The following is a 55662-nucleotide window of genomic DNA, read 5'->3' on the forward strand; positions in this document are numbered from 1 at the left end:
CTACCGCTTCTACGAGCTGGTGCAGGTCTACGGCACGACCTGGAAGGAACTGATCCAGGAAGAATTCGGCGACGGCATCATGAGCGCCATCGACTTCGACATGACCATGGAGCGCCAGCCTGATCAGAAAGGTGATCGCGTGAAGATCGCCATGTCGGGCAAGTTCCTGGGCTACAAGAGCTACTGAGCCTCGCTCCCTCCGGCCGAGAGAAAACGGTCGGAGGGAGTCACTCGGCCGCGAGCTTGCGTGCCGCTCTCGGATCGCGCGTGATCAGGCCATCGGCGAGATCGCGGTCGATCATCGAATCGGGTCGCTCCTCGAGGCGGCCGAAGCCGGCGCCGCCGCCCACGAACATCTCCACGATGTCGCCTTTACCGAGATCGATGGCGGCCTTGCTGCGCAATTCCTCGGTGGTGCCGTTCGCACGGAAGACGCGGCAATAGCCACGCTGGCCGGGCTCGCCGCCTTGCAAGCCCTCCGGGGCGAGGCGGAAGCGATCCGAGTAGATGGCGAGCTGCACGTCGTCGCGCAGGATTTCGCAACGACGCGTGAAGCCTGCGCCGCCGCGTCGTGCGCCCAGGCCGAACGAATCGGGCGCCAGCTCGTAGCCGACGATGCGGAAGAAGTCGTAGTCGATGTCGAGCGACTCGACCGGCGCGTTGGAGCAATTGCTGAGCGGCGAATCGACGGCGTCGCAGCCGTCGGTCTCCCGGGAGGCGCCATAGCCGCCGCCGAAGATTTCCAGATAGACGCTGTAGCCTTTCTCGCCGAGATGGCTGAGGCAGAAGGCTGTCGTGCAGTCGAAGCCGGTGGCGATCACCTTGTCGGGCAGTGCCTGCGCCATTGCCTTCATCACGGCGTTGAACACGCGATAGGCCGGGATCATGCGTGCCCGCACCGGCGCCGGCGGTCGCGGATTCAGCAGCGAGCCGTACGGGACCTTGATCTTGATCGGCCGCGCCATGCCCTCGTTGTAAGGAATGTCTGGACTGGTCAGTACCGACTTCACGCAGGAAAGCGCTGCCGAGAGCGTGCTCGAATATGGGCAATTTAGGTTGCGCTTCACCTGCGCACAGGTGCCTTCGAAGTCGATCTCGACCGAGTCCTCGGCAATGGTGACCTTGGCCTTCACCACCAGCGGATCGTCGGTGAGCCCGTCGTCGTCGACCGCATCTTCGCCATAGAACGTGCCCTTGGGTGCCTGGGCGATGGCGGCGCGCACGCGGCGCTCGGAATAGTCCTGCATCTCCTTCATTGCCGCTTCGACCTTGTCGGTGCCGTAGCGCTCGCAGAGCTGCTTCACCCGCAACACGCCGATGGCGTTGGCGGCGAACTGCGCATTGAAGTCGCCGATCGTGAGGTCAGGTACGCGCACATTGGCGGTGACGAGGCGCTCGAACGAACCGCCGTTCCAGTCGCGCTCGAAACTGTACTTCGAGGGCGGGAAGCGCAGCCCTTCCTGATAGACGTCGGAGGCGTGGATGTTGAGGCCGGGTGCGCCGCCGCCGAGATCGAGATGGTGCGCCACCGACGCGCCGAAGCCCACGACCCGGCCGCCGACGAAAATCGGCGTGAAGATGAAGACGTCGGGGATATGCTGGCCGCCTTCGAACGGATCGTTGTTGATCAGGAAGTCGCCTTCCTGAAGCGTCTCGACCGGATGGCGCTTCAGGCAGGCGCGCAGGGTCTCGCCGATGGGACCGAGCTGCATGGGGATCAGCTCGGCCTGGGCGACTGTATTACCGTAGCGATCCATCAGGCCTGCCGAGCCGTCACGCGCTTCGCGCAGGATGGTCGAGTAGGCGGAGCGGATCAGCTTCACGCCCATCTCGCGGGCGCCGGCGATCAGTGCCTGGCTGATGACGGCATAGTCGATTGGACCCAACTGGCTCATGACGCTCTCCGTCCCTCAGGATTTGCGCAGGATCAGGTTGTCGTGGCTGTCGAGCTCGGCGCTCCAGCCCGGCGGCACCCAACTCGTCGCGGTGTGCCCTTCGATTACTGCCGGCCCGACGATCTTCTGGCCCGTCGTCAGCGCCTCGGCGGTGTGGCGCGCGCAGTCGAGCCAGGCCTCGCCGTGGAAGATCTTCGCCTGCTCGGGCGCACGCGCCGCCAGCTTCTCGCGGTCGAGTTTGGGCGCGCCGCCGATCGGCAGGGTCGCGCCGACGCGCAGGGTCACGATCTCCACCGGCCGGTCGAGCGTGGCGCCGTGCATGAAGGTGCGGTGATGGGCGTCGGCGAACAGTTCGGCGAGATAGGTCGCATCGAGTGAACGGAGGCGCTCCGCCGGAATCTCGACGCCGACCTCGAAGGCCTGGCCGACGAAGCGCATGTCGAGCGTGTGCGTGTAGTCGAGTTCGCCCGGCAGCTTCATGTCGGCGAACTGTGCCGCGAGCCGTTGGCGCATCTCGTCGAAGATGCGGCCGGCTTCCTTTGCAGCCGCATCGTCGAGCTTCATCTTGCGCGTGACGGCGTCGAACTTGGTGTAGTCGGAAGCAACCAGCCCGTAGGCCGAAATCACGCCGGCGTTGGGTGGTACGACGATGGTCGAGATGCCGAGTTCTTCGGCGATGCGGGCGGCATGGAGCGGACCGGCGCCGCCGAACGGCACCAGCGCATAATCGCGTGGATCGCGGCCGCGCTCGGTCGAGACGAGCTGGATGGCGCGCACGATGTTGGCGTCCGCGAGTTGCAGCGCCGAGGACGCCGCCTGTTCGACACTGAGCCCGAAGCGTTCTGCCACAGGCTCGAAGGCTCGATGGGCGGCATCGCTGTCGAGCTTCATGCGCCCGCCCAGGAAGGCGGCAGGCCGGATGGTGCCGATCACGATATGGGCGTCGGTCGTAGCAGGCTCGGTGCCGCCGCGGCCGTAGCAGGCGGGGCCGGGATCGGCGCCGGCACTCTGTGGGCCCACGCGCAACATGCCACCGTCATCGACCCAGGCGATCGAACCGCCGCCCGCGCCCACCGACACGATATCCAGCACGGGCGTGCGAATCGGCAGCCCGTCGATCTCGGTTTCCGAAGCGAGCGAGGGGCGGCCGTCCTGCACCAGACAGACATCGGTCGAGGTGCCGCCCATGTCGAAGGTGATCAGATCCTTGAAGCCGGAGCGCGCAGCCTGTCGCGTGGCGCCAACGACGCCGGCGGCAGGGCCGGAGTAGAGCGCGGTGATGGCGCTCTGGCGCATCGCGTCGGCGGGCAGTCGGCCGCCGTTGGATTGCATCACTGTGAAGCGGCCCCGGAAACCCGACTCCGAAAGTTTGTTTTCGAAGCGGTGCAGGTAGCCATCGATCACCGGTTGGACGTAGGCCGACAGCAAGGTCGTCGAGGCGCGCTCGAACTCGCGGAACTCCCGCGCCACTTGATGGCTGCACGTCACCAGCACGTCGGGCAGCGCGGCCTCGATCATCGCCGCGAGCTGCTTCTCGTGTTCGGGGTTCGCGTAGGCATTGAGAAGGCAGATCGCGACGGCGCGATAGCCACCCTCCTTCAGGGCCGGGATCAGTTCGGCCGAGACCTTCGTTTCATCGAGCGGAGTTTCGACGGTGCCATCGGCGCGCAGCCGCTCCGGTGCCTCGAAGCAATCCTTGCGGCGTACCGGCGGCGCGGGCTTGGCATAGAAGAGATCGTAGATGTTGCGCCGGTCGTGGCGCTGCATGAACAGGAGATCGCGGAAGCCCGCCGTCGCGATGAAAGCGACCAACGCTCCCTTGCGCTCTAGCACGGCATTGGTGGCGACGGTCGAGCCATGGCCGAGATCTTCGATGCCGGCGAGATCGATGCCCGATGCCGTGAGGGCTGCGAAGGCGCCAATGTCGGGCGACTTCGGTGTACTCGGTACCTTGGTGACAACGATCTTGCCACCTTCGACGGCGACCAGATCCGTGAACGTGCCTCCGACCTCGACTCCGACTCTCATTCTTGTGGCCTCCCTGCGTGATGCTAGGGCGGTTTGGGAGTCAGGACCAGATGCGCGATCCCTCGATGCGTCCGTTACCGGACGTCAGCGGCCCTCGAGCCTCGTCTGCAGTTCGGCGATCTGCTTCTTGAGTTCTTCATTCTCCTCGCGGGCCTTGACGGCCATGGCCTTCACGGCATCGAATTCGTCGCGCCGCGGAATATCCATACCATCCAGGATCTTGGCGATCTGGTCGCGTACGCGCGCCTCGACCTCGTCCTTCATGCCGGTCAGTGCACCCATGGCGCCGTTGGCCACCTTGGTGAGGTCGTCGATGAAGGGATTGCGGGTTTGCATGGTCTCGCTCCTTGCCGGTTCCTCTGGAGCCTGACTCCTGATGCGTCAAGTATGGGCGGCTGGTAGCATCCGGCGCAAGAAGGACCGGAGGACGCCGTGAGTTTGGTAAAAGTCGAATCGAGCGAAGGTATCACCACGATCACGATGACGCGGGCGGAGAAGCGCAATGCCTTGTCGCAGGCGCTGTGTGACCAGCTTTACGACGCCTATCGTGCCTTCGAGGCGGGCAGTGACCATGTGGCGATCCTTCAGGCCGAAGGGCCGGCCTTCTGCGTCGGCGCCGACCTCAAGGAACCGCCGGCCGCCATGTGGAAGGCCGTGCCGCATGTCAGCCATCACCTCACCAAGCCGGTGATTGCGGCGACCCAGGGCTGGGTGATCGGTGGCGCGATCTGCATGGTGATGACCTGCGATCTCATGGTGTCGGCCGACACGACCAAGTTCATGTACCCGGAGGCCAAGGTCGGCGTGTTCGGCGGCCTGATGCCCGGCATCGTGTCGCGCATGCCGCACAAACTCGCCATGGAGCTGTTGCTGCTGGGCGAAGAGATTTCGGTGAAGCGCGCCTACGATGTCGGTTTCGTCAATCGCGTGGTGCGGCTCGGCGAGGAGCGCAAGGAAGCACGGCGCATGGCCAAGGTGATCGCCGACTCCGCGCCGCTGGTCATTCGCACCTTGCGCGACTTCGCCAACCAGACCCTGCCGCGCGGACCGGCCGAGATCTTCGTGCCGGAGCGCTACAAGCTGGAGCAGATCGCCAATTCCGAGGATCGCAAGGAAGGCGCTGCCGCGTTCCGAGAGAAGCGGGAACCCAAGTTCAAAGGACGGTAGAGATGGGCAAACTGCTGCTGGTCGGATGCGGCAAGATGGGCGGCGCCATGCTGGACGGCTGGCTGGCGCGCGGCCTCAAGGCATCGGACGTCGTCGTGGCCGAACCGGTCGAAGCAATCCGGCCGAAGCATGCCGGCCTGCGCCTGGTTGGTTCGTCGAGCGAGATTTCGGAAACGCCGGAGATCGTCGTGCTGGCGGTGAAGCCGCAGGCCATGGATGCGACGCTCACCGACCTGAAGCGCTTTGCCGAACAGGGCTCCGTGTTCCTGTCGATCGCTGCCGGCAAGACACTGGGCTACTTCGCGAGCCATCTCGGGGCAGCGGCCAAGGTCGTGCGTTCCATGCCCAACACCCCGGCGGCCGTCCGCCAGGGAATCACCGTCGCCACGGCGGCGGGCGGTGTTTCGGCGGCGGAGAAGAAGCGCTGCCACGAACTGCTAGAGGCGGTGGGTGGCGTCTTGTGGGTCGACGATGAGGCGCTGATGGATCCGGTCACGGCGCTTTCGGGCAGCGGACCGGCCTATGTCTTCCTCTTGGTCGAGGCGATGGCGGCGGCGGGCGCCAAGCTTGGCCTGACGCCTGAAATGGCGATGCAGCTCGCGCGCGCCACGGTGGCCGGCAGTGGCGAATTGCTGAAGCAGTCGAGTGAACCGGCGGCGCAGTTGCGCGTTAATGTCACCAGCCCAGGCGGTACCACCGCCGAAGCCCTGAAGGTCCTGATGGCAGACGACGGTATCCAGCCTGTTTTCGACAAGGCGCTCGCTGCAGCCTCGCGTCGTTCCAAGGAACTTGCGGGATGAGCGACGCCGGCGCCGCGTCCGCGGGTCGAGCGCCCCCCGATCGAACCCCGGGAGACCGCGCGCTCGATGCCTTTCTCCGGCTGGTCGCCGAGAAGGGCTTCGCGGCCGTGGCATTGCGTGACGTGGCCCAGGCAGCCAGCTTGGGTTTTGCCGAACTCTATCGCCTGCATTCCGACAAGGTGTCGCTGATCGCCGCCTTTTTGGCGCGTATTGATTCCGAAGTGCTGGCCGGCACGTCCTCTGCGATCGATCCCGAGGAGACGGCACGCGATCGTCTGTTCGACGTCATGATGCGCCGTTACGACTCCCTGAAGCCGCACCGGGAGGCGTTGCGCGCCCTGCGCCGCGCCGCGCTGCGCGATCCCTTGCTTGGTTTGGCGATGGGGCCGGCGCTGCGCCGCTCGATGGCGGCGATGCTGGAAGCAGCCTCGATTCCCAGCGACGGTTTCGGTGGTGCGTTGCGGCAGAACGGCCTGCTTGCGATCCATCACGCGGTGTCTCGCATCTTCGATCAGGACGAGACGGACGATCTCTCCAAGACCATGGCGTCGTTGGACAGCCGGCTGAAGACTGCCGAGAGGTGGTCACAACTCTTTGATAAATATACAAAAAATAGGAAACAAGCGGCGTCAGCAGAGCCCTCTGATTCGCCTGCTGCATGAAGATTTTGTGCGCTGCACAAAATCGTCTCTTGACTCACTGGGCTGCCTCCCTAAATTAGCGTCCATTGTGCACCGCAGCAATTCAGGCGGAGCACCCGAGCTTTCCGTCGTTTTGCCCTGTCAGGAGACATTCCATGTACGCCAATGGTGCTTTCAAGAACCCGTTCGCCGACTTTGACTTCAGCAAGTTCTCCAGCGAGTTCAAGCTGCCGGTCGTGAACGTCGAGACCATCGTCGAGACCGCCCGCAAGAACTTCGCCACGATGACTTCGGTCAACACCTCGGCCGTCGAGTCGTTCAAGGCGATCGCGCAGCGCCAGGGCGACATGGTCCGCGCCGCGATGGAAGACCTCTCCAAGCACGGCAGCGAAGTGCTCGCCGCCGCGACCATCGAGGAGAAGGCCGCCAAGCAGATCGACTTCGTGAAGAAGAGCTACGAGACGGCCGTCACCAACTCCAAGGAGCTGGCCGACCTCTACAGCAAGGGCCACACCGATGCGCTGACCGCGCTCAGCGCGCGCGTCGCCGAGGTGACCGAAGAGGTCAAGGCCGCGATCGCCAAGAAGTAAGTTTCATCGGCCCCAGGCCGATCGAAGGGGAAGGGCCGCGCAAGCGGCCCTTTTCTTTTGTCCGCACCTCACTAGGGTGCCGGCACCATGGAGCAGATCACTTACGAAGATTTCGAGAAGGTCGACATCCGCGTCGGCACGATCCTCGAAGCCGCCCCTCTCGAGGGTGTCCGCAAACCCGCCCTCCGCCTGCTGATAGATTTTGGCTCGGAGATCGGCACGAAGAAATCCTCGGCGCAGATCACGGTGCACTACACGCCGCAGTGCCTGATCGGCCGTCAGGTCGCGGCGGTGGTCAATTTCCCGCCGCGGCAGATCGGCAAGTTCATGTCGGAAGTGCTGACCCTGGGGTTCCCGGCGGGAGATGGCAGCGTCGTGCTGTTCGCTCCCGACCAGGTCGTGCCCGACGGTGGCAAGCTGTTCTAGAGCGTCGAGCCTTTCACTGATTGCAGTCGGAGGCTCGACGCTCTAGTCGAGCCAGCGGCATCGTTCCAAGTCCAAACGGTTTCTGTCGTCAAATCTGATGCCTTCCTTCTCCAGCAGGTGCCGCTGGAGGATGTCGCCCCCATTGCGGGCCAGGCTGAAGGACACCTCACCCTTGGCGTTGACGACACGGTGCCACGGGATCTTGGTTCCTGGGTCAAGGCGCTGAAGCACGCGGCCGACAAGGCGAGCGCGCCTCGGCATGCCCGCCATCGCGGCGACCTGACCATAGGTCGCAACCCAACCCAAAGGGATGCGGCGGATTACGGCGCAGATGGCTTCAACAGCTTCATCGCCTTGAAGTTGGGCAGCCTGAAGCGGCTTGCGCTTCGGCAGCATCGACAGCTTGCGCCGATCCCTGGTCGCCCAGCTTTGCAGCAGTCTGGATGCCGGGGTTGGCCCGCGGCCCTTGTCCGAACGACGCATGGTGCGAGTTCCCCTGTCCCCCGATCATGGGGTAGCACTGGTGGGAAGGCCAGTGCCGGGCTTTTCCCGGCGAGCGAGAGAACCGGCCGGTCGGTCGATGGTTCGCGATCGAGGGGCTCGGCAACCCGGCAGGCGCGGCGCAAGGGTGCTGCGATCTTCAGAAGACCTTGTGGATCCAGCCGTAGGGATCGGCGGCGCGGCAGCGCTGGATGTTTACCAGAGAAGCCTTCAGCTCTTCCGTGCGCGCACCCGAACCGCCGTTGCCGATGGTGAATTCACCCTCGGGCGAGCGCACCGTGCCGATAGGCGTCACGACCGCGGCGGTGCCACACGCGAAGGCCTCACGCAGGCGGCCGCTGGCAGCATCGGCTTTCCATTGCTGGATGGAGTAGGGCTCCTCGCGGACCGCAATGCCCTTGTCCTTGGCCAGCGTGATGAGCGAGGAGCGCGTGATGCCGGGCAGGATCGTGCCCCCGAGCGGCGGCGTGACCATCGAGCCGTCGTCGAACACGAAGAAGACGTTCATGCCGCCAAGCTCTTCCACCCAGCGCTTCTCGACAGCGTCGAGGAACACGACCTGATCGCAGCCGTGCCGAGTGGCTTCAGCCTGGGCGAGCAGGCTGGCGGCATAGTTGCCGCCGCACTTGGCGGCGCCGGTACCGCCCGGCGCGGCACGCGTGTAGTCCTGTGACACCCAGACGGAGACCGCGGGCGCGCTCGTCTTGAAGTACGCGCCGACCGATGAGGCGATGACGATGAACAGGTAGTCCGACGAGGGTTTCACCCCGAGGAATATCTCGTTGGCGAACATGAAGGGGCGGATGTAGAGGCTGCCGTCGCCGTCCGGGATCCACGCGCGATCAATGCTGACAAGCTGGTCGACCGCGTCGAGAAACACCTTCTCCGGCAGGATCGGCATGGCCAGCCGCTCGGCCGACTGCTGGAAGCGACGGGCATTCTCCTCCGGCCGGAATAGCGTCGCGCCACCGCCTTCGGTTCGATAGGCCTTCAAGCCTTCGAAGATCTCCTGGGCGTAATGTAGGACTGCCGCGGCCGGGTCCATCGGGATCGGCGCGCGCGGCTCGATCCGCGCATCGTGCCAGCCTTCGGAATCGCTGTAGCGAACGGTCGCCATATGGTCGGAGAAGACCCGGCCGAAACCTGGATTCTTCAGAAGCTCGGCGCGCTTGTCGGCGGCAAGGGGAGCGGGATGCGGATGGCGAACGAATTGAAGCGACTGTGTCTTGGACATTGTTCTCTCGAGTATTTACGTCTTTGTACCATAGGCGGCCGGGCGGCACGTCTGTGGCAAGCTCCACGGCCCGCTCATAGCGGAATTCGCACGGTGACGCGAAGGCCGCCGAGCGGCGAGGCGGCCAACGCCACGTCGCCGCCGTGGCTGCGGGCCACGTCGCGCGCGATGGTGAGGCCCAGGCCCACGCCGCCGGTATCGACGTTGCGCGACTCGTCCAGGCGGAAGAACGGGCGGAACACGTCCTCGTACTTGTCGGGCGGGATGCCGGGTCCGTCGTCGTCGATCATGATCTCGACCGAGGTGCGGCCGCGCACGGCCTCCAGCTTCACATTCTGCGAGTAGCGCATCGCGTTGGAGACGAGGTTCGTCAGACAGCGCTTCATCGCGAGCGGGCGCAGCTCGACGTTCATGTCGCCCTGCCAGGAGAGATCGATGTTTGCATTGTCGCGACGGGCACCGACCGCGACATCTTCCAGGATCTCCGAGAGGTCGGTCATGACCGGGTCCTCGTCGCCTTCGCCGCGCGCAAAAGCGAGGTAGCCTTCGATCATGCGCTCCATGTCGCGCACGTCGTCGTTCAGCTCCTTGGTCTCGGGCGACTCGGGCAGCAGCGCCAGCGAGAGCTTCATGCGGGTGAGCGGCGTGCGCAGGTCGTGGCTGACGCCGGCCAGCATCTCGGTGCGCTGCTGGATGGAGCGGCGCAGGCGGATACGCATGGTGTGGAAGGCGGTCGCGGCGTTGCGCACTTCGCGCGTGCCGCCGGAGAAGGCGAGATCGGGCACGTCGCGACCCTTGCCCAGTGCATCGGCCGCCACACCGAGATGCTCGATCGGCACCAGCTCGCGGCGCATGAACCAGATGGAGAGGCCGAACAGGACCAGCGCGAGGCCGAGCTGCGCCACGACATAGGCGAAGCTCGAGCCGAAGGTGAGGCGGACATGCGGCACCAGGATGTCCATCACGTCGCCGTCGGTGAGCTGGATCTCGATCAGGAGCTGGCCGCCGCCGATATTGTTGTCGAGGAAGAAGGGCTTCTTGATATCGGCTTCGAGTGCGCCCTGTACTTCGCGCGCGACGATGTCGAAATATTCCGGCTGCTTGAAGGGCCGCACGATGCCTTTGCGAAAGGATACGAACAGCAGCAGGTCCTGGGCGGAGCGGCGCAAGATCCAATCGCGATGCGGATCGTCGGGAAAGTCGGACCGCAGCGAGATCAGCAGGCGTATGTCGCGCACCAGCAGGATCGCCAGCCGGTTGGTGACGTTGTCGCCGCGCTGGCTGTAGAACCACCAGGCCGACAACGCCTGCAGGAGCAGCATCGGTACCACGATGATGATCAGCGCGCGCGCGAACAGGGTCTGTGGTGAATGCCGGTCAGACCATTGTGCGACGCGCTCGAAGAGATCGCGGGCGGCGCTGAGACTCATGCATCGACCAGCCGATAGCCCTGGCCACGGACGGTGCGCAGATAGCGCGGGAAGGAGGGGTCCGGCTCGATCTTGCGCCGGAGGCGCGTCACCTGCACGTCTATGGCGCGCTCGTTGATGTCACTGCCCACGATCTTGCACAGGGTCTCGCGGCTCAGCACTTCGCCGATGCGGTTTGTGAAGGCGCGCATTAAGGCGATCTCGGCGTCGGTCAACGGCACGCGTTTGCCCTTCTGCGCGAGTTCGCCCAGCTCGAGGTCGAACTGGAAAGGGCCGAAGATGACCTGGCGTTGGTCCTCCGATGGCGCAGCGGTGGCCGCTGGCCGGCCGCGGCGCAGCACGCTCTGGATGCGCAGCAACAACTCGCGTGGCTCGAAGGGCTTGCCGAGATAATCGTCGACGCCGGTTTCGAGGCCGGCGATGCGATCCTTGGTGTCGACCATGGCCGTCAGCATCAGGATCGGCACATCATCTGTGCGGCGCAGCTCGGCGGCGAAAGCGAGGCCGGTCTCGCCCGGCATCATCACGTCGAGCACGATCAGGTCGAAGTCGAGCGAGCCCAACCGCTGGCGTGCCTCGGCGGCGCTGGCTGCCGTCGAGACGCGAAAGCCGTTGCGCGACAGGAACGATTTCAGGAGCTCGCGCAGACGCGTATCGTCATCGACGACCAGAACGTGCGGCTTGTCGGCCGAGGGATCCATCGCGGTCAGCGTCCGCCGCCGCGCACTCGCTTATCGACCACGGCGCGCTCCGCCGGATCGAGCAGCCCCAGCAACACCTTGCGGAAGCCTTCCACCGCCTCGGCGCCGGTCTCGCGATAGGCGCGGGCGAAACGCTGGCTTTGCCGATCGGTCAGATCTCGTTCGAGCTTCTGGCCGCGCTCCGTGAGCCACAGCAGCCGCTCGCGCCGATCGCGCGCGCCGCTCTTCTGCTCGACATAACCCTGGCCGATCAGGTCTTTCAGGACGCGGCTGATCGACTGCTTGGTCACCTTCAGGATCGACAGCAGATGACCGACCGTGCGGCCAGGATGGCGGCCGATGAAGTAGAGCGCGCGGTGATGGGCGCGGCCGAGCTGATAGCGCTTGAGTTGCTGGTCGGATTCGAACGTGAAGTCGCGATAGGCATAGAACATCAGCTCAATGCCCTGCCGCAGCTCTTCGTCGCGCAGGAAGAGAGGATTGGCGGGAGGTCTGGATTCCACTTGGCCTTTATAGAGCGGGCGCGTTGCGTTGACACCCCGTCGAAGGCGGTGTTACGCCGCGGCTCTCGTTTCGGACATTTTCTTTCTCTGTTTCGCGGGGGACACGATGATTGTTCATCATCTCGGGAAGTCGCAGTCCGAACGAATCGTCTGGCTTTGTGAAGAGCTGGGCATTCCCTACGATCTCAAGGTTTATGATCGCGATCCCGTCACCCGGCTCGCGCCTCCCAACTACAAAGCGCTGCATCCCATTGGCACTGCGCCGGTGATCACCGACGGCGACGTCGTTCTGGCCGAGTCAGGAGCCATCATCGAGTACATCGTCGCGAAATATGGAAAAGGACGCCTCGTGTTGGCGCCCGATCATCCCGACTTTGCGCAGTTCCTTTTCTGGTTCCATTTCGCCAACGGCACGCTGCAGCCTGCAACTGGACGCAGCATGATCCTGGCGCGCCTGAAGCTGCCCGACGACAATCCGATTCTTCGTGCCATGAAGGGTCGGCTCGATCTCGCCCTTGGTCTCGTCGAGGCGCGCCTTGCCAAGGTGGACCATCTCGCCGGCAGCGAGTTCACGACGGCCGACATCATGATCGTCTTCACTTTGACGACCATGCGCCTTTTTTTGCCGTTCGATCTCGCGCCCTATCCCGCGATCCTCGCCTATCTGCAGCGCATTGGCAGAAGGCCCGCCTATAGACGGGCGATGCAGAAGGGCGATCCCGACATGGCTCCCCTCCTGACCTGATCCGACCTATTCGGCGAGGCTTGGCCCAGGGCCTTCAGGTCCTGATGACGCGCGTCGTCAGCTTTATTGACAAGGTCAGTAATATTGACCTATTTAGACATTAAGTTGTGATTACGAGTCTCCAAGAGACCCATTTGGAATCATTGGGAAGGGAATGGTGCAATGTCCTTAACCATGGATGACCGCGACGGTGTGATTTGGCTGGACGGCAAGCTGGTGCCGTGGCGCGACAGCCGCATGCATGTCCTCACCCACGCCCTGCACTACGGTTCGGCCGTTTTCGAGGGCGAACGCATCTATGACGGACGCATCTTCCGCCTCGCCGCCCATAGCGCGCGTCTGATCCGCTCGGCGCGGCTGCTCGACTACGACCTGCCTTGGTCGCGCGAGGAGATCGACGAGGCGACGCGAGCCGTCGTGAAGGCCAACAACCTCACGACCGGCTATGTGCGCCCCATCGCCTGGCGCGGCTCGGAAGTGCTGGGCGTGTCGGCGATCGGCACGACCGTCCATCTCGCCATCGCGCCGTGGGCCCAGGAGGGGCGGCTCTCCGTGCAGGCGCGCGATGCCGGCATCAACGTGACCATGGCCAAGTATCGCCGGCCCTCGCCGGAAACCGCGCCCGGCCACGCCAAGGTGGCGGGCCTCTACATCATCTGCGGCATCGAAAAGGATCGGGCGCTGAAGGCAGGCTTCGACGATGCATTGATGCTCGATTGGCAGGGCCGCCTCGCCGAATCGACCGGCGCCAACATCTTCCTGGTGATCGACGGAACGCTGGTGACCCCCAAGCCGGAGAACTTCCTGGATGGCATCACGCGGCGCGCCGTCATGGGCATGGCCAGAAAGCGCGGTTGGGCGGTCGAGGAGCGCCATGTGATGCCGGAAGAACTCGCCACGGCCAGCGAAGTTTTTCTCTGCGGCTCGGCGGCGGAAATCGTGCCGGTGGGCTCCATTGATCAGCATCACTACCAGGCCGGCCCGGTCGCCAGGACCCTGATGGCCGATTTCCAGAAGCTGGTGCGCGAACCCGACAGTGAAGGCTTCGGCGAAGCCACGCATCTCATGACGCCAGCGCCATCTCTCGCTGCCTGATGTTGGCCGCCTGACACAGCCTTGACATAGGGGGCCGCAATCCCCTTTTCTCGATGACGTCCGAGGGGTGTCTGGTTCCCAGCGAAGAACCGGGCTGAGACAGCCGCAGCGGCTGAACCCTTTGAACCTGATCCGGATCATGCCGGCGAAGGAACGGGAGTCAGTCGTGGATCGATCAGCAATTTCAGTCATTGGAGCCGGCGTCGCAGGCCTCTCGTGCGCCGTTGAGCTGAGTGCGCGTGGCTTTGCTGTCGACGTCGTCGAACGCGCATCGGCCTTGGGCGAGGGTGCCTGCTCGTGGATGGCGGGCGGTATGCTGGCGCCCTGGTGCGAGCGCGCAACCACGGACGAAGCCGTGGCGCGTCTGGGCGCGCCGTCGATCACGTGGTGGCTGCGGAACTTCCCCGGCACCGTTCAGAAGGGCAGCCTCGTCGTAGCGCCGCCGCGCGATGCTGCTGACCTGACGCGCTTCGCCCAGCGTACCGAGCGCTTCGAGTGGATCGATGGCGATGGCCTCGGCAATCTCGAGCCTGATCTCGCGGGTCGTTTCCGGCGCGGGCTCTTCTTTCCCGACGAAGCCCATCTCGATCCACGCAAGGCATTGGCGGGGCTGGCTGCGACCCTGGCGGCGCGCAATGTGCCGATCCGGTTCGGCACGACCGATGCGCGCCGGCGCGATCCAAAGTTGGTCGTGGATTGCCGCGGCCTCGCTGCGCGCGGCCATCTGCCGGATCTACGAGGCGTGCGCGGTGAGATGATCGTCGTGCACACGCGCGACATCTCACTGTCGCGGCCGGTGCGGCTTCTGCATCCACGCATCCCACTTTACATCGTGCCGCGCGGTGAAGGCCTTTTCATGATCGGCGCCACCATGATCGAAAGCGAGGAGCGCCGCGCCGTCAGCCTGCGTTCTGCTGTCGAGCTGATGAATGCGGCCTACACGCTGCATCCTGCCTTTGGCGAGGCGGAGATCGTCGAGCTTGGCGCCGACCTGCGGCCGGCCTTTCCCGATAACCTGCCACACGTGCGGCAAGTCGACGGCGTCCTGCACGCCAATGGCCTCTTTCGACACGGCTTCCTGCTGGCGCCCTGGCTCGCCGGTCAGGTCGCCGACTTCCTGGAGACGAGAGATGAAGATCTTCCTGAACGACGACGCGCATGAAGTCGATCCCGGCACGCTGGCCGCGGCGCTCGATACGCTGGGCTATGGCGGCCGCAAGATCGCCACGGCGGTGAATGGCCGCTTCGTTGCCGCGGCGGCGCGACTGCGCACGCCTCTGGCCGACGGCGACCGTATCGAGGTCGTGGCGCCCATGCAGGGAGGTTAGCCATGGCGTCCTTCTATGGCATCGACCTGAAGTCGCGCCTACTGCTCGGCACGGCGCGCTACCCGTCGCCAGCGGTATTGGAACGCGCCATCAAGGCGTCGGGCGCGGAAGTCGTCACGGTCTCACTGCGTCGCGAGAGTGGCACCGGCCGTGCCGGCCAGAGCTTCTGGTCGTTCATCCAGGCGCTTGGCCTGAAGGTGCTGCCCAACACCGCGGGTTGCCATTCGGTCAAGGAAGCGGTGACCACTGCCCACATGGCACGCGAGTTGTTCGACACCAACTGGATCAAGCTCGAAGTGATTGGCGAAGCCGACACCCTGCAGCCCGATGTCTTCGGTCTGGTCGAGGCGGCGCGTATCCTCTGCGAGGAGGGCTTTGAGGTGTTTCCCTACACGACCGAAGACCTCGTGGTGGCGGATCGTCTGGTCGAAGCCGGCTGCAAGGTGCTGATGCCCTGGGGCGCACCGATTGGCTCGGCGCGCGGGCTGAACAATGTCTACGGCCTGCGTTCACTGCGCGCGCATTTCCCGGACATTCCGCTGGTGGTCGATGCGGGCCTCGGTGTGCCGTCACATGCTGCTGCGGCGATGGAGCTGGGATACGACGCGGTACTGCTCAACACCGCCGTCGCCGAGGCCGGCGATCCGGTCGAGATGGCGCGCGCCTTTGCACTGGCTACCGAAGCCGGGCGCGCGGCCTATCTCGCGCGGCCGATGGAACCGCGTGACATGGCGGTGCCGTCCACGCCCCTTATTGGCAAGGCCGCACTCGGCGATTGAGAAAGCAGATCAATGAAGCTCGATCCCTTCTATCCCGTGGTGCCTGATTCCGGTTGGGTGGCGAAGCTGCTGCCCGTCGGCACCAAGCTCATCCAACTGCGTATCAAGGACCAGCCGGAGGCCGAGGTGCGCCGCCAGGTGCGCGAAGCCAAAGCGGCCTGCGCGGCGCATGGCGCACAGCTCATCGTCAACGACTACTGGCAGGTCGCGATCGATGAGGGTTGCGACTATGTCCATCTCGGCCAGGAAGATCTCGTCGACGCCGACATCAAGGCGCTGCGCCGTGCAGGCATCCGCATCGGCGTCAGCACGCACGATCATGCCGAGCTGGAGAAAGGTCTTGCGGTCGACCCCGACTATGTGGCGCTGGGGCCAATCTGGCCGACCAAGTTGAAGCAGATGCCGTGGGCGCCGCAGGGCACGACGCGGCTCGCCGAGTGGAAGAAGCTGATCGGCGACCGGCCGCTGGTCGCCATTGGCGGCCTCACCCTGGAGCGCGCCCTGCTCTGCCTGAAGTCCGGTGCCGACATCGCTTCAGTGGTCGGTGACATCGTGAATCACGTCGATCCGATCGGGCAGGCTAAGACGTGGATCGGCGCGACGAGGCCGTCATGAGCAATCGCTACGCACGCCAGACAGTGTTGGGCGAGATTGGGTCTGAAGGTCAGGCGCGCCTTGCCGCCGCGTCAGTCCTTGTCGTGGGAGCGGGCGGTCTCGGCTGCCCGGTGCTGCAGTATCTCGTGGGCGCGGGGGTAGGCCGCGTCACCATCGTCGACCACGACACAGTCGAGGTAACCAACCTCCATCGTCAGCCTCTTTATCGCATGTCCGACATTGGCCGGCTCAAGGTCGAGGCTGCACGCGATGCGCTTCAGGGTTTCAATCCGGAGGTACACATCGAGGCGCGGGCCGAACGCCTGACGCCACAGAATACGGCGGCACTAGTGGCTGCGGCCGATCTCGTCGTCGACGCCGCCGACAGCTTTGCCGTGACTTACATGTTGAGCGACGCCTGCTTTGCCGCGGCCAAGCCACTAGTCAGCGCCTCGGTGATCGGCCTCACCGGCTATGCCGGGGCCTTCTGCGGTGGCGGGCCGAGCTATCGCGCGGTCTTTCCCGACGTGTCGATCGATGGCGGAACCTGCGACACGGTCGGCGTCTTGGGCAGCGCCGTCGCCATGATGGGCAGCCTGCAGGCGCATCTCGCGCTGCATCTGCTCCTGGGCTTCGAGCCATCGGTGCTCGGTCGTGTCGTCACCTTCGATGCCAAGCGATTGGCGTTTGGTGGCTTCGGCTTCGACGGCAGCCCCGAACCGGAAGCGACCGTGCCCTTCATCGCGCCCGAAGCCGTACGGGCCGACGATATCGTCGTCGACCTGCGTGGCCTCGACGAAGCACCGGTTTCGCCCTTTGCCGGCGCGCGGCGTCTGGTGGTCGATACGATCGAGCAGTTGGAAGAACCGAGTGGTCGCGTCGTGCTGGCCTGCCGCAGCGGACAACGTTCCCTGATGGCGGCCGACAAGTTGCGTGCCCGTGGCATCACCAATCTGGCGCTGGTGGCGCTGGGGTAGCGGGCCGAAGCCGTCGGTTCAGGGCTTCTTTTCCCAACGCGCTGCGGCCGCGTCGTCGCCTTCGTGAGCGCCGACCCATTTCTCGCCGGCGGGAGTCTCTTCGAGTTTCCAGAAGGGCGCCTTGGTCTTGAGCCAATCGACCAGGAACTCGCAGGCCTCGAAGGCGGCCTCGCGATGCGGCGAGCCTACGGCGACCAGCACGATGCGTTCGCCTGCTTCCATGCGGCCATGGCGATGGACGATGAGAGTCGTTTCGAGCGGCCAGCGCCGGTTGGCCTCGGCCTCGATCTCTTCCAGCGCCTTCTCGGTCATGCCGGGATAGTGTTCGAGCGTCAGGGCATCGACCTTGTCGCGGTGATAGCCTTCGCGCACGTGCATCTCGCGCACCAACCCCACGAACACTGCGAGCCCGCCGATCCGCTTGTTCCCGTCGGTGAGGCGGGTCAGTTCGGCGCCGACGTCGAAATCGGCTTCCTGGACGCGGACGCTCATGGCATCAGCCGCCGGTGAAGGGCGGGAAGAAGGCGACCTCGCGAGCGCCAGCGAGTTTCACGTCGAAGGTCGCTGTGCGCTGATCGACCGCTGCACCGAAGGCGGCCCCTTCCGCCAGTGCTTCGGCATGGCCAGGGCTGCGCGCGCGCAGCCACACGATGAGATCGCCGACAGTCGTCACCTCAGCTGGCGGCGCCACTTCCTCTTCGGGAAGGCCGACCGTGCGCTTCATCCAGGCGAAGTAGCGGACTTTCATTTTGGATTACCCGGAACGTCCTCCGCCATGTGACGCAGGCCGGTTTGCAGATAGTCGTAGCCGGTGATCAGGGTGAGGGCGGCGGCAATCCAGATCAGCACGATCCCGATATGGGTCACCCACGGCGAGGCGGCGTCGCCCACCAGCAGGGCGGCGATCGCCACCATCTGGACAGCGGTTTTCCATTTCGCGAGCGCGCTCACCGGCAGGCCGACACGCAACTCGGCCAAAAACTCACGCAGCCCAGAGACCAGGATCTCGCGGGCCAGGATGATCAGCGCGGCCAGTACGTTCAGGCCGCTCAAGACACCGGTATCGACCAGCATCACCAGCGCCGCCGCCACGAGAAGCTTGTCGGCGATGGGATCGAGGAAACGGCCGAAGCGCGAAATCTGGTGATAGCGCCGCGCGAAATAGCCATCGAACCAATCGGTGACGGCCGCGATCACGAACAAGATCATCGACAGCCACTGCGCCCAGCCACGGTCGAGCCAGAAGCAGGCGACGACCAGCGGAATCGCCACGATCCGCGACAAGGTCAGCATATTGGGAAGATTGAACAACATCTCGATGCCGACCTTAGCGGCCACCCCGGAAGTGGTCATGGATTTTCTGGGCGAGTGCGTCGGAGATACCGGCAACTGTCTTGATATCGTCAAGAGTGGCGACGGCAACCGCACGGGCACTGCCGAAATGATTGAGCAGCGCACGCTTGCGGCCTGCGCCGATGCCCGGCACTTCGTCGAGCGCGGAGCGGGTCAGGTCGGCGGCGCGTCGCGTGCGATGCGTGCCGATCGCGAAGCGATGGGCTTCGTCACGAAGCCGTTGCAAGAAATAGAGCACAGGGTCTCGCGGTTCGAGCGAGAAGGGCGCCTTGTCCGGCAGGAAGAAGCGCTCTCGGCCGGCATCGCGGTCCGGGCCCTTGGCGATGCCGACCATCGCGATATCTTCGAGACCGAGTTCGTTCATCACCTGTCGCGCGGCCTCGAGCTGGCCCTGGCCGCCGTCGATCAGCACGAGATCCGGCCAGTGCTCATCGTCGCGATCGGGATTTTCCTTGAGCGCACGGCCGAAGCGCCGGCTCATCACTTCGCGCATCATCGCAAAGTCGTCGCCCGCGGCGCCTTCGCTCTTGATGTTGAACTTGCGATAGGCGTTCTTGTTGAAGCCGTCGGGACCCGCGACGATCATCGCACCGATCGGCGCCGTGCCCTGGATGTGGCTGTTGTCGTAGACCTCGATGCGCTCGGGCGGTGCGTCGAGACCGAACACGCGCGCCACGCCGTCGAGAAGCTGGCGTTGCGTACCGCGTTCGGCCATGCGCCTCGCCAGCGCCTCGCGCGCATTGTTCACGGCCTGATCCAGCGCATCCTTCTGGTCGCCGCGCTTGGGTTGGCGAATCTCGACCTTGTGGTTGGCCGAGAGAGCCAGCGCGCTTTCCAAAAGCTCGCGCTCGGCGACATCGTGGCTGGTCAGGATCAGGCTCGGCGCCTGACGCGCCTCGTAGAACTGACCGATGAAGGCCTCGAGCACCTGGCCTTCGTCGAGCTCCCTGCCATGACTCGGGAAGTAAGCGCGGTTGCCGAGATTCTGGCCGGCACGCAGGAAGAAGACCTGCACGCAGATCTGTCCGCCTTCGGAATGGGCGGCAAAGATATCGGCCTCGTCGATCGAAGGCAGAGAGATCGATTGGTGTGATTGGATATGAGCCAGCGCGCGGATGCGATCGCGCAACACGGCCGCGCCTTCGAACTCGAGCTTGGCCGAAGCCTGTTCCATACGCTGCGACAGCGCCTGCTGGACCTCGCGGTTGCGCCCGCCCAGGAAACCGCGCACGTCGTCGACGATGGCATCGTATTCGGGCTTCTCGATGCGGCCAACGCAGGGCGCCGTGCAGCGCTTGATCTGGTACTGCAGGCAGGGACGGGTGCGGGTCGAGAAGACGCCGTCGGAGCAGGAGCGCAGAGGGAATGCGCGCTGCAGGGCATAGAGCGTGCGATTCACCGCCGTGGCCGAGGCGAAGGGGCCGAAATACTCGTTGCCCGCCTCGCGTGTCCCGCGGTGCTTGGCGAGCTGTGGCCATTTCGTATCGCGGCGGATCACGATGTAGGGGAACGACTTGTCGTCGCGCAGCAGCACGTTGAAGCGTGGCCGGAAGCGCTTGATCAGGTTGTTTTCGAGGAGCAGCGCCTCGGCTTCGCTGTCGGTGACCGCGAACTCCATCGTCGCTGTCGCGGAAACCATGCGCATCAGCCGCGTCGCCAGCCGGGTCGGCTGGGTGTAGGCCGCCACCCGGCTGCGAAGCGAGCGCGCCTTGCCGACATAGAGGACCTCGCCGTCCGCCGCGATCATGCGATAGACGCCCGGCTTGCGCGGCAGGGTGTGCACGAATTCGGCAATGATCCGCATGCCGTCGGCAAGCGAGCCTTCGCTGGGTTTCTGGTCGAGATCGGTTTCGTCGGTCACGGATTGGGATCGCAAAGACAGAGTGGGCGCAGAAAATGGATAGACCGGCCACGCCCGACAAGACAGCAGGCTGAGCCTCCGGAACCCCCATGTGGGGAAGTCTGTGAAAAAGCCCGCTGTCCGCCCGGCGTTACGCCAACGTCACTATATTGACTCAATGTAGGGGCGATGGCAGTCGCCCGCCATCGCCCCTCTAACATTTTGTTCTATAGGTCTTTTCTGCCTTAGATCGGGATATCACAAAGGGCTGGCATCACTCGATGTTCCCTTTTTAGTCCAATTGTCTATCGCGCTTCCAATTGTGGATAACTTCGGTGGCTTTAGAGCACCGACAGCATGCGGCCAACCAGCGGATGACGGACGACATCTCCCTGGGTGAGACGGACCACAGCGACGTCGTCCATGCCCTCTAACTTGGTGCCGATGGTGGCCAGGCCCGACAGTTCGGGCAGCAGGTCGGTCTGGTCGGGGTCGCCGGTCATGACCATGGTCGAGTGCCAACCCAGCCGGGTCAGCAGCATCTTGAGCTGCCCATAGGTGCAGTTCTGCGCTTCGTCGATCAGCACGAAGGCATTGTTCAGGGTGCGGCCGCGCATGAAGGCGACCGGGGCGATCTCGATCGTGCCGTCATCGAGGTGCTGGCGCAGCTGCTTGGCGCCCAGCCGGTCGTTCAGCGCGTCCCACAGCGGGCGCAGGTAGGGGTCGAGCTTCTCGCGCATGTCGCCCGGCAGGAAGCCCAGGTTCTCGCCGGCCTCGACAGCCGGCCGCGACAGCACGATGCGCGCGACAGTGCCGGATTCCAGGGCCTCCACGGCGGCCGAGATGGCAAGGTAGGTCTTGCCGGTGCCGGCCGGGCCCAGAGCCACGGTCAGCGGCTTGGTTTCGATGGCCTCCATCAGGGCGCGTTGATTCTCGCTTCGCGGGCGGACTTTCCGGATGTAGCTCTGATCTCGGTCGTTAGCCGGAGCGTGGTCGAAAACGAGGCTGTGAATACGGGCGCTATCGATAGCGTGCAGCTTGGTGCGGCGTGCGGCGCGTTTGGCCATATTCATACTCCGGTGTCTTGGTCAGAGGAGTGGAACCGGTCGCCGAAAAACAAAAACGCCCCCGTAAACGGAGGCGTCGGCGATCGATGGTCAGGCGGAAGGTGAGGCTGACGGGACACGCGGCGGGAATCCCACCGGTGGTCCGGACTCCGTCGGGGAATAAGGTCCTCGGACGGATAAACACCTCCTTCAGCTACCTGAGGAAGCGTACCCCCAATCCCCGCTTTCAGCCACCAGATTTATGGTGTGCCACTGAACATTCACGCTATGGAAAGTGTACTTTCACGAACGGGCATAGGCCAGGCAGCCGGCCACGTAAGTCGCCTGAACAGCCCGGTCGTCCCCCAGAATCATCTGCACGAAGAGCTGCTCGGCGAAGCTCTGGGCCTGGTTCATGCGGAAGTCGATCAGCGGTGTCGATCGCATGTCGAGGACCACCAGATCGGCCTCCATGCCAGGGGCAATGCTGCCGATCTTGTCTTCGAGATGCATCGCCGCCGCCGAACCGCGCGTGGCGAGATAGTAGGCGTGCTCGGCCGATAGGGCCTGCCCGTTGAGCTGCGATGCCTTGTAGGCCTCGCTCAACGTGGCGAGGATCGAGAAAGAGGTCCCACCGCCGATATCGGTGCCGAGGCCGACCCTCACCGGCCGCTTCGGATCGAGCGCGCGAGAGAGATCGAAGGCGCCGCTGCCCAGGAAGAAGTTGGAGGTCGGGCAATGGGCGATTGCCGCGCCAGTATCGTGCAGGCGCTGCAACTCGCCGTCCTCCAGCCAGATGCCGTGACCGAACACGGCGCGCTTCCCGCAAAGCCCATGATGATCATAGACGTCGAGATAGTCGCGGCGTTCGGGGAACAGCTCCTTGATCCAGGCGACCTCGGCCTTGTTCTCGGCGATATGGGTCTGCATCAGGCAATCTGGATGCTCGCGCCACAGCGCGCCGGCGGCCGACAGTTGCGCCGGCGAACTCGTGCCGGCGAAGCGTGGCGTGATGGCGTAGAGCAACCGGCCGCGGCCATGCCACTTGGCGATCAGGGCCTGCGAGTCGTCATAGCCGGTCTGCGCTGTGTCGGTGAGTCCCTCCGGCGCCCGGCAATCCATCAGCACCTTGCCTGCTGCAAGCCTGAGGCCGAGCGCTTCGGCTTCCTCGAACAGGATATCGGCGGAATGGCTGTGCACGGTGCAGTAGACGCAGCTCGTGGTGATGCCGTTGCGCAGGTTCTCGCGCAGGAAGGTGTGCGCAACCTCGCGCGTGAAGGCGCGGTCGGCGAACTTGAGTTCAGTTGGAAAGGTGTAGCGCTCGAGCCAGTCCAGAAGCTGCTTGCCGTGACTGCCGATCATCGGCGTCTGTGGGAAATGGACGTGGGTGTCGACGAAGCCCGCCGTGATCAGCGCATCGCGGCCATAGTCGCGGACCTCGATGCCCGGCGGCAGCAATGGCGTAACCTCAGCCGCGGGACCGAATTGCGCGATGTGGCCGTCCTGCACGACGACGATCGCATCCCGCTCATGCACCATCGTGTGCGCAAGCCCGTCACGAAACGGATCGCCGGTGTAAGTCAGGACAGGGCCACGAAGGGCGATCGGTCGGGCAGGCGAAGACATCACGACAACGTTCGCACCGAACGACGGGTTCTGGAAGGGCCGTGCGTTCATGGTAGAGACGAAGAACGTCCCGAAGGAGTGCGAGCATGAGCACAGCGGCCCGAACCATCGTCTGGAACAACATGACCCGGGCCGAGCTCGACGCTGCCTACGACAACACCAACGCGGTGGCCGATTCGGGCGAGCGCCGCGAGGCCTGGATCGCGCGCAGCGACGCCTTCCGTAAGCGTCACGCGGAAGGGTTGGACCTCGCCTACGGGCCCAAGTCGCGCAACAGGATCGATCTCTACCGCTGCGGCGCGGCCAAGGCGCCGCTGTTCGCCTTCATCCATGGCGGCTACTGGCAGCGCAACGCCAAGGAGACCTTCGCCTGCACGGCGGCCGGGCCGCTGGCCAATGGCATGGACGTCGCCTTCATCGGCTACACGCTTTGCCCCGAGGCCACGCTATCGGAGATCATCGACGAGATTGCGACCGCCGTCCGCTGGTTGCGGCGCGAAGGGCCGCGTCATGGCGTGGGCGACGGCAAGCTCATCGTCTCCGGCTGGTCGGCGGGTGGCCATCTCACGGCGACGACTCTCGCCATGGACGAGGTCGATGCGGGGCTGGCGATCAGCGGCATCTACGATGTCGAGCCCTGTCGCCTGAACTATCTCAACGACAAGCTCAGGCTGACGGCCGAGGAAGCGGCGAAGACCAGCCCGCTCCTGCATCTGCCGAAGAAGAGCGCGCCGGTCGTGCTGACCTATGGCATGGCCGAGCTGCCGGAACTGCAGCGCCAGTCGGTCGCCTATCACGAGGCACGCCGCGCCGCCGGCCTTCCCAGCGAACTTCTCCCGCTTGCCGGCCTCAATCACTTCTCGATCATGGACGAACTCGAGAAGCCCGATGGCGCAGTCGCGCGCGCGGCACGCGCCCTGGCGTGAGAGCTACCAGCCCCAGAGGAGGCGCTTGGCGATCCAGCCGCGCAATCCGCCTTCGCGCTGAACCTTGACCCAGCTTTCACGGCGCTCGAGCGTCTTGAGTACGTTGCCGTAAGCCACCTTGCCGACGATGCGGCTGTCCATCGTCGGCTGACTGCGCATGTTCGCGACCTTGACCTTGACGATGTGCATGGGCGTGCTTCCCGTCAGCGGCCCATAGACCCAACCCTTGTCGTTTTCGAAGTCGCTCACCTTGAGCCACTTGCCCTGACGGCCGATCACTTTGAGCGGATAGCCATGTCCGAGCGTCCAGTCCGTCCCGTAGCCCGTGCCGGGGCCCGTGCGCATGTTCACTTCCTTGCTGGCAATACTCACCATGCGCTGCGCCATACTGGGCGATGCAACGGCGAGCGACGCGACGAACGCGAGGAAGGCAAGGAAACGGAAGGCTGAGGGACGGAAGGAGAGCTGCATCCAACGAGATCCTTTCAGGACAGAGAGAGGACGATCAGAGTTGGAGCCGCGGCCCGCATGAACAGGTCGCGACTAGCCCGATGGTCGTCGATGAATGCCTGGGCTCGAGTCGAAAGCTCGATGATGGCGGCAGACTTCGTCGCGTCGGACGTCATCCTTGATAACCTCTATCGCGATTGGCTTGAAGCGGAGGTTTGGCCTCGGTGTAAGAGCCGCGTTGTGGCGAACGCTCAATGCGAAGCGTGCCGTATTTTCTTGTCTGAGCTCCTGATCACAACTAACGCGAGCTGCGAGTGAATCGCAGCCACATAAAGTAGCGCGAAGAATCCTCTTGAATTGCTACCCAAGATTCTTGCTAATAGCAGCGGGGGGAGAAACGCTAATGAAATTGAGAGTTTTGGTCGCGCCAGTTGTGCTGGCGTGCGTGCTTGCGGCTTGTGCGGGCCGTAAGCCAGATCCGGTCGCTGTCGTGCAGGCGCAGGATCGATATATGGACTGTGCCGCAATCAACGCCGAAGTCCAAGCGAACAACAAGCGAATATCGGAACTGGGTTCGGAGGAAGGTGGCAAGGTAGCGCAAAACGTCATTGCTGGAGCGGCCGGGCTCTTCATTCCGATCCTGTGGTTCGGGATGGATTTTCAGAACGCTGCAGGCAAAGAAGTGGCAGCGCTACAATCGCGTCAACAGTATTTGGCGACCCTCGCGGAGCAGAGATGTGGAGCCGTTACTCCACTTCCTATCCAAAATATTCCTCCGCCAACGGCGAGTATTGTAACTCCAGTTCCGCTGCCCAATGGGCAACCTGCGATGACAACACCGACCGCCGCACCTCAAGCGCCCACGTCAGCAATTGTGCCGGCAGGGGTAACAACATCTGCTACGGGGGCGACGCCGCCGTCTGATGAACTGGAATGTGTCCAGTCGGATGGGTCTAGGTTGCGCTTGGTTGCAAAGACCTGCCCACCGGGGACGACGTTGCCGCAATAGGCGGAAGCCACGCCAAGCGAGCAAAGCAAGTTCGGATCTGTATACGAGGCGGGCCGTGGGTGCCCGCCTAGAAGGCTTGTCCGCGCTCCGCAAAAACAAAGGGGTTAGCTCTTTCGAGCTAACCCCTTGTCTATTTGGTGGAGCCAGACGGGATCGAACCGTCGACCTCTACAATGCCATTGTAGCGCTCTCCCAGCTGAGCTATGGCCCCGAAAATCGTGCTGGCGGGCGCGAGGTATAATTCCTGCCTCGCTGGCTGGCAACAGCCTCCAGCGACTTGCTGTTAGCGGTCGCCCTCGCCTTTGTCGTCCTCGACTTCGACCTCGACTTCGATGTCGTCGGTCTCGTCATCCAGATCGTCCGCCTCCAAGGCCTCGTCGCCGTCGACATCGGGCAAATCGTCACCGTCCAGATCGTCCGTCTTCTTCTTGGCGGCGGCCTTGGCAGCGGCGGCGGCGGCAGCGCTGGCGGCCGCGGCTGCTGCAGTCGCGGCGGCCGAGCCACGGCCACGGCGGACCTTCACGAAGTCCTCGCGATCGTGCTCACGCCCGCACTTCGGGCATTTGATCGGACTCTTATTCAGGTCGTAGAAGCGCGCTGCACAGCTCTGGCAGGTGCGTTTCGTGCCCCAGCTCGCTTTGACCACGCGAAATCTCCTGAAAATGCGCTCGGATTCGGCCGAATGACCGCGAGGGAGGGCGTATGTCACGCGTCTTTCACCCTGTCAAAACCAAATTCCTCCATGCTACGAGGGCGCCGCGCCGCATTTTCGCCGTCTGACCCTTTGTCTCGCCGCCCGGGAGTCCGCCCTGTCCGCCCACGCTTCTCCCGCCAAGCTGATCGCCCATCCCGTGTCGCGACTTCAGGGCCGCGTCCGCGCACCCGGCGACAAGTCGGTCTCCCACCGCTCCCTCATGTTCGGCGCGCTCGCGCTGGGTGAAACCAGGATCACCGGCCTGCTCGAAGGCGAGGATGTGCTGGCCACGGCGGCCGCTCTGCGGGCGATGGGCGCACAGATCGAGCACGAAGGTGCGGGCGCCTGGAGGGTCCGCGGTTTCGGCGTGGGCGGTGGCCGTGAACCCGACAATGTGCTCGACCTCGGCAATTCCGGGACCTCGGCGCGCCTGCTCTCGGGCATCCTGGCGAGCCACCGCTTCACCAGTTTCATGACCGGTGACGGCTCGTTGCGCCGCCGGCCGATGCAGCGGGTCATCGAGCCGCTGTCGCGCATGGGCGCGCGATTCGAAGCGCGCGAGGGGGGCCGCATGCCGCTGACCATCATCGGCACCGACGAGATGGTGCCGATCGAATATCGCCTGCCGGTCGCATCGGCGCAGGTGAAGAGCGCAATCCTGCTGGCCGGCCTCAACACCACAGGTGAAACCACGGTGATCGAGCCCGAGGCGACGCGCGACCATACGGAGCGCATGCTGCGCCACTTCGGTGCCGAAGTCCGTGTGGTGCCGGCTGACGGCGGCGGCAAGCGCATCACGGTCGTGGGCTGGCCCGAACTCAAGGCGCGCGACATCGTCGTGCCGGGCGATCCCTCGTCGGCGGCCTTCGCTGTCGTGGCCGCCGCCATCCGGCCCGGCAGCGACGTGACGGTCGAGAATGTCGGCCTGAACCCGTTGCGCGCCGGTCTCTACGAAACCTTGCGGGACATGGGCGCGGACATCGAATTCCAGAACCAGCGCGAGATCGGCGGTGAGCCGGTGGCCGACCTGCGTGTGCGCGGCGGTGAACTGCAGGGTGTCGAGGTGCCGCCGGAGCGCGCGCCGTCGATGATCGACGAATATCCCATCCTCGCGGTAGCCGCGTCCTGCGCCAAGGGCACGACCCGCATGCTGGGTCTCGCCGAGCTGCGGGCCAAGGAAAGCGACCGGCTGGCCAGTGTTGCGGCGGGCCTGGCAGTAAACGGCGTGCGCCATGAGATGGGTGTCGACAATCTGATCGTGCACGGCACCGGAGCGCCGCCTCAGGGCGGTGGGCTGGTCGTCACCCACCTCGACCACCGCATCGCCATGTCGTTCCTGGTCCTGGGGCTTGCCACCCGCGAGCCCGTGGCGGTCGATGACGGCTCGCCGATCGACACCAGCTTTCCGGGCTTTGCCCGGTTGATGAACGATCTCGGCGGCCGGGTGGAGACGGCGTGAACGGACGCCTCGTCATCGCCATCGACGGGCCGTCGGGTTCAGGCAAAGGGACCCTGGCCAAGCGGCTGGCGGCGCATTTTGGCCTGCCCTATCTCGATACCGGGCTGCTCTACCGGGCGGTCGGGGTCAAAGCCGAGCGCGTCGGCAGGCCGCCGGACGAGGTCGCGGCCGGCTTGCAGGCGGCGGACCTGCTTGGAGACGAACTCCGGACCGATGTTGCGGGTCAATTGGCGTCCAAGGTGGCCGTGTTGGCGCAAGTCAGAGCCAACCTCTTGAATTTCCAGAAAAACTTCGCATCTCAGGCCTCTGGCGCCGTGCTCGATGGGCGCGACGTCGGAACCGTCATTTGCCCTGACGCGCCCGTGAAATTATTCGTCACGGCCAGCCCCGAAACCAGGGCAGATCGGCGGTACCAGGAGTTGCGCGGCCGAGGGGTCGACACTATAAAGCCGCGCGTTCTTGCCGAGATGGCGGAGCGGGACCGTCGCGACAGCGAACGGGCGGCTGCACCTCTGAAAGCCGCACCCGATGCTTTCCTTCTCGATACCAGCGACATGGATGCCGATGCGGCCTTCGCCGCAGCTTTGGCGTTCATAGAGCGCAAGGGCTTTCGATCTTCCGGGCCGTAAATCGCCGCCGGCGGATTGAAGACTTCCAGCGGCGATTGCGCGGGACGAGTCGTCCTTGCGTCGGTGTTTCAAAGGCAGTGGATCCGCCGGACTTAACCGGCTGGCCGACAGGCGGCAGCGTTTCGCCTGGGATCGATGAAGGAGAGTTGAATGGCCAAGGGCAGCGCCCTACGTAGACCCGCGGACGATACCGCCAGCGCGGAGTTCGCAGCACTTCTCGAAGAATCGCTCGGCGGTTCTCCGAGCTTCGAAGGTACGGTGGTCAAAGGGACCGTCGTGCGTATCGCCAACGATTTCGTCGTGGTGGATGTCGGCCTCAAGTCCGAAGGCCGCGTTGCACTGCGTGAGTTCTCCAACGGTGGCGCCGCCCCCGAAGTGAAGGAAGGCGACACGGTCGACATCTTCGTCGATCGCATGGAGAACAAGGACGGTGAAGCCGTCCTCTCGCGCGACAAGGCTCGCCGCGAAGAAGCCTGGACGGTCCTCGAGAAGGCATTCACCGATCAGGAACGTGTCATGGGCACGATCTTCGGCCGCGTGAAGGGTGGCTTCACGGTCGACCTGTCGGGCGCCGTGGCCTTCCTGCCGGGCAGCCAGGTCGATGTCCGCCCGGTGCGCGACGTCGGCCCGCTGATGGGCCAGGCCCAGCAGTTCGCCATCCTCAAGATGGACCGCCGCCGCGGCAACATCGTCGTGTCGCGCCGCGCCGTCATGGAAGAGACCCGCGCCGAAGACCGCACGCGCCTGATGGGGGCGCTGTCGGAGGGCCAGGTGCTCGACGGCGTCGTCAAGAACATCACCGACTACGGCGCGTTCGTGGATCTGGGTGGCGTCGACGGCCTGCTGCACGTCACCGATATCGCCTGGAAGCGCATCAACCATCCGTCGGAAGCCCTCACCATCGGCCAGCAGGTCAAGGTGCAGGTCGTCCGCTTCAACCCCGAGACGCAGCGCATCTCGCTCGGCATGAAGCAGCTGATGGCCGATCCGTGGGACGGCGCGGGTGCGAAGTACCCGGTCGGCCTCAAGCTCAAGGGCCGCGTCACCAACATCACCGACTACGGCGCCTTCGTGGAGCTGGAGCCGGGCGTCGAAGGTCTGGTCCACGTCTCCGAGATGAGCTGGACCAAGAAGAACGTGCACCCCGGCAAGATCGTTTCGACCTCGCAGGAAGTCGAAGTGATGGTGCTGGACGTCGACATGTCCAAGCGCCGCATCTCGCTCGGCCTCAAGCAGTGCATGGCCAACCCCTGGGAGAGCTTTGCCGACAAGTTCCCGTCGGGCACCGAGCTCGAGGGCGAAGTCCGCAACATCACCGAGTTCGGCCTGTTCGTGGGCCTGCCCGGCGACATCGACGGCATGGTTCATCTCAGCGATCTGAGCTGGGACAAGGCCGGCGACGAAGCGATCCGCGACTTCAAGAAGGGCGACCAGGTCAAGGTCAAGGTCCTCGACGTCGACATGGACAAGGAGCGCATCTCGCTCGGCATCAAGCAGCTCGCCAACGATCCGTTCGAGAAGGTGGGTTCGGTCGCCAAGAAGGGTGACGTCGTCACCGTCATCGTGGCCGGCATCCAGGACAACGGCATCGACGTCACGGTGCAGGACGGCATCCCGGGCTTCATCCGCAAGTCGGAGCTCAGCCGCGACCGTTCCGAGCAGCGTCCTGACCGCTACGCGATCGGCGACAAGCTCGATGCCAAGATCACCAACATCGACAAGGCCTCGCGCCGCGTCGTGCTGTCGGTCAAGGCGCGCGAACTGGACGAAGAGAAGAAGGCGATGGCCGATTTCGGCTCGTCCGACTCTGGCGCCAGCCTGGGCGATATCCTGGGTGCGGCCCTCAAGAAGAAGGCCGAGGACGACGGCAAGTAGGCCGTTTTCCCCGCGATTTAAGCGAAGGCCGGTCCGCAAGGACCGGCCTTTTCTTTTGCTTTCAATGGCTTAGGCTTGACGATCCCGTTAATTGTTTTAATATCAACGACTTAAATCCTTGATCTCGGGGTCTCATAGCCTCGCCCATGGAACTGCGATGACCAAGTCCGAGCTGATTGCCCGCCTGGCGGCCCGGAATCCGCATCTCTACCAAAGGGATGTCGAGCGGATTGTCGCGACAGTCTTCGATGAAATCTCCAAGGCCCTGGCGTCCGGCCATCGCGTCGAGTTGCGTGGCTTTGGTGCGTTCTCTGTGAAGAAGCGTGACCCGCGCACCGGCCGCAATCCGCGGACGGGTGAGCAGGTGGCCGTGGCCTCCAAGCGCGTGCCCTACTTCAAGACCGGCAAGGATCTGCGCGACCGCCTGAACAAGGAAGCGGCACGCGCGGCCGGCCTGCTGCCGGCCGAAGGCGACGCGGCCAAACCGGAAAGCGACAAGACGTAGCGTTCGCTCGCTTCGACAGGGGGCGGTGTGCGATGCTGGCCGCGCCATGAAGTTCCTGTCCCGCGCCCTGTTCCTGCTCTTCATCCTGATCGGCGTGCTGATCGCGGTCAGCAATTCGCAGCCTGTGCAGCTCACCCTGTGGCCGTTGCCGCACGTCGTCGTGATGCCAGTCTATCTCCTGGTGATCGCGTTGCTGTTGCTGGGCGTGCTGGCGGGCCTCGGTATGGGCTGGTGGGCGGCTCGTCATCACCGCCGCCGTGCCCGTGAGGCGGGCGGCGAGGCAGCACGGCTGGAGCGTGAACTGGGCCGCTTGCGTACCGCAGAGACAACGCGCCAGGCGGCTACTCAATCAGGCGCCGCGTCCTCAGGGCCGGCATCGCGTGACCAGAAGGCCATCGAACGCCAGAGTGCTTTGGTCGCCCCCGAATTGGGATCGCCCGGCACCACCCGCGGCCCGTTTTCGTGAAGATCCTGTCGGCGGCCGACGTCGATGTCGCACTCGACGACCTGGCGCTGATCGACCGCCTCGACGAGCTGTTTCGCGCCGGCTGCGAGATGCCGACGCGGCATCACCATCCCATCAAGGAGCCACTCGGTCCGCATTCGGCCGATGCCATGCTGCTGCTGATGCCAGCCTGGACGCGTGGCCCGTCGGGACGGATCGGCGTCAAGGTCGTCACGGTGTTCCCCGACAACGGCAAGCGCTCGCTGCCCTCGATCTATGGCCAGTATCTGCTGCTGGACGGCACGACCGGTGCCACCCTGGCGTTGCTCGACGGCACCATGCTGACCAAGCGGCGTACTGCCTGTGCTTCCGGCCTCGCCTCGCGCTACCTGTCCCGCACCGATGCCGCGCGGTTGCTGATGATCGGCACGGGCGCGCTGGCGCCGGAGCTGATCCGGGTGCATGCCAAAGTGCGTCCGATCCGCGAGGTGGCGATTTGGGGCCGCACGCCGGCCCATGCTGAAACCCTCGCGGAGGGGTTGGCTCAATCACTACCCATGGCTCTTGGCCGGCCGATTACGGTCCGCGCCATCACCGACCGCCGCGCCGCCGTTGCCGACGCCGATATCGTTTCCTGTGCCACGCTCTCCAAGGCGCCGCTGGTCGAAGGGGCGTGGCTGCGCGAGGGTCAGCACCTCGATTTGGTGGGTGCCTATACGCCACAGATGCGCGAGTCCGACGACAATGCGGTGTGGCGCGCGCGCGTCTACGTCGATACGCGCGCCGGCGCTCTGAAGGAGGGCGGCGACATCGTCCAGCCGCTGGCGAATGGCACGATCGAGGACGACGACGTGATCGGCGACCTCTTTGAGCTGACCCGGGGCCAGCAGACCGGCCGCCTGCCGGGCGATGCCACCAGCATCACCCTCTTCAAGTCGGTGGGTGCCGCGCTGGAGGATCTGGCGGCCGCCGAACTCGCGGTCGAGGCCTGATGCGCGACCAACTGGCCCGTATGCTCGCCGGTGAGCTCTACCATCCTGGCGCGCCCGACATTCAAGCCGAGCTTGCGACCTCGCGAGCCTGGCTCGCCCGGTATAACGCGTCTTTCGGCCAGTCTTCGTCGGAATTGCGCAAGCTCCTGGCCGAGCGACTGGCGGCCGTCGGGGAGGGCGCGCAAATCCGACCGCCGTTCTTCTGCGACTACGGTTTCAACATCAAGCTCGGCGCCAACGTCTTCCTCAACTTCAACTGCGTCATTCTCGATGTCGTCGAAGTCACGATCGGTGACGAGACCCAGATCGGTCCCGCCGTCCAGATCTACGCCGCAGATCATCCGCGCGACCCGGTCCAACGTCGCCAGGGCCTGGAACTGGGCCGACCGGTGAAGATCGGCCGCAATGTCTGGATCGGTGGTGGGGCGATCATCCTGCCCGGCATCACTATCGGTGATGACGCTGTGATCGGCGCCGGCTCCGTCGTCACAAAAGATGTTGGACCCGGCGCCACCGTCGTCGGTAATCCGGCGCGCCAGGTCGGGCGATAATTTACGCCGGTTCGATCAGGGCGCCCGACTTCTTCAAAGCTTCTATGTCGGCTGCGCTGACGCCGGCCTCGGCCAGGACGGAGCGGGAATCGGCTCCCTGCAGCGGTGCCATGGTGCGGATGGTGGGTGGCGTCCTGCTCATGCGCATCGGCGGCTCGACCATCATGATCTCGCCCTCGCTGGGGTGCGGGTATTTCTTGAAGAGTTGGCGCCAGATCAGATGGGGGTCCTCGAACAGATCAGCCGGCCGCGATACCGGGGCATTGGGGATCTGGCCCTCGTCGAGCAGCTTCACCCATTCGGCGGTGGTGCGGCTTGGCGCCAGCGCTTCGACCATCGCGTACATGTCGGCGATGTGCATCGACCGGGCATTGATTGTCGAATAGCGGGGGTCCTTCAGCACCTCGGGGCGGCCGACGATCTCGAAGAAGTTGCGCCAGTGCTTGTCGTTGTAGGGCAGGATCGCCATCCAGCCGTCGAGGGTGCGGTAGGGTTTGCGGGTACGCGCCAGCAGGCGCGAGTAGCCCACCTCGCCGTCGTCGCTGAAAGTCCGTTCCCACAGGTGTTCGACCATTAGCCAGGCCGACATGGTCTCGAACATCGGCACTTCGACGAACTGACCCTCGCCAGTGCGCTGCCGATGCATAAGGGCTGAAAGTGTCGAGAAGGCGAAGGTGAGGCCCACCGTCTTGTCGGCGATGATGGTCGGCGGATAGCGCGGGACATCGTCGCCGGCGGCCCGGCCCATCAGGTCGGCGATGCCGAAGCGGGCCTGGATGGCGTCGTCATAGGCTGGCAGTTTTCCGTAAGGACCATCTGCCGAATAGCCGTAGGCACCGACATAAACGATGTCGGGCTTCACCTTGCGGATCTCCTCGTAACTCAGCCCCAAGCCCTCGATCGCCTGCGGGCGCAGGGCATGCACGAAGGCATCGGCCGTCGCCACGACCTTGAGCAACGCCGCTCGAGCGTCCTTGTCCTTGAGATCGAGGCAGAGCGAGCGCTTGTTGCGGTTCACATAGAGATAGGTCGGGCCCATGCCCGGCGTCTTGCCGGGCTTGCCGATGTGCCGCACGGCATCGCCCTCGGGCGCCTCGACCTTGATCACGTCGGCTCCCTGATCGGCCAGCAACATGGTGCCGTAGGGGCCGAGGATGATGTTGGTGAGGTCGACGATCCTGAGGCCTTCGAGCGCGCCGGGCATTGCCTATCCTGTTGGGTTGGAGAAACGGCGGCCACCCTGCCACCACCTTGACCGCGCGTCATCGCCTCTGGCATTGCGACGCAAAACGCTAAGCAAACTCCGGAGGAATCCCATGGACGTGCGTACGCAGATGCGAAGTGCCGCGCGCTACAACGCGGCCCGCGAGGCGATCGTGGCGGGCGATCGGCGGCTCACCTTCGCTCAAGCCTGGGATCGCGGCGTGCGCATGGCCAACGGCCTTCTGGCGCTCGGCCTCAAGCCTCAGGACAGGGTCGGGGTGCTCGAAGACAACACCCTGGAATCGTCTGATTTCTTCCTGGGTGCGACCATCGCCAACTTGGTGCGGGTCCCGCTCTATCCACGCAATGCGCGTGAGAGCCATGTCCATATGTTGGGTCATACTGGCTGCCGCGTGGTCGTGGTCTCGGAGAAGTACGCCGAGGAAATAGAATCGATACGCGGTGAACTACCCGAACTCGAACATATCCTTGTCCGCGACTCAGGTTACGAAGCGTGGTTGGCACGGCAATCCGACATCGATCCTGCCCCTGCCATCGATCCGAAGGACTATTTCATCATCCGTCACACCGGGGGCACGACCGGCAAATCGAAGGGCGTGGCCTATACCCATCATGCGTGGCTCGCCGCCGGCCGCGACTGGTTCTACCTCTATCCGCCGGTCGAGCCGGGCGACTCATGCCTGCATCTCGCGCCGATCAGCCACGGTTCCGGCTATCTCTTCACGCCGATCTGGCTCGGCGGCGGGCGTAACGTCATGGCCGAAAAGTTCGATCCGGCGAGTCTGCTCGATCTCATGGAGGAAGAACGCACCGCGTACATGTTCATGGTGCCGACGATCCTGAATGCCATTAACCGGATTCCCGGCATCGAAGCGCGCAGGTTCCCCCATCTGAAATGCATGCTCGTCTCAGCGGCGCCAATCTCCGACGAAACCGCCCTGAAGGCTTATGAGATCTTCGGAGACGCCATGTATCAGGGCTATGGGCAGACCGAGGTACTACCTGTAGCGATGATGGGGCCGCGGCAATGGTTCGCCAAAGATGTACCTGGCTCTCAACCATTGCGTGCCTGCGGCATGCCGCTGCCCTTCGCACAGCTTCAGATCTGGAACGAGGACAACAAACCGGTGGCGCCTGGTGAAGCCGGCGAGATCGTCGCCAAGGCTGAAGGTCAGATGCAGGGTTTCTGGAACAACCCGCAGGCAACGGCCGAGCGTATCGTCGATGGATGGGTGAAAACCGGTGACATCGGCCGTCTCGATGAGAACGGCTATCTCTACATGCTAGACCGCGCCGACGACATGGTGATCTCCGGGGGCTTCAACATCTATCCGGCCGAGCTCGAGAATGTCATCGCCGCACATCCTGCCGTGCTCGAAGTTGCTGTGTTCGGTATCCCCGATCAGCGCTGGGGTGAGACGCCTTGTGCCGTCGTCTGTGTAAAGGAAGAGAGCGCAGTGACGGAGAAGGAACTTGTCGATCTCTGCTCCGTTCACCTCGGCAACTACAAGCGGCCGGGCAAGATTGTGATTCGCTACGATCCCCTGCCCAAGACACCGGTCGGCAAGATCAAGCGGAAGGAGTTGCGCGAGCCCTTCTGGGTGGGTCACGAGCGGCGGGTCGCTGGTAACTGACGGTTGGTTCGCTGCCGTGCCGACTTGAGCTAGTCAAGGGATCGCCATTCACCTTCATCAAAGAGTGTTATGTGACCGTTGTGCAACGCGCGCTGTCAGTGTAGCCAAGGGGCAGCAGGGCCGGGGGGGCGATGCGAAGCAACGTTGCAAAGAAACGGCTCGAGTCGAAAACGACATCGAGCGTGGCCTCAAGGCCGTATCGAATCGAAGAACAAGTCGGCTACCTCTTGCGACGCGCACATCAGCGCGCGAGTTCCATTTTCCAAGTTGGTATAGGCGACCCCAACATCACGCCAACTCAGTACTCGAGCATGGTGAAGCTCAACGAGTACAACGAGCTGTCGCAAAATCTGTTGGGCCGTCTCGTCGGCATGGACAAGGCGACGATGCAAGGCGTGGTGCGACGCCTGAAGGAACGCGGTCTCGTCGACTCGCGGCCTGATCCTGGAGATGCACGCCGCACGCTGCTCAGCCTCACGACCGAAGGCAATCGTTTGGTCGCGAAGTTGCTGCTCAATGGACCGGCGGTTTCGCGTGAGACCTTGAAGCCGCTTAACCAGCAAGAACAGCGCCAGCTTCTCGATCTCCTGTCGAAGATCGCCTGAGTCCGAGTCGTCGAAAAATATTCGTTCAACCGCCGCGCGTGTTTGACTCCGGCGGTGTCCGTGTCATCGTGCGTATACGAACGATATGGGCGACTACCTCCGACCCCGAGACCTCGACGAGGCTCTCCAGGCATTGACCCGACCCTGCACGGTGCTGGCCGGCGGCACTGATTTTTACCCTGCGCGGGTCGGCCGGCTGGTCACGGAGGATGTTCTCGATATCGCTGGAATTGCCATTCTTCGCGGTATTTCCGAAACGCCGACCGGCTGGCGATTAGGCGCTACTACGACCTGGAGCGAACTGGTCGAGGCGGAACTGCCTCCCTTGTTCGATGGGCTGAAGCAGGCAGGACGCGAGGTCGGCGGCCGCCAGATCCAGAACGCTGGCACTCTCGCCGGAAATCTCTGCAATGCCTCGCCAGCGGCCGATGGCGTGCCGGCCTTGCTGGCGCTCGACGCCGAGATTGAGATTGCAAGCTTTGCCGGCAGCCGCCGCCTTGCTCTGGCCGAGTTCATCACCGGTGTTCGCAAGACGGCGCTCCTCTCCGGAGAACTGGTCGTCGCCATTCATGTGCCGCGTCCGCCTCACGTGGCGCGCGCCGGGTTCTTGAAGTTGGGTGCGCGGCGCTACCTCGTGATCTCGATCGCCATGGCGTCCGCCGTGATCGAGGTCGCTGAGGGAGGAGTCGCGGCCGCGCGCATCGCTGTCGGCGCCTGCTCGCCCGTGGCGCAGCGTCTTCCGGCTTTGGAAGCAGCGTTGGTGGGTGCGGCTTTTGACGGAAGCTTGGCCGATCGCGTCGAGCCGACGCATCTCGCGCCGCTGTCGCCCATCGACGACGTGCGTGGCAGTGCGTCCTATCGCGGCGAGGCCGTGCTTACGCTGCTGCGCCGACTGCTGTCGGGGCTAGTCTCGTGAAGGTCGCCTTCACCCTGAACGGCACTGTTGCCGAGTGGGAGGGGGCGCCGGTCACCCGGCTCGTAGCGGCACTGCGCGACGATCTCGGCTGCACGGGCACCAAGATCGGCTGCGACGCCGGCGATTGCGGTGCCTGTACCGTGCTGCTCGACGGGCGGCAGGTCTGTTCCTGCCTGGTCGCCATGGGGCAGGTCGAGGGCCGCACCGTCGAGACGGTCGAAGGGCTTGCGTTGCCCGAGATGCTGGCCGCCCTGCAGGCCTCGTTCCTGGCGCATGGCGCGGCCCAGTGCGGCATCTGCACGCCGGGTATGCTGATCGCGGCGGAGGAGTTGGTGCGTCGTACGGTCAGGCCGACGCGCGCCGAGGTCGAGGATTTCCTGGGCGGCGTGCTCTGCCGTTGCACTGGCTACAGCAAGATCGTCGACGCGGTGATGGAGGTTACGTCACCGGTGGGCGAACCAGATCCCGCCGCGGGCGAGGCTGTTGGCGCCCGTCTCTCACGTGTCGATGGAATAGCCAAGGTCACGGGCAGGGACGCTTTCGGCGCCGATGCGATTCCGGCCGACGCGCTCTGGATCCGGGTCGTCCGATCGCCGCATGCCCGTGCCCGTTTCACGCTGGGCGATCTCGGACCGCTGCAGAAACGGCTGGCGGCCGTGCTGACGGCGGGAGACGTGCCGTTCAACGGCTTCGGCATCTATCCCGACATCAAGGATCAGCCTGTGCTGGCCGACGGCCTGGTGCGTTACCGCGGCGAGGCCGTCGTGGCGCTGGTCGGGGCGCGGGCCGAGGTGCTGGCGATCCGAGACGAAGAGGTACCGATCGTCTGGGCACCGGAGCCACCCTTGTTCGGCGTCGACGCCGCCATAGCACCCGATGCCCCGCTGGTGCAGGCCGACCGGCCAAGGAACCTCCTGTTGGAAGGTGGCGTGAAGCGGGGAGACGCCGGGGCTGCCTTTGCGGACTGTGCTGCGGTCGCCGAGGGTGTGTTCGAAACGGCTTTCGTCGAACACGCTTACATCGAACCCGAGGCAGGCTGGGCGGAGCGGGTGGGCGACCGGATCGAAATCCATGTCACCACCCAGACCCCCTACATGGACCGCGACGAGGTCGCCAATGTGATGCGGCTTCGGCCCGAGGCCGTCCGCATCGTGCCGACCGCCTGCGGCGGCGGTTTCGGCGGCAAGCTCGATCTATCGGTGCAGCCGCTGGTCGGGATTGCGGCCTGGAAGCTCGGCCGTCCAGTGGCCTGCGTCTACACGCGACCTGAAAGCATGGCGGCCAGCACCAAGCGCCATCCCGCGCGTGTGGCGGCGAAGTTCGGCTGCGATGTCGACGGCAAGCTGGTCGCCTGCGATGTGCGCGCCACCTTCGACACCGGCGCCTATGCCTCCTGGGGGCCGACCGTGGCCAACCGGGTGCCGGTGCACGCCATGGGCCCCTATGCCGTCCCCAACGTGCGCACCTGGGGCGAGGCCTTTTTCACCAACGGTCCGCCGGCCGGCGCCTTCCGAGGTTTTGGTGTGCCGCAGGCGGCCATCGCGCACGAGGCGATGATGGACGAGCTGGCCGATGCGATGGGCATCGACCGGCTGGAGTTCCGTCATCGCAATGCGCTGCGTGTCGGCGACACGACGGCGACAGGCCAGGTGCTCGCCCATTCGGCGGGCCTTGCCCAATGCCTCGACGCGCTGCGGCCCGCGTGGCGCGAGGCGCAGGAGAAGGCCGCCGCATTTAACGCCAAAGGGGGCACGCATCGTCGTGGCGTCGGTGTCGGGTGTATGTGGTACGGCATCGGCAATACCTCGATGTCGAACCCGTCGCGCATGCGGATCGGCCTGTCGCCGGCTGGCTCGTTGACGCTCTACAACGGCGCGGTCGACATCGGGCAGGGCAGCAACACCATCATGGTGCAGATCGCTGCCGACGCGGTTGGTCTGCCGGCGTCGCAATTCGCGCTGGTCGCGGGCGATACCGATCTCACGACCGACGCCGGCAAGACCTCGGCATCTCGCCAGACTTTCGTGTCGGGCAAGGCAGCGGAAAAGGCAGGCCAGGATCTGCGCCAACAGATCCTGCGTCTGGCCAATGCTGGCCCCGACGCATGCCTCTCGCTCGAAGGTGCCAAGCTCACAGTGCGCGACGGTGCGGAAGTACGGACGATCGATCTCGCGACGGCCGGTCCCTTGATGGGCGAGGGCGTGTTCGATCCGCCGACCACGCCGCTCGATGCCGACGGCCAGGGCGTGCCCTATGCGACCTATGCCTTTGCCGCCCAGATGGCCGAGGTCGAGGTGGATATCGAGCTGGGCACCGTGAAGGTGCTGCGCATCGTGGCGGCACATGATGTCGGCAAGGCGATCAACCCGACCTTGGTCGAAGGGCAGATCCAGGGCGGCGTGGCGCAAGGCCTGGGCTTGGCGCTGATGGAAGAGTATCTGCCCGGCCGCACCGAGAACCTGCACGACTATCTTATCCCGACTGTGGGCGACGTGCCCGAGATCGAGTGCCTGCTGATCGAGGATCGCGAGCCGTTGGGTCCCTCCGGCGCGAAGGGTGTCGGCGAGCCGGGGTTGGTGCCGACGGCGCCGGCAATCCTGGGCGCTATCCATCACGCGACCGGCGTCCGTGCCCGCCGCGTACCGCTGTTGCCGCATCGCCTGCGCGAGGCCATCGTCCAGTTGAAGGGAAAGACGCCATGAGCGACGACATCTCGCTCACCGAGGCCGAGCGCAGCGCCGGCATCGTGCGCTGCGACGCCTGCCCCGTTCTCTGCCGCATCCGGCCCGGCCGTGCCGGCGCCTGCGACCGCTACGCCAACGAGAACGGTGCGCTGGTGCGCGTCGATCCGCTGGTGCTCCTGGCCAAGCCCGATCTGGCGAGGGTCGCCTTCGTCGAGGGCAGCGACGCCTGGCGGGGCGAACTCGGCAAGGGCGAGGGCGCCTTCGTTACGGGGATCGGCGCCACCACCACCTATCCCGACTACAAGCCCGCGCCTTTCATCGTCTCCTCGAAGCACGAAGGCGTCGACATGGTCACAGTCGTGACCGAAGGCATCTTCAGCTACTGCGGCGTCAAGGTGAAGATCGACACCGACCGCTATCTCGGGCCGGAACAGGCGGCGGTGCGCGTGAAGGGCGAGGCGGTCGGCCATGTCACCACGGCCGAGTACGGCTCGCAGATGCTGTCGCTGGGCGGGGTGCATCATCTGACGGGCGGCTCCAAGAAGGAGGGCGTCGTTACCTGCGACGCGCTGCTGGCGCTCTGTAATCGCGAGGCGGTGGAACTCAGCATCGATGGTGGCTCGACTGTCGTGGTTCAGGCCGACAAGCCGCCGATCGTGAACGGCACCCTGGAAGAGCGCATGCGCGTCGGCTGCGGTTCGGCCGCGATTGGGATGTTTGCCCCGCAATGGCATGGCCACGCCGACGAGGTGATCGTGGTCGACGACCACATTACCGGCGTGCTGAGCGAACATCAGGGCGGTGCCTTCCTCGACATGAAGCCGGCCGGCATTCGCGTGCGGGGCCGCCGCTCGACGCCTGGACGTTATTTCCAGGTGGCCGAACCGGGCCTGGGCTGGGGCGGCACCAACATCAGTGATCCGCTGGAGATCATCGACAGGATCGATCCGAAGCAAGCCTGGCCGGGGCTGAGACTCCTGATGGTGTCGACGACCGGCGAGCATTCGGCCTGGTTCGAACTCGACGATGATCTGAAGCCGCGCCCCACCGACATGCCGACACCGGTGCGGCATGTGGTCGAGCGCATTGCGGAGAATTGCGAACCTGCACTTTGCACGGTGCTGTTCATGGCCGGCGCCGGTGGATCGCTGCGTGCCGGCGTGACGGAAAACCCCGTGCGGCTCACGCGCTCCGTGCGCGAGGCGCTGACCAAGGTCACCTTGGGCGGCGTGCCGGCCTATGTCTGGCCGGGTGGCGGTATCACCTTGATGGTGGACGTGGCGCGCATGCCGGAGAAGTCCTTTGGCTACGTGCCGACGCCAGCCCTGGTCGCACCCATCGAGTTCACCTTGCGCGCCGACGACTATGCGGCGCTGGGTGGTTACGCCTCGCGTGCCGTGACGCTGGAGGACGTACTGGCCCGCCACAAGGTACGCGTCGACGAGGGCGGGCAGTGAGCGCCGTCGCCGCCCGCCTGGCCGATGGCAGGCTGCATCTGCAGCACGGGCCCATCGATCTCATCATCGAGGCCTTCGGCGCGCGCCTGGAAGTGGAGCGCGCCTACGCGCAGGTAATCGAGCGCTTTGGCGACATCCTCCCAACCCTGGTCGGCGAACTTCCGTTGTTGCGCCGGCCATTGGGTGACGCCTATCCGCTGCTGCAGGGACCGGTGGCGCGGCGCATGGCGGAGGCCACCTGGCCGCATCGCGCCGTCTACATCACGCCCATGGCGGCCGTAGCAGGCGCTGTGGCCGATGAGATGCTGCAGGCGATGGTCCGCGGCTGTACGCTCGACAAGGCGTATGTGAACGACGGCGGCGACATCGCGATCCATCTCACGCCAGACCACGAGCTGCGTGCCGGCATCTTCGCGCAAGCGCTCGACGGCGTGGCGCGCCTCACGGCGGAGAGGCCCGTGCGGGGTATCGCTACGTCGGGCCGTGGCGGCCGTTCCTTCTCGCTAGGCATTGCCGACTCGGCCACGGTTCTTGCGGCAACGGCAGCGGCGGCTGATGCGGCGGCGACCCTGATCGCCAATGCCGTGAACGTCGATCATCCGGCTGTCGAGCGCCGCCCAGCCCGCGACCTCGATCCCGACAGCGACCTCGGCGATTTGCCGGTGACCGTTGCCGTAGGGGATCTGCCTTTGGAGATCATTGCCGAGGCCCTGGATCGGGGGGCGGCCGAAGCGCGCCGGCTGCGCCACTGCGGCTTGATCGACAGCGCGGCATTGTCGTTGCAAGGCGCGTGGCGCCTCGAAGCAGATGAAGCACCGCTGGCTCTGATGGAGGTGGGATGAGCGATCTGGTGAAAGTGCGGAAGTACGTCGCGACCGTGGAGGAGACGCTGCACGATGGTGGTCCGGTGCTGGCACGGCCGGTGACCAAGGCCGTGGTCGGTGGCGTGATCGCCAACCCCTATGCCGGTCGCCATGTCTCGGACATCCAGCCGATGATGAAGGCCCTGGAGCCGCTCGCAGTCGACCTGACCGAGCGGGTGATGAAGATCCTGGGTGCGAAGGGTTCGGAGCTCGAAGCCTACGGCAAGGGTGCCATCGTGGGGCTGGCCGGTGAGCTGGAGCATGCCGCCCTCTGGCATCAGCCCTCGGGCTTCGGCATTCGCCATGCCATGGGTGGGGCCAAGTCGATCGTGCCGTCGACGGTGAAGGTCGCCGCAGCCGGCTCGCGTATCGACATTCCGCTGCACCATGTGGCCGCCGCGTACGTGCGCAGCCACTTCGACGCCATCGAGTTCTGCGTGCCGGATGGACCCAAGCCGGACGAGATCGTGTTCATCGTCGCGGCCTCGATTGGCGGCCGCCCCCATGCGAGGGTGGGAGGATTGACGGCAGCAGAGATCAAGGTGGGAGACGGCCAGCGATGAGCGATCCTTTGGCGGCGGCAATGGGCTGCCTCGACGATTATCTCGCGGCCCTCAATCGGGGTGACGAGCCCGGCGTCAACGCGGCCTGCAATTTCCCGCATGTGCGGCTGGCGGGCGGCAAGGTCGTCGTCTGGCCAAACCATGGCGACTACAAGCTGGGCGACTTCATCGCCCGCGCGGGCGATGGTTGGCATCACAGCACCTGGGACGAACGGACGCCGATCCACGCCGGCAAGAACAAGGTGCATCTCAAGGTGAAGTTCAGTCGCTGGCGCAAGGACGAGTCGCTGATCGGCACTTTCGAGACGATCTACATCGTGACCCTTCAGGAGGGGCATTGGGGCATCCAGGCGCGGTCGAGTTTTGCCGATTGATGCCCGGCTGGTCTGTTGTGTGCTTGTGAGGTGTGGGCCGGGCTCGGTAGGTTCGGTCTAGGGAGAGTGAGTTTCATCATTCCACGAAGGGGGACTTCATGCTGACCCGCAATCGTTTGCTCGCCGGCACCGCTGCGCTCGTCGCGGCGTCGTTGGCCACCCTGGGACTGGCAGGCCCGGCCGCCGCCCAGGCGCCGATCAAGATCGGCGAACTGAACAGCTACAAGGTCTTTCCGGCCTTCCTCGAACCCTACAAGAAGGGCATCGAGCTCGCCGTCGAGGAGGTCAATGCTGCCGGCGGCGTGCTCGGCCGCAAGATCGAGGTCGTGAGCCGCGACGACAACGGCAATCCCGGTGACGCGGTCCGAGTGGCCGAGGAGCTGCTGAGCCGCGAGGGCGCAGCATTCCTGATCGGCACCTTCCCGTCGAACGTCGGTCTGGCCGTCGCTGATTTCGCCAAGCAGCGCAAGGTGCTGTTCATCGCCGCCGAGCCGCTCACCGACAAGATCGTCTGGGACTCGGGTAACGCCTACACCTACCGCCTGCGTACCTCGACCTACATGCAGACGGCGATGCTCATTCCCGACGCCGCCAAGCTCAAGAAGAAGCGCTGGGCGATCGTCTATCCCAACTACGAATATGGCCAGTCGGCGACGGCGGCCTTCAAGAAGCTGCTCAAGGAGAAGCAGCCCGACGTCGAATTCGTGATTGAGCAGGCTCCGCCGCTCGGCAAGATCGACGCCGGTGCTGTGGCGCAGGCGCTGGCCGATGCCAAGCCGGACGCGATCTTCTCTTCGTTGTTCGGACCCGACCTCGCCAAGTTCGTGCGCGAGGGCCAGCAGCGCGGTCTCTTCAAGGGCGTCGAGGTGTTCAACCTCCTGGCCGGTGAACCCGAATATCTCGATCCGCTGAAGGAAGAGGCGCCCGAAGGCTGGTACGTGACGGGCTATCCCTGGAGCGAGATCAAGACGCCGGAGCACACCAAGTTCCTCAACGCCTATCAGGCGAAGTTCAAGGATTATCCGCGGCTCGGTTCCGTGGTGGGCTACGCGACCGTGATGTCGGCAGCCGAAGCAATCAAGAAGGCGGGCTCGCTCGACCAGGCGAAGCTGGTGGCGGCGATGAGTGGCCTCACTCTGATGACGCCGTTCGGGATGATCCAGTACCGCCCGATCGATCATCAGTCGACCATGGGTGCCTATGTCGGTCGCATCGGCGTGAAGGACGGCAAGGGTGTCATGAAGGACTGGCGCTTTGTCGACGGCAAGGATGCCCTGCCGAGTGATGCCGATGTCCAGAAGATGAGGCCGAAGAACTGACGGTGGCTTCGCCACCGTCTCCCCGACGGTCTCACGCGTGACTTTTTCCTCGATCCTCATCCAGCTCCTGAATGGGCTGGCCGCCGCCTCGTCGCTGTTCCTGGTGTCGGCCGGCCTGTCGCTGATCTTCGGCGTCACGCGAATCGTGAACTTTGCGCACGGTTCGCTTTACATGCTGGGGCTCTACGGCGCCTATTCGTTGATCGAGCTGTTCGGCCGCACACCGCTCGGGTTCTGGAGCGCCGTCGTGCTAGCGGCGCTTGTCGTGGGTTTGGTCGGCGTACTGATCGAACTCGCGGTGCTGCGGCGTATCTATCGTGCGCCCGAGCTGTTCCAGCTTCTGGCGACCTTCGCCATCGTCCTGATCATCAAGGATATCGCGCTCTTCACCTGGGGCGCTGAGGATTTGGTCGGGCCACGCGCACCCGGTCTGTCGATGGCTGTCGAAATCATGGGCAAGCGCGTACCGGCCTACGATCTGCTGCTGATCGTCATCGGCCCGCTGGTGCTGGCGGCCATCTGGCTGTTGCTGACCCGCACCCGCTGGGGGGCGCTGGTGCGCGCCGCCACGCAGGATCGTGAGATGGTGGGCGCGTTGGGCGTCGATCAGGCCAAGCTCTTCACCTCCGTCTTCTTTGTCGGCGCTGTGCTGGCGGGGCTGGGCGGCGCGCTCCAGATCCCGCGCGAGCCGGCCAACCTCGAACTCGATCTCGCCGTCATCGCCGATGCCTTCGTGGTCACTGTCGTGGGCGGATTGGGCAGCATTGGCGGCGCCTTCCTGGCGGCCGTGATCATCGGCGTCGCCAAGGCCTTCTGCATCGGTATGGGCAGCGTCACCTGGTTCGGCGTCGAGATTTCCTTCTCCAAGCTCACCCTCGTAGTCGAATTTCTGATCATGGCGCTGGTGCTGGTCGTGCGGCCCTATGGCTTGCTCGGCAAGCCGCAGGCTGCACAGCGTGTTGCTGCAGAACCGGCACCGCCGTTCAAGGTGCCGTCGTGGGGCTTCGCGCTGGTCTGGTTGGCGCTGCTCGTCATTGTCCCGTGGGTCACGGACCGCTATGCCGCGATCCTGCTGACCGACATCGTCTGCTTTGCTCTGTTTTCGGTCTCGCTCCACTTCATCATGGGACCGGCCGGCATGGTGTCGTTCGGCCACGCGGCCTATTTCGGCATTGGCGCCTATGCGGCGGGTCTCCTGCTGAAGCGGGCCGGTTTGCCGATGGAGGCAGCGCTGCTGATCGCGCCCCTGATCGCCGGTGCCTTTGCCATCGTCTATGGCTGGTTCTGCGTGCGCCTCTCCGGCGTCTATCTCGCGATGCTGACTCTCGCTTTCGCGCAGATCAGCTGGTCGATCGTCTTCCAGTGGGATTCCGTCACCGGTGGCAGCAACGGTGTGTTCGGCGTCTGGCCGTCGCCCTGGCTCGCCGACAAGACGGTTTACTACTATCTCGCCTTGGCTCTGTGCGGTGCAGGAATCGCCTTTCTCTGGCGCGTGATGTTCTCGCCCTTCGGCTATGCGTTGCGCGCCGGCCGGGATTCGCCACTGCGGGCCGAGGCAATTGGCATCGACCTGCGCCGCTTCCAATGGGCCGCCTTCGTGCTCGTGGGCGCGCTGGCGGGCCTTGCCGGTGCCGTCTACGCCTTCTCCAAGGGCAGCATCTCCCCGTCGACCATCTCGATCGCCCAGTCGACCGACGGGTTGGTCATGGTGTTGCTGGGCGGTGTCGAAACCCTGACCGGCCCGGTTGTCGGCGCAGCGATCTTCACCTGGCTGCGCGATGTCGTGGCACGCAATACCGAGTTCTGGCGGGCCGTTATCGGCCTCGTGATCTTGTTGATCGTGCTGCTGTTCCCGCAGGGACTGGTCGGTGGCCTCAAGGCGTTGGTGATGCGGTGGCGGGAGTGGCCGGCATGAGCAGCGCCGTTCTCCAGGTCGAAGGGCTGCACAAGGCATTCGGCGGCGTGCAGGCCGTTGCCGATGTCTCGTTTGCCGTTGCGGCCGGCGAGATGCTGGCACTGATCGGTCCCAACGGGGCGGGCAAAAGCACCTGTTTCAACATGTTGAACGGCCAGCTCAGTCCCGACGCCGGCATTGTTCGCCTGGAAGGCCGCGACATCGTAGGTCTGCGTCCGCGCGCCATCTGGCGGTTGGGCGTGGGTCGCACCTTCCAGATCACGGCAACCTTCGCCTCGCTCTCCGTACGCGAGAACGTGCAGATGGCGCTCTATTCCCACACGGGCCGCTTGCGCTCCCTGGTACGGCGTTTCGGCGCGGCGTTCCGACCCGAAGCGGATGCGTTGCTGGAGCAAGTCGGCATGTTTGACCAAGCCGACCGTGTTTGCGGCGTGTTGGCCTATGGCGACCTGAAGCGAGTCGAGCTGGCGATTGCACTGGCCAACCAGCCGCGGCTTCTGCTGATGGACGAGCCGACTGCCGGCATGGCGCCCAAGGAAAGGGTGGCGCTGATGGAGCTGACGGCGCAGTTGGCACGGGCACGCAACATCGCCGTACTGTTTACCGAACACGACATGGACGTGGTCTTCTCCCAGGCCGACCGCATCATCGTGCTCGACCGTGGCCAGCTCATCGCCGGCGGCACACCCGAAGAGGTGCGCAGCAATCCCAATGTGCGCGCCGTCTATCTCGGGAGCGTCCACTGATGCTCGAGGTCCGGGACCTGCATGCTTTCTACGGCCGCGCGCATATCCTGCATGGCGTCTCCCTCGAGGCGCGCGCAGGCGAGGTCGTGGCCTTGCTGGGCCGCAACGGCGCCGGCAAATCGACGGCCATGAAGGCGATCATGGGGCTGGTGCCGCCGGCGCACGGCGAGGTGGCCTTTGCCGGCAAGCGCATCGATCGTCTGCCACCCTATCGCATCGCGCGTCTCGGGCTGGGCTACGTCCCGGAGGAACGGCGCATCTTCACCGAATTGTCGGTGGTGGAGAATCTCGAAGTCGGTCGCCAGCCCGCGCGTGATGGTGCGCCGACCTGGACCGAAGACAAGCTCTTTGCGCTGTTCCCCAATCTAGCCAACATGCGCGAGCGGCCGGGCGGCCGCATGTCGGGTGGCGAACAACAGATGCTCACCATCGCGCGTACTCTCATGGGCAATCCGCGCTGCGTGCTGCTCGACGAGCCGTCGGAGGGACTGGCGCCGATCATCGTCGAGCAGATGGCGAATTCCATCCGGGCGCTGAAGGGCGAGGGGCTTTGCGTGCTGCTCAGCGAACAGAACCTGCACTTCTCGCAGGCCGTCGCGGACCGCGCCTATATCATCGAGAAGGGCCAGATCCGCTTCGGCGGCTCGATGGCCGAGCTGACGGCCGACGCTTCGTTGCGTGAACAGTATCTATCGGTTTGAGCATGTCCCCCAAAAGCAGCTTCACCGTCGGCATCGATGTCGGCGGCACCTTCACCGACCTGCTGGCGATCGATCCCGAAACCCGCGAGGTGAAGCTCGCCAAGGTGCCGACCACTGTCGAGAACCAGGCGATCGGTTTCATGGCGGCACTCGCGTCGGCGAGCCTCGATCCCGCCGTGCTGCAGGCCGTGGTGCACGGCACGACCACGACGACCAACGCGCTGCTGGAGCGCAAGATCGCCAAGGTCGGATTGATCACCACCAAGGGCTTCCGCGATGTGCTGGAACTCGGGCGCCGCACGCGGCCGCAACCCTACGGCCTGCGCGGCACGTTCCGGCCAATGATCGACCGCGAGGTGCGTCTCGAAGTGCCGGAGCGCATGGATGCCGACGGCAAGGTGCTGACGCCGCTCGACGAGGCGGCCGTGGCCGAGGCGGCGAAGAATCTGCTGGCACAGGGCTGCGAGGCCGTCGTTATCCATTTCCTGCACAGCTACATCAACCCAGCGCACGAGCGGCGTGCGGCCGAGATCGTGCGCGGGCTCTGGCCCAACGCCTATGTCACGGCGGGCCATGCCATCCTGTCGGAGTATCGCGAGTACGAGCGCGGTGTGACGGCCGCGGTCAACGCCTCGGTGCAGCCGGTGCTCGATCGCTACCTCTCGCGCCTGCGCAAGGAGCTTGGCGCCAAGGGCTACGACCGCGATTTGCTGGTGATGCAGGGCAATGGCGGCACGATTTCCTCGCAGCTCATCGCCAAGGCCGCGGTGAATACGGTGATGTCGGGCCCGGCCTCGGGCGTGATGGCGGCGGCCTATACCGGTCGCGCCTCGGGCCATCCCAACCTGATCACCTACGACATGGGCGGCACCTCAACCGACGTCGGGCTGATCGAGAACGCCGTGCCGCAGGTTTCGGGCGAGCTGGAGCTCGAATATGCCCTGCCGATCCATGTGCCGATGGTCGATGTCCATACGATCGGCGCCGGCGGCGGCTCGATCGCTTCGGTCGATGCGGCAGGGATGCTTCGGGTCGGCCCCGAGAGCGCGGGCGCGCGGCCCGGTCCCATCTGTTATGGCCGTGGCGGCACCGAACCCACGATCACCGACGCCAACCTGATCCTGGGTCGGCTCAATCCCGACCGGCTGCTGGGCGTCGACAACAAGGTGACGCTGGATCGCGTGCGCGATCTCGTCTCGGAGAAAGTAGGTTCGAGATTGGGGCTCGACGCCGGGGCAGCGGCCGCCGCGATCCTGCGTATCGCCAACGATCGCATGGCCGGCGCCATCCGGCTGGTCTCGCTGTCGCGCGGCCACGATCCCCGCGACTTCGCGTTGTTCGCCTTCGGAGGAGCCGGCCCGTTGCATGCCACGGCGCTGGCGCGCGAGCTCGCCATCCCGACCGTGCTGGTGCCGGCGCGGCCCGGCATCACCAACGCGCTGGGCTGCGTCGTGGCCGACCTGCGCCACGACTATGTGCGCACGGTGAACAAGCCGCTGTCGGCTGTCGACGATGCGACAGTGGCCCGCATCTACGCCGAACAGGCGGCCGAGGGCGAGGCCACCATCGCGCGCGAGGGTGTGCCGGTGCGCGAGCTGCGCCGCGTGCTCGCCGCCGACATGCAGTTCCAGGGGCAGAGCCACATCCTGTCCGTCGGCGTGGAAAGCGCGGACATCGGTGTCGCCGGGCTGCACAAGGCCTTCGCCGCGGCCTACTTCCGTCGCTTCGGCATCGAACTGGCGGAAATCCCGCCGGTGCTGGTGAACCTGCACACGGCCGTGATTGGCGTGCGGCCGGAGATTTCGCTCGGCGCGCTCGCGGCCACGGAACGCGCGCCGACATTGAAGGCAGCGCAAGCCGGTGAACGGCGCGTCTGGTTCAACGACGGCTGGCGCGAAACGCCGGTCTATGCGCGCGAGAAGCTGCCGCTCGATGCCGTCTTCGAGGGACCGGCGATCCTCGAACAGCTCGATTGCACGACTGTCGTCGAACCCGGCGACAAGGTCCGTCAGGACAAGCTCGGCAATTTGCTGATAACAGTCGGCTAACGAATAATTTGGAGGAACGCCGATGAAGGTGACAGACGTCGCCTGCCATATCTTGCAGTGCAAGGTCGAGAAGCCGTTCGTATCGGCGCGCGGCTGGGTCTACGGCACGCGATCCTCGTGTGTCGTCGAGATCTCGACCGACGAAGGCATCACCGGCTGGGGCGAATGCTACGGCCCGGCGGCGGTTGCCAAGACCTTCATCGAGACGCAGTTCAAGGCGCGCGTGGTCAGCAAGGATCCATTCGACGTCGAGGCGATCTGGGAAGACCTCTACAACAGGATCAAGGATTACGGCACGACCGGCATGGCGATCTCGGCCATCTCGGGCATCGACATAGCGCTGTGGGATATCATGGGTCGCGCCGTGGGTAAGCCGGTGCACAAGCTGATCGGCGGCGCCTATCGCAGCGAGGTCATTCCGTACGCGACCGGGCTTTACTTTATCGACATGAACCGCCTGGTCGAAGAGGCGGTCGAGGAAGCGCTGGAATTCAAGAACGACGGCTTCCGCGCCATCAAGATGAAGATCGGCCTGGGCGACCTCAAGCTCGACGCCAAGCGCGTCGCCGCGGTGCGCGAGGCGATCGGGCCGGATGTGAAGCTGGCGGTCGACGCCAACCACTGCTTCTCCGTGCCCAACGCCATCAAGCTCGGCCGCATGCTGGAGGAGCATGACATCCTCTGGTTCGAGGAGCCGATCAGTCCCGAAGATCACGACGGCTACATCGAAGTGACGCGTGCGCTCGACATGGCGGTGGCCGGCGGCGAGAACGACTTCACACGCTGGGGCTTCCGCGACGTCATCGCAAAAAAGGCCATGGACATCGTGCAGCCCGACCTATGCGCGGCCGGTGGCTTCTCGGAGTGTCGCAAGATCGCGACCCTGGCGTCGGCGTTCGGTGTCGAATGCGTGCCGCATGCCTGGGGTTCGACCATCGGGCTGGCGGCGACCGTGCAGTTCCTGGCCGCCTTGCCGGACCAGCCACCGGCGTTCCGGCCGATGCCGCCGATGCTCGAATTCGAGCAGACACCCAACCCGCTGCGCGATCATCTGGCGAAGGAGCCGATCGAGCAGAAGAAAGGCATCGTCCAGGTGCCGACCGGTCCCGGCCTCGGCATCGAGATCGATCGCGAGGTTCTGAAGAAATACAAGGTGGCCTGAGCCATGAAGATCGTCGACGTAAAGGCCTACCCGACCAGTTTTCGCGTGCCGCCGGAGCGGCAGGTGTCGTTGGGCATCGGCACCATGACCAAGCGCGACTGCGTGATGGTGAAGGTGACAACCGAAGACGGCATCGTGGGCTGGGGCGAGAGCCACCATGCACGGTCGCCGGGTAGCATCGGCCATCTGATCAACACGACGCTCAAGGGCTTCGTGGTGGGCATGGATGCCACGGATACGGTCGGCATCTGGGCCAAGATCTACAAATTCCAACTCGGCAGCCACGGCATGGGGGCCGCGACCTCGATGGCGATGAGCGGCCTCGACCAGGCGCTGTGGGACATCAAGGGCAAGGCCGTGGGCTGGCCGCTCTACAAGCTGCTGGGCGGCAGCAACCGGCCGGTGAAGGCTTATGCCGGCGGTATTGCGCTGGGCTATCAGGCGCCTGAGGCGCTGGCCGATGAAGCCGCACCAATGGTCGAGGCCGGCTACAAGGCGTTGAAGCTACGCGTGGGCGACACGGTGAAGGCCGATATCGCCCGCATGACGGCCGTGCGCCGTCGCTTCGGCGACGACATCGTGCTGCTGACCGACGCCAACACCGGCTACACGCCGGAAGACGTACGCCGCGTGATGCCGGCGATGGACGAACTCGGCATCGCGTGGCTGGAGGAGCCGTTTCCGGCGCACGACCATCGCTCCTATGCCATGGCCAAGGGCTGGGGCCGCACACCGCTGGCGGCCGGCGAGAATCACTACACGCGCTTCGAGTTCCATCGGCTGATTGAGGACGGCAACATCACCGTCCTGCAGCCCGATCTTTCCAAGAGCGGCGGCGTTACCGAAGTGCAACGCATTGCGGCGGCGGCCTCCATGTGGAAGCTGCCGATCCATCCGCACAGTTCGATGACCGGCCTGAACCATGCCGTCTCGATCCACTTTCTGGCGTCGATCGACAATGGCGGCTACTTCGAGGCCGATCTCTCTGTTGCCAACAAGTTCCGCGATGAGCTGGGCAGCGAGCCCTGGAAGATCGGCGCAGATGGTTGCGTGCGTCCGCTCGACAAGCCCGGTATCGGCGTCGAGATCGACGAGAAGTTCCTGATCGCCAACCCCGTGATCGAAGGCCCAGGTTACGTCTGAGGAATGAGGTCCGATGCCTTCTCCGCGATCACGTTGGTCGCGGCGTAGGTGTTGCCCGAGACCATCGTCGGCATGCACGAGGCGTCGGCCACACGCAGGCCCTGCAGACCGATGACGCGCATAGACGCAGGATCGACCACCGCCATAGGATCGGTGCCGATCTTGGCCGTGCCAACCGGGTGATAGGTCGTCGAGCCGGTGGCACGAGCATGCGCCATCCATTGCTCGTCGGTCTTCACGTCGGGGCCGGGAAAGTTCTCGCGGATCACATAGTCGGCCAACGGTGGGGTAGCCAGAAGCTTGCGCAGGTACTTCATCGCCGCGAGCAACGCATCGCGGTCGATCTGGTCCGCGAGATAGTTCGGCTGGATCTCGGGCTTGGCCGTCGGGTCGGCGGTCAGCGCTTTCACGTGGCCGGTGCTCTCGGGACGTAGCTGCGCGGCGCCCAGGGTCATGCCGGGTACGGTGTCGAGCATGGTGGTGCCGTAACGGCCACCGCCATAACTCGCGGGCGCGAAGTAGAGCTGCATGTCGGGTGTCTCAAGTCCCGGCCGCGTCCTGAGATAGCCGCCGGCATGGCTTGGCGCCGTGGTCAGCAGGCCTTTCCGAGTGGCAGCGTAGCGCAGGACCTCGCCCACGAGCCTGAGGCCCCGGCTGCGTTCGTTAAGCGAGCCAGCACCTTTCACCAGCGCCGAGACCCGGACGGCATAGTGGTCTCGGAAGTTGCGGCCGACGCCAGGCAGGGCGTGCTTCACCGCAACGCCGATCGCGGCGAGGTCGTCGGTATTGCCGATGCCCGAGAGTTGCAGGAGCTGCGGCGTGTTGATCGCGCCACCTGCCAGGATGACGTCGCGTCGAGCGCGGACCTGTTTCGTCTCTCCGTTCTGGCGATAGGTGATGCCCGTGGCCCGCTTTCCGTCGAGGTCGACCCGTTCGACCAGGGCGTGGGTAATAACGCGCACGTTTGGGCGTTTCATCGCCGACTTGAGATAGGCGTCGACCGGACTCCAACGCCGGCCGTTCTTCATCATGTTTTGGTAGAGGAGCGTGCCTTCCTGGTCGCCGCTGTTGTAGTCGGGCGTGCGCTTGAGGCCGAGTGTCTCGTTGGCCGCCATGAAGGCATCCGACAGGACATGCGGATCGCGCTGGTCCTCGATGACGAGTGGTCCATCACGCCCGCGCACTTCGTCGCTGCCGCCCACGCGTGATTCGGCGCGCTTGAAGTAGGGCAACACGTCGGTCCATGACCAGCCGCGGCAGCCGAGCTGCGCCCAGGTGTCGTAGTCGGCAGCCTGGCCACGCACATAGAGATGGCCGTTGATCGAGCCCGAGCCGCCCAACACTTTTCCACGCGGAAACTTGATCTTTCGGCCATCGATGTGCGGGCCGGGCGCAGTCTCGTAGCCCCAGTTGAGCTTGTCGTTGTAGACGGTCTTGTTGAAGCCGGCAGGAACCTTGATCCAGATATGGTTGTCTTTGCCGCCAGCCTCGATCACCACGACGCTGTGCTTGCCCGAGACGGAGAGCCGGTTGGCCAGCACGCAGCCCGCCGCGCCTGCACCGACGATGACATAGTCGAACTCGTCCATGGTCGCCTCCTAGGCCGCCACCACCAAAGTCGAAGCAAGCTGGCGCACCGACTTCACCATCGCCATGGCGACCAGCTTGCCGGTCTTGCGGTTCTCCTCGCTGACCGTCACGTCTTCCATGAAAGTGAAGCGGCCGAACGCGCCCTTGGCTTCCAGTTCGACGATGTGTGTGGTGATGCCGGGATCGGCCACGATCACGACTCGCGTCTTGTCGAGGCCGAGTCCTGCGAGGGCGGCAGCCGCCGAGATATTGACGTTCTGCGGATAAAGGCGTGCGCCCTCGCGCACCGGGCCATCGAATACGGTGTACGGCGCCTTCAGCCCGTCGAGGTCGACTAGAGTTTCCGCGATCGTGCCCTTCCAGGCCGATGGGTCCTTGCGCACCGTGACGGTGACGCTATCGAGTCCACCGACGGCCGCACTGCTCAGGATATCGAGCGCGCCGATCCCACCTGAGGGCAGGATGAGCTTGCGGCCATTCGCCTTGGCAGCGGCCAGCAGGCGCTCAAACAGAGTGGTGTCGGTGAAAGCACCGACGGACGTCACCAGAAAATCCGCGCCGCTTTCCAGCACCCTCTGGCCATAGGTGCGCACCGCCTCGTGTCCGGCGCATTCGGCGACGGCGTCGAACTTGTGGGTGAAGAAGCGATCGGGTTCGTGGGTCAGCAGACCTTCGTTGCGCGGCCGTTTCACCAGCGCGGCCACGAGCTTCAGGTTCTCGATATTGCCAGCCTTCAGCGCCGCCTCGACATGCTTGCCGATGGCGCCATAGCCGATCATGCCAAGCTGAACGGTCATGAGAGTTGTGCTTCGGCCCAGCGTGCCCAGGCGATGAGCTGGTCATCGCTGCCGTGCTTGCCCACGAGCTGCACCGACAGCGGCAGGCCGAACGGCCCCGTGTTGAAGGGCAGGGTGATGCACGGTGTGCCCAGCAGGGTCCAGAAACGGTTGAAGAGCGGATCGCCGGTGTTGCCGAGGCCCGACGGTGCTTCGCCCTTGGCCGCGGGTGTCAGCAGCAGGTCGAACTTTTCCCACGCATCGGAAAGTTGACCGACAGCGATGCGCTTGCGCTTCTTGGCATCGGCGTATTGCCGCCGGTTCACGGCATCGCCATCGATCATCACGCCCTTCATGATGGGCGAAAAGAGGTGCGAGAATCGGGCGCGTTCCTTGGCATAGGACTGCGTCGCTTCCTTGGTCATGATGCGGTTCTGTGCCGGCACGAGAGCAGTCCACGCCTCCGGCGCCTGCCATTCACGCACTTTGGCGCCGGCAGCGCGCAGCACGCGGGCCGCTTCCTCGATGTTCTTCCTGTTGTAGGGATCGGCCTCGTCCCACCAAGGCGTTCGGACCAGACCGATGCGCGGCGCTTGGCCTCTCGCGGGGGGATCGGCCGGCGCATGGCCATAGGCGGCGCGGATCAGCGCCAGGTCGTTCGCCTCGCGGGTGAAGAAACCCAGGGTATCGAGGCTCCTGGCGTAGGTTTTCACGCCGGTCATGTCGGCCCAGCCGTAGGTGCCCTTGTAGGCCACCACGCCATTGAAGGCGCCGGGGCGGATCACCGAGCCTGCAGTCTGTGTGCCGTAGCCGATCGGGGACATGAAGTCGGCGACAGCCGCGGCCGAGCCGGAAGAGGAGCCAGCCGGCGTATGGCGGAGGTTATGCGGGTTGTGCGTCTTGCCGGCATGACCGCCTGCGAACTCGGTGGTCACCGACTTGCCGAGCACGATGGCACCGGCCGCGGTGAGCTGGCTGACGCAAGCGGCATCCTTGCCCACGACATGATCGCGATAGATTGGCGAGCCGCAGGTGGTGGGCATCGTCTTCGTCGAGATGATGTCCTTCACCGCCAGCGGAATGCCGTGCAGGGGTCCGACCGGACGCG

At 64.9% G+C, this 55662-nt stretch carries 56 protein-coding genes, 1 tRNA gene, 1 pseudogene and 1 riboswitch (1 of these 59 only partly in view); of the genes and pseudogenes, 37 read left to right on the forward strand and 21 right to left on the reverse strand.

What is annotated here, in order from left to right; translation table 11 throughout:
• Positions 1 to 187: pseudogene (locus EPO50_RS12365) on the forward strand (cyanase); the annotation flags it as partial.
• 40 nt (positions 188 to 227) lie between these two features.
• Here EPO50_RS12365 and EPO50_RS12370 read toward each other — a convergent pair.
• From EPO50_RS12370 to EPO50_RS12380, 3 genes are all read right to left on the reverse strand, one after another.
• Positions 228 to 1895: a hydantoinase B/oxoprolinase family protein gene (locus EPO50_RS12370; RefSeq protein ID WP_296344394.1), complete on the reverse strand. Its 1668-nt coding sequence runs from the start codon at positions 1893 to 1895 to the stop codon at positions 228 to 230.
• 15 nt (positions 1896 to 1910) lie between these two features.
• Entirely contained in the window at positions 1911 to 3923 is a 2013-nt protein-coding gene (locus EPO50_RS12375) for a hydantoinase/oxoprolinase family protein (protein WP_296344396.1), read from the reverse strand.
• Positions 3924 to 4007: 84 nt separating this feature from the next.
• Positions 4008 to 4259: an accessory factor UbiK family protein gene (locus tag EPO50_RS12380; RefSeq protein WP_296344398.1), complete on the reverse strand. Its 252-nt coding sequence runs from the start codon at positions 4257 to 4259 to the stop codon at positions 4008 to 4010.
• 96 nt (positions 4260 to 4355) lie between these two features.
• On the opposite strand from EPO50_RS12380, the gene EPO50_RS12385 reads away from it, so the two are divergent.
• From EPO50_RS12385 to EPO50_RS12405, 5 genes are all read left to right on the forward strand, one after another.
• Entirely contained in the window at positions 4356 to 5090 is a 735-nt protein-coding gene (locus EPO50_RS12385; RefSeq protein WP_296344400.1) for an enoyl-CoA hydratase-related protein, read from the forward strand.
• Between the two features lie 2 nt (positions 5091 to 5092).
• Complete coding sequence (gene proC, locus EPO50_RS12390) at positions 5093 to 5890, forward strand: pyrroline-5-carboxylate reductase (protein WP_296344402.1); 798 nt, start codon at positions 5093 to 5095, stop codon at positions 5888 to 5890.
• On the forward strand, positions 5887 to 6552 hold the full coding sequence (locus EPO50_RS12395) for a TetR/AcrR family transcriptional regulator (protein WP_296344404.1): 666 nt from the start codon (positions 5887 to 5889) through the stop codon (positions 6550 to 6552). Before proC ends, EPO50_RS12395 begins: the two co-directional genes overlap by 4 nt.
• A gap of 134 nt (positions 6553 to 6686) precedes the next feature.
• Entirely contained in the window at positions 6687 to 7121 is a 435-nt protein-coding gene (locus EPO50_RS12400) for a phasin family protein (protein ID WP_296344406.1), read from the forward strand.
• 87 nt (positions 7122 to 7208) lie between these two features.
• Entirely contained in the window at positions 7209 to 7547 is a 339-nt protein-coding gene (locus EPO50_RS12405; RefSeq protein ID WP_296344408.1) for a tRNA-binding protein, read from the forward strand.
• 42 nt (positions 7548 to 7589) lie between these two features.
• Here the strand turns inward: EPO50_RS12405 and EPO50_RS12410 are convergent, their stop codons facing one another.
• The 5 genes from EPO50_RS12410 to EPO50_RS12430 form a co-directional block, all read right to left on the reverse strand.
• Positions 7590 to 8030 carry an MGMT family protein gene (locus EPO50_RS12410; protein WP_296344410.1) on the reverse strand — a complete coding sequence of 147 codons (441 nt, stop codon included), beginning with the start codon at positions 8028 to 8030 and terminating at the stop codon, positions 7590 to 7592.
• Positions 8031 to 8187: 157 nt separating this feature from the next.
• The gene (locus tag EPO50_RS12415; RefSeq protein ID WP_296344411.1) at positions 8188 to 9282 is read right to left on the reverse strand and encodes a branched-chain amino acid aminotransferase; all 1095 of its coding nucleotides are present in this window, start codon (positions 9280 to 9282) and stop codon (positions 8188 to 8190) included.
• Between the two features lie 74 nt (positions 9283 to 9356).
• Positions 9357 to 10712, reverse strand: a complete 1356-nt coding sequence (locus EPO50_RS12420) for an ATP-binding protein (RefSeq protein WP_296344413.1) — start codon at positions 10710 to 10712, stop codon at positions 9357 to 9359.
• Positions 10709 to 11413: a response regulator gene (locus EPO50_RS12425; protein WP_296344415.1), complete on the reverse strand. Its 705-nt coding sequence runs from the start codon at positions 11411 to 11413 to the stop codon at positions 10709 to 10711. Before EPO50_RS12425 ends, EPO50_RS12420 begins: the two co-directional genes overlap by 4 nt.
• A gap of 5 nt (positions 11414 to 11418) precedes the next feature.
• Positions 11419 to 11916: a MarR family transcriptional regulator gene (locus tag EPO50_RS12430; RefSeq protein ID WP_296344417.1), complete on the reverse strand. Its 498-nt coding sequence runs from the start codon at positions 11914 to 11916 to the stop codon at positions 11419 to 11421.
• Between the two features lie 106 nt (positions 11917 to 12022).
• Here EPO50_RS12430 and EPO50_RS12435 point away from each other — a divergent pair, with 106 nt between their 5' ends.
• The 7 genes from EPO50_RS12435 (at position 12023) to EPO50_RS12465 (ending at position 17434) form a co-directional block, all read left to right on the forward strand.
• Positions 12023 to 12661, forward strand: a complete 639-nt coding sequence (locus EPO50_RS12435) for a glutathione S-transferase family protein (protein ID WP_296344419.1) — start codon at positions 12023 to 12025, stop codon at positions 12659 to 12661.
• A 174-nt stretch (positions 12662 to 12835) separates the two neighbouring features.
• The gene (locus EPO50_RS12440) at positions 12836 to 13756 is read left to right on the forward strand and encodes a branched-chain amino acid aminotransferase (protein WP_296344421.1); all 921 of its coding nucleotides are present in this window, start codon (positions 12836 to 12838) and stop codon (positions 13754 to 13756) included.
• Between the two features lie 53 nt (positions 13757 to 13809).
• A riboswitch (TPP riboswitch) is annotated at positions 13810 to 13927 on the forward strand.
• Positions 13923 to 14918 (forward strand): glycine oxidase ThiO, encoded by a 996-nt coding sequence (thiO, locus tag EPO50_RS12445; RefSeq protein WP_367268042.1) that lies wholly within the window; start codon positions 13923 to 13925, stop codon positions 14916 to 14918. Its footprint overlaps the riboswitch before it by 5 nt.
• On the forward strand, positions 14887 to 15084 hold the full coding sequence (gene thiS / locus EPO50_RS12450; protein ID WP_296344425.1) for a sulfur carrier protein ThiS: 198 nt from the start codon (positions 14887 to 14889) through the stop codon (positions 15082 to 15084). Before thiO ends, thiS begins: the two co-directional genes overlap by 32 nt.
• Positions 15085 to 15086: 2 nt before the next feature.
• Positions 15087 to 15863 carry a thiazole synthase gene (locus tag EPO50_RS12455; protein WP_296344427.1) on the forward strand — a complete coding sequence of 259 codons (777 nt, stop codon included), beginning with the start codon at positions 15087 to 15089 and terminating at the stop codon, positions 15861 to 15863.
• 12 nt (positions 15864 to 15875) lie between these two features.
• Entirely contained in the window at positions 15876 to 16478 is a 603-nt protein-coding gene (locus EPO50_RS12460; RefSeq protein WP_296344429.1) for a thiamine phosphate synthase, read from the forward strand.
• Positions 16475 to 17434, forward strand: a complete 960-nt coding sequence (locus EPO50_RS12465) for a HesA/MoeB/ThiF family protein (protein ID WP_296344430.1) — start codon at positions 16475 to 16477, stop codon at positions 17432 to 17434. Before EPO50_RS12460 ends, EPO50_RS12465 begins: the two co-directional genes overlap by 4 nt.
• An 18-nt stretch (positions 17435 to 17452) precedes the next feature.
• On the opposite strand, the gene EPO50_RS12470 is transcribed toward EPO50_RS12465, so the two are convergent.
• The 6 genes from EPO50_RS12470 to guaD all read right to left on the reverse strand — a co-directional run bounded on the left by EPO50_RS12470 (position 17453) and on the right by guaD (position 23350).
• Positions 17453 to 17926, reverse strand: coding sequence for a molybdenum cofactor biosynthesis protein MoaE (locus EPO50_RS12470; RefSeq protein ID WP_296344432.1), 474 nt, complete (start codon positions 17924 to 17926; stop codon positions 17453 to 17455).
• A gap of 4 nt (positions 17927 to 17930) precedes the next feature.
• Complete coding sequence (gene moaD, locus EPO50_RS12475) at positions 17931 to 18182, reverse strand: molybdopterin converting factor subunit 1 (RefSeq protein ID WP_296344434.1); 252 nt, start codon at positions 18180 to 18182, stop codon at positions 17931 to 17933.
• A complete protein-coding gene (gene pgsA, locus EPO50_RS12480; RefSeq protein WP_296344687.1) occupies positions 18179 to 18748 on the reverse strand; it encodes a CDP-diacylglycerol--glycerol-3-phosphate 3-phosphatidyltransferase in 570 nt (189 codons plus the stop codon). The genes moaD and pgsA overlap by 4 nt, the downstream gene beginning before the upstream one ends.
• A 13-nt stretch (positions 18749 to 18761) precedes the next feature.
• Complete coding sequence (uvrC, locus tag EPO50_RS12485; protein ID WP_296344436.1) at positions 18762 to 20648, reverse strand: excinuclease ABC subunit UvrC; 1887 nt, start codon at positions 20646 to 20648, stop codon at positions 18762 to 18764.
• A 320-nt stretch (positions 20649 to 20968) separates the two neighbouring features.
• Positions 20969 to 21694 carry a PhoH family protein gene (locus EPO50_RS12490; protein ID WP_296344438.1) on the reverse strand — a complete coding sequence of 242 codons (726 nt, stop codon included), beginning with the start codon at positions 21692 to 21694 and terminating at the stop codon, positions 20969 to 20971.
• A gap of 282 nt (positions 21695 to 21976) precedes the next feature.
• Positions 21977 to 23350, reverse strand: a complete 1374-nt coding sequence (gene guaD, locus EPO50_RS12495) for a guanine deaminase (RefSeq protein ID WP_296344440.1) — start codon at positions 23348 to 23350, stop codon at positions 21977 to 21979.
• 35 nt (positions 23351 to 23385) lie between these two features.
• On the opposite strand from guaD, the gene EPO50_RS12500 reads away from it, so the two are divergent.
• Complete coding sequence (locus EPO50_RS12500) at positions 23386 to 24225, forward strand: alpha/beta hydrolase (protein ID WP_296344442.1); 840 nt, start codon at positions 23386 to 23388, stop codon at positions 24223 to 24225.
• A gap of 3 nt (positions 24226 to 24228) precedes the next feature.
• On the opposite strand, the gene EPO50_RS12505 is transcribed toward EPO50_RS12500, so the two are convergent.
• Positions 24229 to 24696, reverse strand: a complete 468-nt coding sequence (locus tag EPO50_RS12505; protein ID WP_296344444.1) for an SH3 domain-containing protein — start codon at positions 24694 to 24696, stop codon at positions 24229 to 24231.
• Between the two features lie 382 nt (positions 24697 to 25078).
• Between EPO50_RS12505 and EPO50_RS12510 the strand changes: the two genes are divergently transcribed.
• Positions 25079 to 25684, forward strand: a complete 606-nt coding sequence (locus tag EPO50_RS12510; RefSeq protein ID WP_296344446.1) for a hypothetical protein — start codon at positions 25079 to 25081, stop codon at positions 25682 to 25684.
• A gap of 135 nt (positions 25685 to 25819) precedes the next feature.
• Here EPO50_RS12510 and EPO50_RS12515 read toward each other — a convergent pair.
• Positions 25820 to 25895 (reverse strand) — tRNA-Ala (locus EPO50_RS12515).
• Positions 25896 to 25967: 72 nt separating this feature from the next.
• Positions 25968 to 26330: a TIGR02300 family protein gene (locus EPO50_RS12520; protein WP_296344448.1), complete on the reverse strand. Its 363-nt coding sequence runs from the start codon at positions 26328 to 26330 to the stop codon at positions 25968 to 25970.
• A gap of 163 nt (positions 26331 to 26493) precedes the next feature.
• Between EPO50_RS12520 and aroA the strand changes: the two genes are divergently transcribed.
• The 7 genes from aroA to EPO50_RS12555 all read left to right on the forward strand — a co-directional run bounded on the left by aroA (position 26494) and on the right by EPO50_RS12555 (position 32834).
• On the forward strand, positions 26494 to 27837 hold the full coding sequence (gene aroA, locus EPO50_RS12525) for a 3-phosphoshikimate 1-carboxyvinyltransferase (RefSeq protein ID WP_296344688.1): 1344 nt from the start codon (positions 26494 to 26496) through the stop codon (positions 27835 to 27837).
• A complete protein-coding gene (locus tag EPO50_RS12530; RefSeq protein WP_296344450.1) occupies positions 27834 to 28466 on the forward strand; it encodes a d(CMP) kinase in 633 nt (210 codons plus the stop codon). Before aroA ends, EPO50_RS12530 begins: the two co-directional genes overlap by 4 nt.
• Before the next feature lie 150 nt (positions 28467 to 28616).
• Positions 28617 to 30341: a 30S ribosomal protein S1 gene (gene rpsA, locus EPO50_RS12535; protein ID WP_296344451.1), complete on the forward strand. Its 1725-nt coding sequence runs from the start codon at positions 28617 to 28619 to the stop codon at positions 30339 to 30341.
• 157 nt (positions 30342 to 30498) lie between these two features.
• Positions 30499 to 30846: an integration host factor subunit beta gene (gene ihfB, locus EPO50_RS12540; RefSeq protein WP_296344453.1), complete on the forward strand. Its 348-nt coding sequence runs from the start codon at positions 30499 to 30501 to the stop codon at positions 30844 to 30846.
• Positions 30847 to 30892: 46 nt separating this feature from the next.
• Positions 30893 to 31312: a lipopolysaccharide assembly protein LapA domain-containing protein gene (locus EPO50_RS12545; RefSeq protein WP_296344455.1), complete on the forward strand. Its 420-nt coding sequence runs from the start codon at positions 30893 to 30895 to the stop codon at positions 31310 to 31312.
• Positions 31309 to 32283: an ornithine cyclodeaminase family protein gene (locus EPO50_RS12550; RefSeq protein ID WP_296344457.1), complete on the forward strand. Its 975-nt coding sequence runs from the start codon at positions 31309 to 31311 to the stop codon at positions 32281 to 32283. The genes EPO50_RS12545 and EPO50_RS12550 overlap by 4 nt, the downstream gene beginning before the upstream one ends.
• Positions 32283 to 32834 carry a sugar O-acetyltransferase gene (locus EPO50_RS12555; protein WP_296344459.1) on the forward strand — a complete coding sequence of 184 codons (552 nt, stop codon included), beginning with the start codon at positions 32283 to 32285 and terminating at the stop codon, positions 32832 to 32834. Before EPO50_RS12550 ends, EPO50_RS12555 begins: the two co-directional genes overlap by 1 nt.
• Position 32835: 1 nt before the next feature.
• On the opposite strand, the gene EPO50_RS12560 is transcribed toward EPO50_RS12555, so the two are convergent.
• A complete protein-coding gene (locus EPO50_RS12560) occupies positions 32836 to 34038 on the reverse strand; it encodes a CaiB/BaiF CoA-transferase family protein (RefSeq protein ID WP_296344461.1) in 1203 nt (400 codons plus the stop codon).
• A 112-nt stretch (positions 34039 to 34150) separates the two neighbouring features.
• Between EPO50_RS12560 and EPO50_RS12565 the strand changes: the two genes are divergently transcribed.
• From EPO50_RS12565 to EPO50_RS12635, 15 genes are all read left to right on the forward strand, one after another.
• Positions 34151 to 35692, forward strand: a complete 1542-nt coding sequence (locus EPO50_RS12565; protein ID WP_296344463.1) for a class I adenylate-forming enzyme family protein — start codon at positions 34151 to 34153, stop codon at positions 35690 to 35692.
• A 131-nt stretch (positions 35693 to 35823) separates the two neighbouring features.
• Positions 35824 to 36297, forward strand: a complete 474-nt coding sequence (locus EPO50_RS12570) for a MarR family winged helix-turn-helix transcriptional regulator (RefSeq protein ID WP_296344465.1) — start codon at positions 35824 to 35826, stop codon at positions 36295 to 36297.
• Between the two features lie 85 nt (positions 36298 to 36382).
• Positions 36383 to 37213 (forward strand): FAD binding domain-containing protein, encoded by an 831-nt coding sequence (locus EPO50_RS12575; protein ID WP_296344467.1) that lies wholly within the window; start codon positions 36383 to 36385, stop codon positions 37211 to 37213.
• Complete coding sequence (locus EPO50_RS12580) at positions 37210 to 39915, forward strand: molybdopterin cofactor-binding domain-containing protein (protein ID WP_296344469.1); 2706 nt, start codon at positions 37210 to 37212, stop codon at positions 39913 to 39915. The genes EPO50_RS12575 and EPO50_RS12580 overlap by 4 nt, the downstream gene beginning before the upstream one ends.
• On the forward strand, positions 39912 to 41354 hold the full coding sequence (locus EPO50_RS12585; RefSeq protein ID WP_296344471.1) for a 6-hydroxynicotinate reductase: 1443 nt from the start codon (positions 39912 to 39914) through the stop codon (positions 41352 to 41354). Before EPO50_RS12580 ends, EPO50_RS12585 begins: the two co-directional genes overlap by 4 nt.
• Positions 41351 to 42196, forward strand: a complete 846-nt coding sequence (locus EPO50_RS12590; protein ID WP_296344472.1) for a UPF0280 family protein — start codon at positions 41351 to 41353, stop codon at positions 42194 to 42196. Before EPO50_RS12585 ends, EPO50_RS12590 begins: the two co-directional genes overlap by 4 nt.
• Positions 42193 to 42780: an amino acid synthesis family protein gene (locus tag EPO50_RS12595; RefSeq protein WP_296344474.1), complete on the forward strand. Its 588-nt coding sequence runs from the start codon at positions 42193 to 42195 to the stop codon at positions 42778 to 42780. Before EPO50_RS12590 ends, EPO50_RS12595 begins: the two co-directional genes overlap by 4 nt.
• Positions 42777 to 43154, forward strand: coding sequence for a hypothetical protein (locus tag EPO50_RS12600; RefSeq protein ID WP_296344476.1), 378 nt, complete (start codon positions 42777 to 42779; stop codon positions 43152 to 43154). Before EPO50_RS12595 ends, EPO50_RS12600 begins: the two co-directional genes overlap by 4 nt.
• Before the next feature lie 98 nt (positions 43155 to 43252).
• Positions 43253 to 44473 (forward strand): ABC transporter substrate-binding protein, encoded by a 1221-nt coding sequence (locus tag EPO50_RS12605; protein ID WP_296344478.1) that lies wholly within the window; start codon positions 43253 to 43255, stop codon positions 44471 to 44473.
• Between the two features lie 37 nt (positions 44474 to 44510).
• A complete protein-coding gene (locus EPO50_RS12610) occupies positions 44511 to 46388 on the forward strand; it encodes an ABC transporter permease (RefSeq protein WP_296344480.1) in 1878 nt (625 codons plus the stop codon).
• A complete protein-coding gene (locus EPO50_RS12615; RefSeq protein ID WP_296344482.1) occupies positions 46385 to 47134 on the forward strand; it encodes an ABC transporter ATP-binding protein in 750 nt (249 codons plus the stop codon). Before EPO50_RS12610 ends, EPO50_RS12615 begins: the two co-directional genes overlap by 4 nt.
• A complete protein-coding gene (locus tag EPO50_RS12620) occupies positions 47131 to 47835 on the forward strand; it encodes an ABC transporter ATP-binding protein (RefSeq protein WP_296344690.1) in 705 nt (234 codons plus the stop codon). The genes EPO50_RS12615 and EPO50_RS12620 overlap by 4 nt, the downstream gene beginning before the upstream one ends.
• A 2-nt stretch (positions 47836 to 47837) precedes the next feature.
• Positions 47838 to 49883 carry a hydantoinase/oxoprolinase family protein gene (locus EPO50_RS12625; protein ID WP_296344484.1) on the forward strand — a complete coding sequence of 682 codons (2046 nt, stop codon included), beginning with the start codon at positions 47838 to 47840 and terminating at the stop codon, positions 49881 to 49883.
• A 22-nt stretch (positions 49884 to 49905) separates the two neighbouring features.
• On the forward strand, positions 49906 to 51045 hold the full coding sequence (locus EPO50_RS12630) for a mandelate racemase/muconate lactonizing enzyme family protein (RefSeq protein WP_296344485.1): 1140 nt from the start codon (positions 49906 to 49908) through the stop codon (positions 51043 to 51045).
• A 3-nt stretch (positions 51046 to 51048) separates the two neighbouring features.
• A complete protein-coding gene (locus EPO50_RS12635; RefSeq protein ID WP_296344487.1) occupies positions 51049 to 52188 on the forward strand; it encodes a mandelate racemase/muconate lactonizing enzyme family protein in 1140 nt (379 codons plus the stop codon).
• Here EPO50_RS12635 and EPO50_RS12640 read toward each other — a convergent pair.
• The 3 genes in view from EPO50_RS12640 to EPO50_RS12650 are tightly spaced (at most 9 nt apart) and all read right to left on the reverse strand, a layout consistent with a single transcriptional unit that may run on beyond the window.
• On the reverse strand, positions 52179 to 53777 hold the full coding sequence (locus EPO50_RS12640; protein WP_296344489.1) for a GMC family oxidoreductase: 1599 nt from the start codon (positions 53775 to 53777) through the stop codon (positions 52179 to 52181). The genes EPO50_RS12635 and EPO50_RS12640 overlap by 10 nt on opposite strands.
• Positions 53778 to 53786: 9 nt before the next feature.
• Positions 53787 to 54575, reverse strand: a complete 789-nt coding sequence (locus tag EPO50_RS12645; RefSeq protein WP_296344490.1) for an aspartate dehydrogenase — start codon at positions 54573 to 54575, stop codon at positions 53787 to 53789.
• Positions 54572 to 55662 carry the 3' portion of an amidase gene (locus tag EPO50_RS12650; protein ID WP_296344492.1) on the reverse strand. Its footprint extends 190 nt past the window's final position, so only the last 1091 of its 1281 coding nucleotides appear in the window; the start codon falls outside the window, past its right edge; its stop codon occupies positions 54572 to 54574. Before EPO50_RS12650 ends, EPO50_RS12645 begins: the two co-directional genes overlap by 4 nt.

The organism is Reyranella sp. (genome assembly GCF_004297405.1).
Lineage (GTDB): Bacteria > Pseudomonadota > Alphaproteobacteria > Reyranellales > Reyranellaceae > Reyranella.

Coding starts and splice junctions, on each gene's coding strand:
- EPO50_RS12640 (WP_296344489.1), bottom strand. CDS start 53,777: ATGGACGAGTTCGACTATGTCATCGTCGGTGCAGGCGCGGCGGGCTGC.
- EPO50_RS12370 (WP_296344394.1), bottom strand. CDS start 1,895: ATGAGCCAGTTGGGTCCAATCGACTATGCCGTCATCAGCCAGGCACTG.
- EPO50_RS12510 (WP_296344446.1), top strand. CDS start 25,079: ATGAAATTGAGAGTTTTGGTCGCGCCAGTTGTGCTGGCGTGCGTGCTT.
- EPO50_RS12565 (WP_296344463.1), top strand. CDS start 34,151: ATGGACGTGCGTACGCAGATGCGAAGTGCCGCGCGCTACAACGCGGCC.
- thiS (WP_296344425.1), top strand. CDS start 14,887: ATGAAGATCTTCCTGAACGACGACGCGCATGAAGTCGATCCCGGCACG.
- EPO50_RS12490 (WP_296344438.1), bottom strand. CDS start 21,694: ATGGCCAAACGCGCCGCACGCCGCACCAAGCTGCACGCTATCGATAGC.
- EPO50_RS12500 (WP_296344442.1), top strand. CDS start 23,386: ATGAGCACAGCGGCCCGAACCATCGTCTGGAACAACATGACCCGGGCC.
- EPO50_RS12380 (WP_296344398.1), bottom strand. CDS start 4,259: ATGCAAACCCGCAATCCCTTCATCGACGACCTCACCAAGGTGGCCAAC.
- EPO50_RS12435 (WP_296344419.1), top strand. CDS start 12,023: ATGATTGTTCATCATCTCGGGAAGTCGCAGTCCGAACGAATCGTCTGG.
- EPO50_RS12410 (WP_296344410.1), bottom strand. CDS start 8,030: ATGCGTCGTTCGGACAAGGGCCGCGGGCCAACCCCGGCATCCAGACTG.
- EPO50_RS12440 (WP_296344421.1), top strand. CDS start 12,836: ATGGATGACCGCGACGGTGTGATTTGGCTGGACGGCAAGCTGGTGCCG.
- EPO50_RS12645 (WP_296344490.1), bottom strand. CDS start 54,575: ATGACCGTTCAGCTTGGCATGATCGGCTATGGCGCCATCGGCAAGCAT.
- EPO50_RS12505 (WP_296344444.1), bottom strand. CDS start 24,696: ATGCAGCTCTCCTTCCGTCCCTCAGCCTTCCGTTTCCTTGCCTTCCTC.
- guaD (WP_296344440.1), bottom strand. CDS start 23,350: ATGAACGCACGGCCCTTCCAGAACCCGTCGTTCGGTGCGAACGTTGTC.
- EPO50_RS12635 (WP_296344487.1), top strand. CDS start 51,049: ATGAAGATCGTCGACGTAAAGGCCTACCCGACCAGTTTTCGCGTGCCG.
- ihfB (WP_296344453.1), top strand. CDS start 30,499: ATGACCAAGTCCGAGCTGATTGCCCGCCTGGCGGCCCGGAATCCGCAT.
- EPO50_RS12560 (WP_296344461.1), bottom strand. CDS start 34,038: ATGCCCGGCGCGCTCGAAGGCCTCAGGATCGTCGACCTCACCAACATC.
- proC (WP_296344402.1), top strand. CDS start 5,093: ATGGGCAAACTGCTGCTGGTCGGATGCGGCAAGATGGGCGGCGCCATG.
- EPO50_RS12585 (WP_296344471.1), top strand. CDS start 39,912: ATGAGCGACGACATCTCGCTCACCGAGGCCGAGCGCAGCGCCGGCATC.
- EPO50_RS12605 (WP_296344478.1), top strand. CDS start 43,253: ATGCTGACCCGCAATCGTTTGCTCGCCGGCACCGCTGCGCTCGTCGCG.
- EPO50_RS12595 (WP_296344474.1), top strand. CDS start 42,193: ATGAGCGATCTGGTGAAAGTGCGGAAGTACGTCGCGACCGTGGAGGAG.
- EPO50_RS12575 (WP_296344467.1), top strand. CDS start 36,383: ATGGGCGACTACCTCCGACCCCGAGACCTCGACGAGGCTCTCCAGGCA.
- EPO50_RS12460 (WP_296344429.1), top strand. CDS start 15,876: ATGAAGCTCGATCCCTTCTATCCCGTGGTGCCTGATTCCGGTTGGGTG.
- EPO50_RS12425 (WP_296344415.1), bottom strand. CDS start 11,413: ATGGATCCCTCGGCCGACAAGCCGCACGTTCTGGTCGTCGATGACGAT.
- pgsA (WP_296344687.1), bottom strand. CDS start 18,748: ATGTTGTTCAATCTTCCCAATATGCTGACCTTGTCGCGGATCGTGGCG.
- EPO50_RS12420 (WP_296344413.1), bottom strand. CDS start 10,712: ATGAGTCTCAGCGCCGCCCGCGATCTCTTCGAGCGCGTCGCACAATGG.
- rpsA (WP_296344451.1), top strand. CDS start 28,617: ATGGCCAAGGGCAGCGCCCTACGTAGACCCGCGGACGATACCGCCAGC.
- EPO50_RS12405 (WP_296344408.1), top strand. CDS start 7,209: ATGGAGCAGATCACTTACGAAGATTTCGAGAAGGTCGACATCCGCGTC.
- EPO50_RS12615 (WP_296344482.1), top strand. CDS start 46,385: ATGAGCAGCGCCGTTCTCCAGGTCGAAGGGCTGCACAAGGCATTCGGC.
- EPO50_RS12470 (WP_296344432.1), bottom strand. CDS start 17,926: ATGAGCGTCCGCGTCCAGGAAGCCGATTTCGACGTCGGCGCCGAACTG.
- EPO50_RS12625 (WP_296344484.1), top strand. CDS start 47,838: ATGTCCCCCAAAAGCAGCTTCACCGTCGGCATCGATGTCGGCGGCACC.
- EPO50_RS12600 (WP_296344476.1), top strand. CDS start 42,777: ATGAGCGATCCTTTGGCGGCGGCAATGGGCTGCCTCGACGATTATCTC.
- EPO50_RS12545 (WP_296344455.1), top strand. CDS start 30,893: ATGAAGTTCCTGTCCCGCGCCCTGTTCCTGCTCTTCATCCTGATCGGC.
- EPO50_RS12400 (WP_296344406.1), top strand. CDS start 6,687: ATGTACGCCAATGGTGCTTTCAAGAACCCGTTCGCCGACTTTGACTTC.
- EPO50_RS12630 (WP_296344485.1), top strand. CDS start 49,906: ATGAAGGTGACAGACGTCGCCTGCCATATCTTGCAGTGCAAGGTCGAG.
- moaD (WP_296344434.1), bottom strand. CDS start 18,182: ATGAAAGTCCGCTACTTCGCCTGGATGAAGCGCACGGTCGGCCTTCCC.
- EPO50_RS12465 (WP_296344430.1), top strand. CDS start 16,475: ATGAGCAATCGCTACGCACGCCAGACAGTGTTGGGCGAGATTGGGTCT.
- EPO50_RS12375 (WP_296344396.1), bottom strand. CDS start 3,923: ATGAGAGTCGGAGTCGAGGTCGGAGGCACGTTCACGGATCTGGTCGCC.
- EPO50_RS12415 (WP_296344411.1), bottom strand. CDS start 9,282: ATGTCCAAGACACAGTCGCTTCAATTCGTTCGCCATCCGCATCCCGCT.
- EPO50_RS12555 (WP_296344459.1), top strand. CDS start 32,283: ATGCGCGACCAACTGGCCCGTATGCTCGCCGGTGAGCTCTACCATCCT.
- EPO50_RS12395 (WP_296344404.1), top strand. CDS start 5,887: ATGAGCGACGCCGGCGCCGCGTCCGCGGGTCGAGCGCCCCCCGATCGA.
- EPO50_RS12570 (WP_296344465.1), top strand. CDS start 35,824: ATGCGAAGCAACGTTGCAAAGAAACGGCTCGAGTCGAAAACGACATCG.
- EPO50_RS12455 (WP_296344427.1), top strand. CDS start 15,087: ATGGCGTCCTTCTATGGCATCGACCTGAAGTCGCGCCTACTGCTCGGC.